At 58.9% G+C, this 55,594-nt stretch carries 58 protein-coding genes (2 of these 58 running past the window's edge); 31 read left to right on the forward strand and 27 right to left on the reverse strand.

Annotated elements, in window-relative coordinates:
• From FHT73_RS20550 to FHT73_RS20575, 6 genes are all read left to right on the forward strand, one after another.
• Positions 1-1,220, forward strand: the 3' portion of a protein-coding gene (locus FHT73_RS20550) for a sarcosine oxidase subunit beta family protein (protein ID WP_112335159.1). It extends 34 nt beyond the left edge of the window; 1,220 of the gene's 1,254 nt are visible here — the last part of the coding sequence; the start codon falls outside the window, past its left edge; it ends in the stop codon at positions 1,218-1,220.
• On the forward strand, positions 1,220-1,639 hold the full coding sequence (locus FHT73_RS20555) for a hypothetical protein (RefSeq protein WP_183714347.1): 420 nt from the start codon (positions 1,220-1,222) through the stop codon (positions 1,637-1,639). Before FHT73_RS20550 ends, FHT73_RS20555 begins: the two co-directional genes overlap by 1 nt.
• A 15-nt stretch (positions 1,640-1,654) precedes the next feature.
• Complete coding sequence (locus FHT73_RS20560; RefSeq protein ID WP_112400687.1) at positions 1,655-2,020, forward strand: sarcosine oxidase subunit delta; 366 nt, start codon at positions 1,655-1,657, stop codon at positions 2,018-2,020.
• Positions 2,017-5,013 (forward strand): sarcosine oxidase subunit alpha, encoded by a 2,997-nt coding sequence (locus FHT73_RS20565; RefSeq protein WP_183714350.1) that lies wholly within the window; start codon positions 2,017-2,019, stop codon positions 5,011-5,013. The genes FHT73_RS20560 and FHT73_RS20565 overlap by 4 nt, the downstream gene beginning before the upstream one ends.
• Positions 5,006-5,554, forward strand: coding sequence for a sarcosine oxidase subunit gamma (locus tag FHT73_RS20570; RefSeq protein ID WP_183714353.1), 549 nt, complete (start codon positions 5,006-5,008; stop codon positions 5,552-5,554). The genes FHT73_RS20565 and FHT73_RS20570 overlap by 8 nt, the downstream gene beginning before the upstream one ends.
• Positions 5,555-5,618: 64 nt before the next feature.
• The gene (locus FHT73_RS20575; RefSeq protein WP_183714356.1) at positions 5,619-6,032 is read left to right on the forward strand and encodes a hypothetical protein; all 414 of its coding nucleotides are present in this window, start codon (positions 5,619-5,621) and stop codon (positions 6,030-6,032) included.
• 7 nt (positions 6,033-6,039) lie between these two features.
• On the opposite strand, the gene FHT73_RS20580 is transcribed toward FHT73_RS20575, so the two are convergent.
• The 13 genes from FHT73_RS20580 to FHT73_RS20640 all read right to left on the reverse strand — a co-directional run bounded on the left by FHT73_RS20580 (position 6,040) and on the right by FHT73_RS20640 (position 29,098).
• Positions 6,040-6,528, reverse strand: coding sequence for a MaoC family dehydratase (locus tag FHT73_RS20580; protein ID WP_112420207.1), 489 nt, complete (start codon positions 6,526-6,528; stop codon positions 6,040-6,042).
• A gap of 67 nt (positions 6,529-6,595) precedes the next feature.
• Positions 6,596-8,566: a glycogen debranching protein GlgX gene (glgX, locus tag FHT73_RS20585; protein ID WP_183714359.1), complete on the reverse strand. Its 1,971-nt coding sequence runs from the start codon at positions 8,564-8,566 to the stop codon at positions 6,596-6,598.
• A gap of 212 nt (positions 8,567-8,778) precedes the next feature.
• The gene (locus FHT73_RS20590; protein ID WP_113241097.1) at positions 8,779-10,407 is read right to left on the reverse strand and encodes an alpha-D-glucose phosphate-specific phosphoglucomutase; all 1,629 of its coding nucleotides are present in this window, start codon (positions 10,405-10,407) and stop codon (positions 8,779-8,781) included.
• Positions 10,408-10,411: 4 nt separating this feature from the next.
• On the reverse strand, positions 10,412-11,854 hold the full coding sequence (glgA, locus tag FHT73_RS20595) for a glycogen synthase GlgA (protein WP_183714362.1): 1,443 nt from the start codon (positions 11,852-11,854) through the stop codon (positions 10,412-10,414).
• A gap of 3 nt (positions 11,855-11,857) precedes the next feature.
• The gene (gene glgC, locus FHT73_RS20600) at positions 11,858-13,120 is read right to left on the reverse strand and encodes a glucose-1-phosphate adenylyltransferase (RefSeq protein ID WP_112602829.1); all 1,263 of its coding nucleotides are present in this window, start codon (positions 13,118-13,120) and stop codon (positions 11,858-11,860) included.
• Between the two features lie 26 nt (positions 13,121-13,146).
• Positions 13,147-15,354, reverse strand: coding sequence for a 1,4-alpha-glucan branching protein GlgB (glgB, locus tag FHT73_RS20605; RefSeq protein ID WP_183714365.1), 2,208 nt, complete (start codon positions 15,352-15,354; stop codon positions 13,147-13,149).
• Positions 15,351-17,813, reverse strand: coding sequence for a glycogen/starch/alpha-glucan phosphorylase (locus FHT73_RS20610; protein WP_183714367.1), 2,463 nt, complete (start codon positions 17,811-17,813; stop codon positions 15,351-15,353). The genes glgB and FHT73_RS20610 overlap by 4 nt, the downstream gene beginning before the upstream one ends.
• A 297-nt stretch (positions 17,814-18,110) precedes the next feature.
• Positions 18,111-19,316, reverse strand: a complete 1,206-nt coding sequence (locus FHT73_RS20615; RefSeq protein WP_183714371.1) for a TadE/TadG family type IV pilus assembly protein — start codon at positions 19,314-19,316, stop codon at positions 18,111-18,113.
• Between the two features lie 151 nt (positions 19,317-19,467).
• Positions 19,468-20,346: a transglutaminase family protein gene (locus tag FHT73_RS20620; RefSeq protein ID WP_112602823.1), complete on the reverse strand. Its 879-nt coding sequence runs from the start codon at positions 20,344-20,346 to the stop codon at positions 19,468-19,470.
• A 5-nt stretch (positions 20,347-20,351) separates the two neighbouring features.
• Positions 20,352-22,769, reverse strand: a complete 2,418-nt coding sequence (locus FHT73_RS20625; protein WP_183714374.1) for a circularly permuted type 2 ATP-grasp protein — start codon at positions 22,767-22,769, stop codon at positions 20,352-20,354.
• Between the two features lie 13 nt (positions 22,770-22,782).
• A complete protein-coding gene (locus tag FHT73_RS20630; RefSeq protein WP_183714377.1) occupies positions 22,783-26,103 on the reverse strand; it encodes a transglutaminase family protein in 3,321 nt (1,106 codons plus the stop codon).
• A 178-nt stretch (positions 26,104-26,281) separates the two neighbouring features.
• Positions 26,282-27,709, reverse strand: coding sequence for a mannose-1-phosphate guanylyltransferase/mannose-6-phosphate isomerase (locus FHT73_RS20635; protein WP_183714380.1), 1,428 nt, complete (start codon positions 27,707-27,709; stop codon positions 26,282-26,284).
• A 288-nt stretch (positions 27,710-27,997) separates the two neighbouring features.
• Positions 27,998-29,098 carry a DUF475 domain-containing protein gene (locus FHT73_RS20640; RefSeq protein ID WP_183714382.1) on the reverse strand — a complete coding sequence of 367 codons (1,101 nt, stop codon included), beginning with the start codon at positions 29,096-29,098 and terminating at the stop codon, positions 27,998-28,000.
• A 416-nt stretch (positions 29,099-29,514) separates the two neighbouring features.
• Here FHT73_RS20640 and FHT73_RS20645 point away from each other — a divergent pair, with 416 nt between their 5' ends.
• Entirely contained in the window at positions 29,515-29,766 is a 252-nt protein-coding gene (locus FHT73_RS20645; RefSeq protein ID WP_183714384.1) for a hypothetical protein, read from the forward strand.
• Between the two features lie 30 nt (positions 29,767-29,796).
• Here the strand turns inward: FHT73_RS20645 and FHT73_RS20650 are convergent, their stop codons facing one another.
• Both FHT73_RS20650 and FHT73_RS20655 read right to left on the reverse strand, forming a co-directional pair.
• Positions 29,797-30,273 carry a hypothetical protein gene (locus tag FHT73_RS20650; protein WP_183714387.1) on the reverse strand — a complete coding sequence of 159 codons (477 nt, stop codon included), beginning with the start codon at positions 30,271-30,273 and terminating at the stop codon, positions 29,797-29,799.
• Between the two features lie 176 nt (positions 30,274-30,449).
• Entirely contained in the window at positions 30,450-30,695 is a 246-nt protein-coding gene (locus FHT73_RS20655) for a hypothetical protein (RefSeq protein ID WP_041677665.1), read from the reverse strand.
• A 214-nt stretch (positions 30,696-30,909) separates the two neighbouring features.
• On the opposite strand from FHT73_RS20655, the gene FHT73_RS20660 reads away from it, so the two are divergent.
• The gene (locus FHT73_RS20660) at positions 30,910-31,221 is read left to right on the forward strand and encodes a hypothetical protein (protein ID WP_041677664.1); all 312 of its coding nucleotides are present in this window, start codon (positions 30,910-30,912) and stop codon (positions 31,219-31,221) included.
• Positions 31,222-31,523: 302 nt separating this feature from the next.
• On the opposite strand, the gene FHT73_RS20665 is transcribed toward FHT73_RS20660, so the two are convergent.
• The 8 genes from FHT73_RS20665 to FHT73_RS20700 all read right to left on the reverse strand — a co-directional run bounded on the left by FHT73_RS20665 (position 31,524) and on the right by FHT73_RS20700 (position 35,374).
• A complete protein-coding gene (locus tag FHT73_RS20665) occupies positions 31,524-32,624 on the reverse strand; it encodes a site-specific integrase (protein ID WP_183714390.1) in 1,101 nt (366 codons plus the stop codon).
• Between the two features lie 151 nt (positions 32,625-32,775).
• On the reverse strand, positions 32,776-33,030 hold the full coding sequence (locus FHT73_RS20670) for a hypothetical protein (protein ID WP_183714393.1): 255 nt from the start codon (positions 33,028-33,030) through the stop codon (positions 32,776-32,778).
• Positions 33,023-33,271, reverse strand: coding sequence for a hypothetical protein (locus FHT73_RS20675; protein WP_183714396.1), 249 nt, complete (start codon positions 33,269-33,271; stop codon positions 33,023-33,025). Before FHT73_RS20675 ends, FHT73_RS20670 begins: the two co-directional genes overlap by 8 nt.
• A complete protein-coding gene (locus FHT73_RS20680; protein WP_183714397.1) occupies positions 33,268-33,720 on the reverse strand; it encodes a hypothetical protein in 453 nt (150 codons plus the stop codon). Before FHT73_RS20680 ends, FHT73_RS20675 begins: the two co-directional genes overlap by 4 nt.
• Complete coding sequence (locus tag FHT73_RS20685; RefSeq protein WP_183714400.1) at positions 33,717-33,935, reverse strand: hypothetical protein; 219 nt, start codon at positions 33,933-33,935, stop codon at positions 33,717-33,719. The genes FHT73_RS20680 and FHT73_RS20685 overlap by 4 nt, the downstream gene beginning before the upstream one ends.
• The gene (locus FHT73_RS20690) at positions 33,932-34,237 is read right to left on the reverse strand and encodes a hypothetical protein (protein ID WP_183714403.1); all 306 of its coding nucleotides are present in this window, start codon (positions 34,235-34,237) and stop codon (positions 33,932-33,934) included. The genes FHT73_RS20685 and FHT73_RS20690 overlap by 4 nt, the downstream gene beginning before the upstream one ends.
• A gap of 56 nt (positions 34,238-34,293) precedes the next feature.
• A complete protein-coding gene (locus FHT73_RS20695; protein WP_210290436.1) occupies positions 34,294-35,037 on the reverse strand; it encodes a Rha family transcriptional regulator in 744 nt (247 codons plus the stop codon).
• A gap of 154 nt (positions 35,038-35,191) precedes the next feature.
• Positions 35,192-35,374 carry a hypothetical protein gene (locus FHT73_RS20700; RefSeq protein WP_183714406.1) on the reverse strand — a complete coding sequence of 61 codons (183 nt, stop codon included), beginning with the start codon at positions 35,372-35,374 and terminating at the stop codon, positions 35,192-35,194.
• Between the two features lie 131 nt (positions 35,375-35,505).
• Here FHT73_RS20700 and FHT73_RS20705 point away from each other — a divergent pair, with 131 nt between their 5' ends.
• Positions 35,506-36,036, forward strand: a complete 531-nt coding sequence (locus FHT73_RS20705; RefSeq protein ID WP_183714409.1) for a hypothetical protein — start codon at positions 35,506-35,508, stop codon at positions 36,034-36,036.
• 104 nt (positions 36,037-36,140) lie between these two features.
• Here FHT73_RS20705 and FHT73_RS20710 read toward each other — a convergent pair whose 3' ends face one another.
• Both FHT73_RS20710 and FHT73_RS20715 read right to left on the reverse strand, forming a co-directional pair.
• Positions 36,141-36,605 carry a hypothetical protein gene (locus tag FHT73_RS20710; RefSeq protein ID WP_183714412.1) on the reverse strand — a complete coding sequence of 155 codons (465 nt, stop codon included), beginning with the start codon at positions 36,603-36,605 and terminating at the stop codon, positions 36,141-36,143.
• A gap of 71 nt (positions 36,606-36,676) precedes the next feature.
• Positions 36,677-37,501 (reverse strand): helix-turn-helix domain-containing protein, encoded by an 825-nt coding sequence (locus FHT73_RS20715; RefSeq protein ID WP_183714415.1) that lies wholly within the window; start codon positions 37,499-37,501, stop codon positions 36,677-36,679.
• A 94-nt stretch (positions 37,502-37,595) separates the two neighbouring features.
• On the opposite strand from FHT73_RS20715, the gene FHT73_RS20720 reads away from it, so the two are divergent.
• The 8 genes from FHT73_RS20720 to FHT73_RS29545 are packed head-to-tail and all read left to right on the forward strand — an operon-like array spanning position 37,596 to position 41,650.
• The gene (locus tag FHT73_RS20720; protein WP_183714418.1) at positions 37,596-37,871 is read left to right on the forward strand and encodes a hypothetical protein; all 276 of its coding nucleotides are present in this window, start codon (positions 37,596-37,598) and stop codon (positions 37,869-37,871) included.
• Positions 37,868-38,059 carry a hypothetical protein gene (locus FHT73_RS20725; protein ID WP_183714420.1) on the forward strand — a complete coding sequence of 64 codons (192 nt, stop codon included), beginning with the start codon at positions 37,868-37,870 and terminating at the stop codon, positions 38,057-38,059. The genes FHT73_RS20720 and FHT73_RS20725 overlap by 4 nt, the downstream gene beginning before the upstream one ends.
• A gap of 4 nt (positions 38,060-38,063) precedes the next feature.
• The gene (locus FHT73_RS20730; protein WP_183714423.1) at positions 38,064-39,512 is read left to right on the forward strand and encodes a DnaB-like helicase C-terminal domain-containing protein; all 1,449 of its coding nucleotides are present in this window, start codon (positions 38,064-38,066) and stop codon (positions 39,510-39,512) included.
• On the forward strand, positions 39,512-40,357 hold the full coding sequence (locus FHT73_RS20735; RefSeq protein WP_183714426.1) for a hypothetical protein: 846 nt from the start codon (positions 39,512-39,514) through the stop codon (positions 40,355-40,357). The genes FHT73_RS20730 and FHT73_RS20735 overlap by 1 nt, the downstream gene beginning before the upstream one ends.
• Positions 40,354-40,635: a hypothetical protein gene (locus tag FHT73_RS20740; RefSeq protein ID WP_183714429.1), complete on the forward strand. Its 282-nt coding sequence runs from the start codon at positions 40,354-40,356 to the stop codon at positions 40,633-40,635. Before FHT73_RS20735 ends, FHT73_RS20740 begins: the two co-directional genes overlap by 4 nt.
• The gene (locus FHT73_RS20745) at positions 40,632-40,835 is read left to right on the forward strand and encodes a hypothetical protein (RefSeq protein ID WP_183714433.1); all 204 of its coding nucleotides are present in this window, start codon (positions 40,632-40,634) and stop codon (positions 40,833-40,835) included. Before FHT73_RS20740 ends, FHT73_RS20745 begins: the two co-directional genes overlap by 4 nt.
• Positions 40,828-41,124, forward strand: a complete 297-nt coding sequence (locus tag FHT73_RS20750) for a hypothetical protein (RefSeq protein ID WP_183714435.1) — start codon at positions 40,828-40,830, stop codon at positions 41,122-41,124. The genes FHT73_RS20745 and FHT73_RS20750 overlap by 8 nt, the downstream gene beginning before the upstream one ends.
• Positions 41,108-41,650: a DUF6362 family protein gene (locus tag FHT73_RS29545; protein WP_246712184.1), complete on the forward strand. Its 543-nt coding sequence runs from the start codon at positions 41,108-41,110 to the stop codon at positions 41,648-41,650. Before FHT73_RS20750 ends, FHT73_RS29545 begins: the two co-directional genes overlap by 17 nt.
• Positions 41,651-41,963: 313 nt before the next feature.
• On the opposite strand, the gene FHT73_RS20760 is transcribed toward FHT73_RS29545, so the two are convergent.
• Positions 41,964-42,179, reverse strand: a complete 216-nt coding sequence (locus FHT73_RS20760; RefSeq protein WP_112602792.1) for a hypothetical protein — start codon at positions 42,177-42,179, stop codon at positions 41,964-41,966.
• A 518-nt stretch (positions 42,180-42,697) separates the two neighbouring features.
• Here FHT73_RS20760 and FHT73_RS20765 point away from each other — a divergent pair.
• Positions 42,698-43,378 (forward strand): hypothetical protein, encoded by a 681-nt coding sequence (locus FHT73_RS20765; protein WP_112602790.1) that lies wholly within the window; start codon positions 42,698-42,700, stop codon positions 43,376-43,378.
• Between the two features lie 69 nt (positions 43,379-43,447).
• Here the strand turns inward: FHT73_RS20765 and FHT73_RS29550 are convergent, their stop codons facing one another.
• Positions 43,448-43,996, reverse strand: a complete 549-nt coding sequence (locus tag FHT73_RS29550) for a hypothetical protein (protein WP_246712183.1) — start codon at positions 43,994-43,996, stop codon at positions 43,448-43,450.
• On the opposite strand from FHT73_RS29550, the gene FHT73_RS20775 reads away from it, so the two are divergent.
• The 13 genes from FHT73_RS20775 to FHT73_RS20835 form a co-directional block, all read left to right on the forward strand.
• A complete protein-coding gene (locus FHT73_RS20775) occupies positions 43,995-44,468 on the forward strand; it encodes a terminase small subunit protein (RefSeq protein WP_348648148.1) in 474 nt (157 codons plus the stop codon). The two genes, FHT73_RS29550 and FHT73_RS20775, sit on opposite strands and share 2 nt — an antisense overlap.
• Positions 44,446-45,942, forward strand: a complete 1,497-nt coding sequence (locus tag FHT73_RS20780; RefSeq protein WP_183714440.1) for a terminase family protein — start codon at positions 44,446-44,448, stop codon at positions 45,940-45,942. The genes FHT73_RS20775 and FHT73_RS20780 overlap by 23 nt, the downstream gene beginning before the upstream one ends.
• Positions 45,942-47,894 carry a hypothetical protein gene (locus FHT73_RS20785; protein WP_183714443.1) on the forward strand — a complete coding sequence of 651 codons (1,953 nt, stop codon included), beginning with the start codon at positions 45,942-45,944 and terminating at the stop codon, positions 47,892-47,894. Before FHT73_RS20780 ends, FHT73_RS20785 begins: the two co-directional genes overlap by 1 nt.
• A gap of 130 nt (positions 47,895-48,024) precedes the next feature.
• Positions 48,025-48,900, forward strand: coding sequence for a hypothetical protein (locus tag FHT73_RS20790; protein ID WP_112602784.1), 876 nt, complete (start codon positions 48,025-48,027; stop codon positions 48,898-48,900).
• A gap of 41 nt (positions 48,901-48,941) precedes the next feature.
• Positions 48,942-50,102, forward strand: a complete 1,161-nt coding sequence (locus FHT73_RS20795) for a DUF4043 family protein (protein ID WP_112602782.1) — start codon at positions 48,942-48,944, stop codon at positions 50,100-50,102.
• A gap of 62 nt (positions 50,103-50,164) precedes the next feature.
• Positions 50,165-50,554 (forward strand): hypothetical protein, encoded by a 390-nt coding sequence (locus FHT73_RS20800; RefSeq protein WP_183714446.1) that lies wholly within the window; start codon positions 50,165-50,167, stop codon positions 50,552-50,554.
• Positions 50,555-50,565: 11 nt separating this feature from the next.
• The gene (locus FHT73_RS20805) at positions 50,566-50,910 is read left to right on the forward strand and encodes a hypothetical protein (RefSeq protein ID WP_183714449.1); all 345 of its coding nucleotides are present in this window, start codon (positions 50,566-50,568) and stop codon (positions 50,908-50,910) included.
• Between the two features lie 21 nt (positions 50,911-50,931).
• A complete protein-coding gene (locus tag FHT73_RS20810) occupies positions 50,932-51,273 on the forward strand; it encodes a hypothetical protein (protein ID WP_112602776.1) in 342 nt (113 codons plus the stop codon).
• Positions 51,273-52,697 carry a hypothetical protein gene (locus tag FHT73_RS20815; protein WP_183714452.1) on the forward strand — a complete coding sequence of 475 codons (1,425 nt, stop codon included), beginning with the start codon at positions 51,273-51,275 and terminating at the stop codon, positions 52,695-52,697. The genes FHT73_RS20810 and FHT73_RS20815 overlap by 1 nt, the downstream gene beginning before the upstream one ends.
• Entirely contained in the window at positions 52,697-52,858 is a 162-nt protein-coding gene (locus tag FHT73_RS20820) for a hypothetical protein (protein ID WP_162707986.1), read from the forward strand. Before FHT73_RS20815 ends, FHT73_RS20820 begins: the two co-directional genes overlap by 1 nt.
• Positions 52,859-52,860: 2 nt before the next feature.
• Complete coding sequence (locus tag FHT73_RS20825) at positions 52,861-53,550, forward strand: hypothetical protein (protein ID WP_183714455.1); 690 nt, start codon at positions 52,861-52,863, stop codon at positions 53,548-53,550.
• Positions 53,550-53,987 carry a hypothetical protein gene (locus FHT73_RS20830; protein WP_183714458.1) on the forward strand — a complete coding sequence of 146 codons (438 nt, stop codon included), beginning with the start codon at positions 53,550-53,552 and terminating at the stop codon, positions 53,985-53,987. Before FHT73_RS20825 ends, FHT73_RS20830 begins: the two co-directional genes overlap by 1 nt.
• Positions 53,988-54,188: 201 nt before the next feature.
• Positions 54,189-55,594, forward strand: partial view of a hypothetical protein gene (locus FHT73_RS20835; RefSeq protein WP_183714461.1) — the 5' portion only. The gene runs 52 nt beyond the window's last position; only the first 1,406 of its 1,458 coding nucleotides appear in the window; its start codon is at positions 54,189-54,191; the stop codon falls past the right edge of the window.

A 55,594-nucleotide genomic window follows, 5' to 3' on the forward strand; every position in this document is an offset into this window, starting at 1 on the left:
AAGCGATGCGGGCTCACAAGGGCTGGGAGGCTCAATGGACCTCGCCGGAGCCGCGCAAGGAGTATGACGTCATCATCGTCGGTGGCGGCGGTCATGGCCTGGGTGCGGCCTACTATCTCGCCAAGGAGCACGGCATCACCAATGTCGCGGTGATCGAAAAGGGCTGGCTCGGCGGCGGCAATACCGGCCGTAACACGACCATCATCCGCTCGAACTATCTCTATGAAGAGAGCATGCACATCTACGAGCATTCGATGAAGCTCTGGGAAGGGCTGTCTCAGGATCTCAATTACAATGTCATGTATTCGCCGCGCGGCGTGATGATGCTGTCGCACAATGTGCATGACCAGCAGTCCTTCAAGCGTCACATCCACGCCAACCGTCTCTATGGCATCGACAATGAATGGCTGACGCCCGAGCAAGCCAAGGCATATTGCCCGCCGCTCGATATTTCGAAGACGGCGCGCTATCCGATCAACGGTGCCGCCCTGCAGCGTCGCGGCGGCACGGCGCGCCACGATGCGGTCGCCTGGGGCTTTGCGCGCGCCGCTTCCGATCGCGGCGTGCACATCATCCAGAATTGCGAAGTGACCGGCATTCGCCGCGGGCCTGATGGCCGCGTCACCGGCGTCGACACGAGCAAGGGCTTCATCGGCGCCAAGAAGATCGGCGTGTCCGCAGCCGGCCACACCACCGTCGTCATGCAGATGGCCGGCGTGCGCGTGCCGCTGCAATCGAGCCCGCTGCAGGCGTTGGTCTCCGAGCCGCTGAAGCCGATCTTCCCCTGCGTCGTCATGTCGAACACGGTGCACGCCTATATCTCGCAGTCCGACAAGGGCGAGCTCGTCATCGGCGCCGGCACGGATCAATATAATTCATACAGCCAGACCGGCGGCCTGCAGATCATCACCCATACGCTGGATGCGATCTGCGAGCTCTTCCCGATGTTTCGCCGCGTGAAAATGATGCGCTCCTGGGGCGGTATCGTCGACAATACGCCGGATCGTTCGGCAATCCAGTCGAAGACGCCGGTGCCCGGGCTCTATGTCAATTGCGGCTGGGGCACGGGCGGTTTCAAGGCGACGCCGGGTTCGGCCAATCTCTTTGCCCATCTGATTGCCCGCGACGAGCCGCATAAGTTCAATGCCGGCCTGACGCTGGATCGCTTCCGCACCGGCCGCCTGATCGATGAGGCGGCGGCAGCCGCCGTGGCACACTGATGTCGGCCGCGGTCGGGATCGTTCTTGCCGCAGGGCTTTCCCTGCCGGTCGGAGCGATCGCGACTGAAGTCAGCGATCTTATTCCGGGGGTCAAGGATTTTCGCATGCAGGTGATCCACAAGGCAAAGAACGAGGCCGACTGGCCCTTCGTGGCTGAAAGCGGTGTGATTGCCTGCGCCAAGGTGCTGAACAAGCCGACGGTCTATTTCGTGCCGGACCAGACGCCCGAGGCGACGAGGGCGTTTGCGATCGACACCGATCTGCTGGGCATGAGCCTGGTCAATCTGGGGATGACCAACGTGCTGAAGCCCTATGGATCGCTGGAGGCGCTGCTGAAGCGCATAACACCTTTCGTCATCATGGGGCGGCAGCTTTGCGCGCAGCCTCCCGGCACAAGCCTTACAGGCTCCGAGCTTTAACACAGGTAGAAAACGATGCTGCTGATTTACTGCCCCTATTGCGAGGAAGAGCGTTCGGAACTCGAATTCCGCAACGCCGGCGACGCGCATATCGTGCGGCCGGCCAATATTGCCGGGATCTCGGACGAGGAATTCGAGGAATATTTCTTCCTGCGCGACAACCCGAAGGGGCTGATCTTCGAGCGCTGGCGGCATATCCACGGCTGTGGGCGCTTCTTCAATGCGGCGCGCGATACGGTGAGCGATCACTTCTACCGAACCTACAAGGCTGGCGAACCGAAGCCGGATCCGGCGACGCTCAAGCCTGGCGCGGCCGAACCGGTGGCGCAGCAACAGAACGAACAAGAAAAGACGGCACCAACAGAGGGATTTGCTGAATGAGCGGCGCCAATCGTATCGCGGGCAAGGGGCGTTTGACGCCGGCCAGAACCGCTCGCTTCACTTTTGACGGCAAGACCTATACCGCGCTCGAAGGCGATACCGTCGCCTCGGCGCTGCTTGCCAACGGCGTTCATCTCGTCGGCCGGTCCTTCAAGTATCACCGGCCGCGCGGTATCCTCTCGGCTGGAGCCGAAGAGCCGAACGCACTGCTCGATATCTCGCGCGATGCGGCGCGGCGACAGCCGAACGTACGTGCCAGCGTGCAGGAAGTTTTCGACGGCATGAAGGCTCAGTCGCAGAACCGCTGGCCGTCGCTCGCTTTCGATATCGGTGGCGTCAACAATCTGATGTCGCCCTTCTTTGCCGCCGGCTTCTATTACAAGACCTTCATGTGGCCGAAGTCGGCCTGGAAGCATATTTACGAACCCTTCATCCGCCGTGCTGCCGGCCTCGGCGTTGCGCCGACGGAAGAGGATCCGGATCATTATGCCGGCCGTTACGCCCATTGTGACGTTCTTGTCGTCGGTGCCGGCGTTGCCGGTCTTTCCGCGGCGCTCGCGGCTGCTGAAACCGGCGCTAAGGTCATCCTCTGTGATGAGCAGCCGGAGGTCGGCGGCGCGCTCCGCTTCGACACCGGCATCAAGATCGACGGTGTCGGAGGCTATGAGTGGGCGCAGGCTACCGTCGCCAAGCTCAAGGCGATGCCGAATGTGCAGGTGCTGACCCGCACGACCGCCTTCGGCTACTACAACCATAATTTCTTCGGCCTTGCCGAACGCGTGACCGACCATCTGGCGAAACCCGGCCGCGACTTGCCGCGCGAGCGCCTATGGCAGGTCCGTGCCAAGCGCGCGATCCTGGCGACAGGTGCGATCGAGCGCCACATGGTGTTTCCGAACAACGACCGCCCGGGCATCATGCTCGCTTCGGCGGCGCGTGCCTATCTCAACCACTATGGCGTCGCCGTCGGTGCGAAGATCGGCGTCTACACGGCGCATGATTCGGCCTATGAGGCCGCCTTCGATCTGAAGCGCGCCGGCGTTTCCGTTGCTGCCATCGTCGACAGCCGTGCGCGGCCCGGCGAGGCGGTTCTCGCCGAAGCAAAGCGGCTCGGCATCGAGGTGATGACCGACTATGCCGTCGTCGATACATCAGGCAAGCTGCGCGTCTCCTCGATGACCGTCTCGCGCAACGGCAGCTCCGCAACCCGCAAGATCCCGGTGGATGCGCTGCTGGTTTCGGCGGGTTGGACGCCCTCCGTTCATCTCTTCTCGCAATCGCGCGGCAAGCTGAAATTCGATACCGAGAAGCAGCGCTTCCTGCCGGGCACCTATGTTCAGGATTGCCTTTCGGTCGGCGCCTGCAATGGCACGGACGGGCTGCAAGCCGCGATAGAGGAATCGCTTGCCGCGGGCGAGCTGATGGCGCGCGCGACTGGCAGCACCAATGGCGGCGAGAAGATCCAGCTCCAGGCCGAGCAGGCTTTCGAGTGGACAGGCGGCATGATCGGTGCTGCCGAAGGCGCGGGACCGGATACGAATGCCAAGGCTTTCGTCGATTTCCAGCACGATGTCTGCGCCAAGGATATCCGCCTTGCCGTGCGCGAGGGCATGCATTCCATCGAGCATATCAAGCGCTTCACCACCAACGGCATGGCGTCCGACCAGGGCAAACTATCCAACATGCATGGCCTGGCGATCGCTGCCGAAATGCTCGGCAAGGATATTCCGCAGGTCGGTCTCACCACCTTCCGCGCGCCCTATACGCCCGTTACCTACGGCACGCTGATCAGCCATTCGCGCGGAGCTCTATTCGATCCCGCCCGCAAGACGCCGATGCATGCCTGGGAAGAGGCGCATGGCGCGATCTTCGAGGATGTCGGCAACTGGAAGCGCGCCTGGTTCTATCCGCGTGCCGGCGAGACCATGCATCAGGCCGTCAATCGCGAATGCCGTACGGCGCGCGAAGTGGCTGGCGTGTTCGATGCCTCGACGCTCGGCAAGATCGAAGTGGTCGGGCCGGATGCGGCTGAGTTTTTGAACCTCCTCTACACCAACGCCTGGGATACGCTGAAGCCCGGCCGCTGCCGCTACGGCATCATGACCCGCGAGGATGGCTTCGTCTACGACGATGGCGTCGTCGGGCGCCTTGCCGAGGATCGCTTCCATGTGACGACGACGACCGGCGGCGCGCCGCGCGTGCTGCATCATATGGAAGACTATCTGCAGACCGAGTTCTCGCACCTGAAGGTGTGGCTGACCTCGACCACCGAGCAATGGGCTGTTATCGCCGTACAGGGGCCGAAGGCACGCGAGATCATCGAGCCGCTCGTCGAGGGCCAGGATCTTTCCAACGAGGCCTTCCCGCATATGAGCGTGGCCGAGTGCAAGGTCTGCGGCGTGCCGGCACGGCTGTTCCGCGTTTCCTTCACCGGTGAAGTCGGCTACGAAATCAACGTGCCAGCCGATTATGGCCAGTCGGTTTGGGAAGCCGTGTGGGCTCGTGCTGAGCCGCTGGGCGCCTGCGCCTACGGCACCGAGACCATGCACGTGCTGCGCGCCGAGAAGGGCTATATCATCGTCGGCCAGGATACCGACGGCACGGTGACTCCTGACGATGCCGGCCTTGCCTGGGCCGTTTCCAAGAAGAAGACCGATTTCGTCGGTATTCGCGGTCTGAAACGGCAGGATCTGGTCAAGGAAGGCCGCAAGCAGCTCGTCGGCCTCGTCACCCGCGATCCGAAGGTGGTGCTGGAGGAGGGCGCACAGATCGTTGCCGATCCGAATGAGCCGAAACCGATGACCATGCTCGGCCATGTCACCTCTTCCTATTGGTCCGAAAATCTCGGCCGCTCCATCGCCTTCGCGCTGGTGGCCGGCGGTCGTGAGCGCATGAGCAAGACGCTCTATGTGCCGATGCCCGACAAGACGATTGCCGTCGAGGTGACGGATCTGGTGTTCTTTGACAAGGAAGGAGGCCGGATCAATGGCTGATCTCGCTACCCGCAAACTGCCGCTCGCCGGCCGCCACGGCGGTTCCTCGACCGTCCGGCTGACGCCAGCCGCTCCTGCAAGCCGCATTTCGCTGCGAGCGTCTGCGGATTCAGTTCATGGTCTTTCGCAGGCGCTCGGTCTTCAGCTGCCGACCCGCCCGAAGACCTCGGCCAGTGGCAATGGCCGTCATGTCCTGTGGCTCGGCCCGGACGAATGGCTCGTCATCGATGAAAACGGTGCCGAGCTGGTCGGCGTGGCTGCATCGTCTGGCGTGCTGCATTCAGCGACCGATGTCTCGCATCGCAATACCGCGGTCATCATCTCCGGTCCTGGCGCGGAAGCGACGCTTGCCGCCGGCTGCCCACAGGATGTTTCGTTGAGCGCATTCCCCATCGGCGCCTGCTCGCGCACGCTGCTCGGCAAGGCGGAAGTGGTGATCTTGCGGCTCGACGAGGAGACATTCCGCGTCGAGGTCTGGCGCTCCTTCTCCGACTATGCCTTCGGCCTTCTCGCCGAAGGTGCGGAGGATGCTGGGCTTTAACCCCGACGGACTTCGCAGGCAAAGTCGATGTAAAAATTGGCTTGGTGCATGATGCCGAGAGTTGATGGCAATCGATCTTGTGTACCGTCAATTTCGGTTGCATACTGGTTGTATGGGCGGGCTCGTAGCACTCGCCCTCAATCAGCGCAGCGTGATGCGCGATACAAAGGTCATGTCCATGGGCTCTGACAGGGAAAGCCTGGAAGTCGATTCCAAGTCATGGACCGGTATAGGCTTCGGAAGCACGCAGCCAACGATACCAAGTAAATTTAACGCTTTAGACCATATTCGAAGCTACTTGATGGCTTTCATACCCGCAATAATAGTTCTTCATATAATCGAGCAGGTTGCAGACGGCGAAGTTTCCTTCGATGCGCTTTCCATATTTCGCGCTTTAACTTCCCAACTCCCGGAAGCTCTCTGTGGAATTGCGCTTCTTCTCTGGTTATATTTATGCAGAAAATCCGCTCCATCCTGAAAAAGTCTTAACCCTCTTCGGGCCGATCCTTCGGGTCGAACTGCGATATGGTCGTCCATGTCGCGGTTAGCGCCGGTTTGCGTTCGTTTTCGATCTCGACTGTCACGTCATAGGTCAGCATCAGCATATTGGCGCCGCGCAGCCGCGTTTCGGCGAGTGTGAAACGTCCTCGCACCTGCGCTCCGCACTTGACCGGCGACATGAAGCGGATCTTCTCGAAGCCGTAGTTGATGCCCATGGTCTGTTCGCGGATTTTCGGCAATGCGCTGTAGTTCATCGCTGAGAGCAGCGATAGTGTCAGGAAGCCGTGGGCGATGGTGCCGCCATAGGGCGTTTCCGCTTTGGCGCGTTCGGGATCGACGTGGATGAATTGATGATCGAGCGTCGCGTCGGCAAAGGTGTCGATCATCGTCTGGTCGACGGTGATCCAGTCGGAAACACCGATCTCCGTTCCCGCAAGATTCATGATCTCAACAAGCGAAATTTCGCCAGGCATTCCATCCTCGTCAGTCTGTGTCGTAAAAACCCTTTCTGGCGAATCGGGATTGAAAGTGCAACCGCGATCAGTTTTCCAGAAGGAATGCGACGGAGCGGGCGGGAATGGCGATCTGCTCCCCGGCTGGCTTTTCGCCTGCCACCGTCAGCAGAGACCAGCCGCCGCTCTCGGACACCGGCAATGTAACGGAGCGCTCGTCTGCGGCGCGATTGAAGACTATGGCGAGCCGCGTCGATCGGCCGGTGGCGCGATCCTCTGTCCGTAGCGCCATGCCGAGCACGGCCGCTCCCGGTGCCTCCCAATCCGACACCGTCATCGGCGTCCCTGCGCTTGAGAACCAAAGCACATCGCCATCGCCGCGGAAGAAATTCATGTCGCCAAAGGCCGTGAAGCGGCGGCGGAGGCCGGCAAGCCAGGCGGTATGGCCGATCAGCTCCTCGTCCAGCGCCGTCCAGTCCACCCAGGTGATGGCGTTATCCTGGCAATAAGCATTGTTGTTGCCCTGCTGGCTGCGTCCGCCTTCATCGCCTGCTGTCAGCATGATCGTGCCGCGTGTGGCAAAAAGCGTCGACAGCATGGCTTCGATATCGGCGCGGCGCTTGGACTGTATTAACTGATCGTCCGTTTTTCCTTCGAAACCGTTGTTCCAGGAGAAGTTTTCGTTGTGGCCGTCGCGATTGTTCTCGCCATTGGCCTCATTGTGCTTGTTCTCGTAGGAAACGAGATCCATCAGCGTGAAGCCGTCATGGGCGGCCAGGAAGTTGACGCTGCGCGTCTGCGTGCGCCCGTCACGGCCGAAGATGGAGGAGGAGCCGGCAAGGATCGTTGCCAGATCGCCAATGCCGGCATCGCCGCGCCAGAAGCGGCGCAGGTCGTCGCGAGCGCGGTCGTTCCATTCGAGGAAAGGTGCCGGGAAATTCCCGAGCTGATAGCCGCCCGGGCCGATGTCCCAGGGTTCGGCGATCATGACCCGATCCTGCAGCATCTCGTCCGCCAGCATGGTGCGAAGCGTCATGCTTTCCGGATCGAAGCCCTTGCCGTTGCGTCCTAGCACGGTGGCGAGATCGAAGCGGAAGCCGTCAATTCCAGCATTCCGGACGAAATGGCTGAGGCTGTCGACAATGAGCTTTCGCGTTGCCGGCTGATCGCAGGCGACGGTGTTTCCCGTGCCGGTATCGTTGACCAGCGTTCCGGGCTGGTCCGGCAAATGGCGGAAATAAGTGGGGTTGTCGAGGCCGCGCAGGGATAGCGTCAGGCCCTGGCGGTCGCTCTCGCCGGTATGATTGAAGACGAGATCGAGGATGACCGCGATGCCTTCGGCGTGAAGGGCAGCGACCGTCTCACGCAATTCCTTCATGCCGCCGGGCACAAGACGCGGGTCGAGCGCCATGAAGGCGACCGGATTGTAGCCCCAGCCATTGGTGAGGCCGAGCGGCGGCAGATGTCGTTCGTCAATCCACGCGGTGATCGGCATCAGTTCGACGGCGTTCACCCGCAGGCGCTTGAGATGCGCGATGATGGAGGGATGGGCGAGGGCGCCGAGCGTGCCGCGCTGCTTCGCCGGCACGTCGGGATGCAGCATGGTGAAGGGCTTTACCGCGATTTCGTAGATCAGGCCGCTCGGCTGAAACAAGGGCTTGGCTCGCTTTATCGCGATATCGCGCGAGACGATCGCCTTGGGCATCAGATCCTGCGTGTCCGCACCGAAGATGCCGAGGCGGGAATCGTAGCGAAATGGCCGGTCTATTTCCTTGGCGTAGGGATCGACCAGCAGTTTGGAGGGGTCGAACCACAGACCTTGGTCGGGATCGTATGAACCATGGGCTCGCAGGCCGTAGCGCGTGCCTTCCCCGGCATCTCTAACAAAGAGTCGATGCTCATCGCCATCGCGTGCGAGCGGAAGCCGCGCGATTTCCTTGTGGCCCTCAGCGTCGAACAGACAGAGGTCTATCTGCTCGGCATGCCTGGAATAGACAGCAAATTCAACACCCGAGTCGGTGAGGGTCGCGCCAAGGCTGCGGGTTGTCGGTTCTGACATGTCTCGCGGGCTTTCCGGATCGCTGGATATTGTTCCCTCTCCCTGCTTGCGGGGAGAGGGCTAGGGTGAGGGGCAGAGCGTTCGGCATATTATGCAGTCGCGGTGAATTTCGAGAAGGCCCCTCATCCGACCAGTCGCTGCTTCACTTCGTTCAGCTGCTCCTGGCTACCTTCTCCCCGCATTGCGGGGAGAAGGGGCTTAAAACCTAAAACTCAGGTAATCACAGTCGGCGCGTCACGGCCGGTGCGGCCCTTGATGTCGGCGATTTCCTGGGCAGCCGTGATGAGATCGGCCAGCGCTTCCTGGGTTTCGATATTGTGGCGGGTCGGATCGGGCTCGTAGCGCTCGATATAGACGCGCAGCGTGGCGCCGGTGGTGCCGGTGCCGGAAAGGCGGAAGACCACGCGGGAGCCGCCTTCGAAGAGGATGCGGATGCCCTGGTGCTGGCTGACCGACTTGTCGACCGGGTCGTGATAGGCGAAATCGTCGGCGGCGGAAACGGTGAGATCGCCGATTTTCGTGCCCGGCAGGGTCGGCAGCTTTTCGCGCAGCGCTGCAATCAGGCCGTTGGCAGCGTCTGTGTCGACACCTTCATAATCGTGGCGGGAATAATAGTTGCGGCCATAGGTGGCCCAATGCTGCGTCACGATATCGATGACGCTTTCGCCGCGTACGGCCAGGATATTCAGCCAGAGCAGCACGGCCCAAAGGCCGTCCTTTTCGCGAACATGGTTCGAGCCGGTGCCGGAGCTTTCCTCGCCACAGATCGTTGCCATGCCGGCATCGAGCAGATTGCCGAAGAACTTCCAGCCGGTCGGCGTTTCATAGATGCCAACGCCACGCTTTTCGGCAACGCGATCGGCCGCGCCGCTTGTTGGCATCGAACGGGCGATGCCGGCAATGCCATGCGAATAGCCGGGAGCGAGGTTAGCGTTGGCCGCCAGGATCGCCAGGCTGTCGGACGGGGTGACGTAGATGCCCTTGCCGATGATGAGATTGCGGTCGCCGTCGCCGTCCGATGCTGCGCCGAAATCGGGCGCGTCGTCGCTCATCATGTCGTCGTAGAGCTCTTTGCAGTAGACAAGGTTCGGATCCGGGTGATGACCGCCGAAATCCGGCAGCGGCAGGAAGTTGCGCACCGATCCGTCCGGCGCGCCGAGACGGATTTCGAAGATTTCCTTGGCATAGGGGCCGGTGACGGCACTCATCGCGTCGAAGCAGATGCGGAAGCCCAGGCTGATCAGGTTGCGGATCGCACCGAAGTCGAACAGCTCCTCCATGAGAGCCGCATAGTCTTCGACGGGGTCGATGACCGAGACGATCATGCCGCCGACATCCTCGCGGGCAATGCGGTCGAGGTTGATGTCCGGGAAGTCAGCGATCTTGTAGCTGTCGATCACCTTGGAGCGCTCATAGATGGCGTCGGTGATCTTTTCGGGCGCCGGGCCGCCATTGCTGATGTTGTACTTGATGCCGAAGTCTTCGGTCGGGCCGCCGGGATTGTGGCTGGCCGACAGGATGATGCCGCCGAAGGCCTTATACTTGCGGATGATGTTGGAGGCTGCGGGCGTCGAGAGGATGCCGCCCTTGCCGACCATCACCTTGCCGAAACCGTTCGCAGCGGCCATTTTGATGGCCTTCTGGATGACTTCGCGATTGTAGTAGCGGCCGTCGCCGCCGATGACCAGGCACTTGCCCTGATAGCCTTCGAGCGAATCGAAAATCGACTGGATGAAGTTTTCCGCGTAGTTCGGCTGCTGGAATACGGGAACCTTCTTTCGCAAGCCCGAAGTGCCGGGTTTCTGATCCGCGTAGGGGGTGGTCGGTACGGTTTTAATCATCGGGTTAAGCGCCTCTCGAGACTAGACTGGAGTAGAGAGCGGCGTAGCGTTCTGCGCTCCTGCCCCAGGATACGTCGGATTTCATGCCCTGCTTTTGCATCTGCGTCCAGACCTTTCGATCCTGGAAGAGGTGCATCGCGCGGCGCATGGCCTGCAACAGCCCCTCCGCGGTGACGGGTGAAAATTGAATGCCGGTCGCGACTTTTGCCTGCAGCGCGGCGTGGTTGGCGTCGATAATCGTATCGTTCAGCCCGCCCGTTCGTGCAACGATCGGCAGGCAGCCATAGCGTAAGCCATAAAGCTGCGTGAGGCCACAGGGTTCGAAACGCGAGGGGATGATAATCGCATCACAGCCGGCCTGCATCAGATGCGACATGGGCTCGTTGTAGCCTGCCGAAACGCCGACGCGACCGCGGTGACGGCCGGCTGCGGCAAAGAGCGCACCCTCCAGCGCCGCGTCGCCTGCGCCGAGAATGGCAAGCTTGCCGCCCATGTGGACGATCTCGCTCGCAACCTCCGCCAGAATATCCATGCCCTTCTGCCAGGTGAGGCGGCTGACGACGCAGAAGATCGGACCATCATCCTCGTCGAGGCCGAAATGCTCGACGACCCGATGGCGGTTGATGGCGCGATCCTTCAGCGTCGCCGCGCTATAGGTTTGCGCGATCATCGGATCGGTCGCCGGATTCCAGATGTCGTCGTCGATGCCGTTGACGATGCCGTACAGATTGTAGGCCTTGCTGGCGATGACGCCTTCGAGGCCCATGCCGAATTCCGGCGTCAGGATTTCCTCGGCATAGGAAGGGCTGACGGTGGTCAGGGCATGTGCCGTCTGCAGCCCACCTTTCAGGAAACCAACGTCGCCGTAATATTCGATGCCTTCCACCGAGAAAGCATGTGCCGGCAGACGAAGGCCGGGGAAGATATCGGCGCCGAACTGGCCCTGGAATGCGATGTTATGGATGGTGAGGACGCTCGGCAATTCCGGCGTCGGATAATAGCGCATGTAGACCGGCACCATGGCAGACTGCCAATCATGCGCATGAACGAGATCCGGTCGCCAGCCGGGCAAGAGGCCGGCGGCAATCTCGGCACCGGCGAGAGATAGCGCCGCGAAACGCCGCCAATTGTCGGGATAGTCCTTGCCCGTCGCATCGACATAGGGGCCGCCGGTGCGGCTATAATAAGCCGGTGCGTCGAGCACGAGGAAGGAAATGCCCGCATGCTCGACTTCCAGAATGGTGGCTGCCTCGCCAAGAAGATCCGGAAGCTCCAGACGGGCAACCGGATCGCGAATGGCTTTCATAACCGCAGGATAGCCTGGGATGAGGGTCTTGGTTTCGACGCCATAGGGCTTCAGTGCAATAGGCAGGGCGCCGACCACATCGGCCAGACCCCCTGTCTTGATCAAGGGGAAGACTTCGGACGAAACCGAGAGAACCTTCATAGGTTACAGATCCAGCTTGTCGACCATCGATTGGGTGATGAGGCAGATGCCGCTTTCCGTGCGGCGCCAGCGTTTGGCATCCAGTTCCGGATCTTCACCGACCACCAGACCTTCGGGAATGGTCACGCCATGGTCGATGACGACATTCTTGAGCTGTGCCCGGCGGCCAACCTTGACGCTCGGCAACACGACCGCACCTTCCAGCTTGGAGTAGGAATTGGCGCGCACGCCGGTAAAGAGCAGGCTGTTGTAGAGGCTGGCACCGGAAATGATGCAATCGCCGGCGACGACGGAGGAGACTGCCGAACCGCGGCGGTCCTCGTCGTCATGGACGAATTTGGCCGGCGGGCTGATTTCCGCATAGGTCCAGATCGGCCAGGACTTGTCGTAGATGTCAAGCTCCGGCACCACGGCGGTCAGGTCGATATTGGCTTGCCAGTAGGCATCGATCGTGCCGACATCGCGCCAATAGGCTTCGCGCTCGAAATCCGAGCGAACGCAGGACTGCGTGAAGCGATGGGCGACCGCCTTACCATTCTTGACGATATGGGGAATGATGTCTTTGCCGAAGTCGCGGCTGGAATTAGGGTCGGCCGCATCGCGCTTCAGGCATTCGATCAGGAATTTCGTGTGGAAGACGTAGATGCCCATCGAGGCGAGCGCGAAATCGGGATTGCCGGGGATACCCGGAGGATCGGCCGGCTTCTCGACGAAATCTATGATCCGGTCCTTGTCATCGACATGCATGACGCCGAAGCCGACGGCCTCCATGCGCGGCACTTCCAGGCAGCCGATGGTTACGTCTGCACCGGAATCGACGTGCTGCTGCAGCATCCATTCGTAGTCCATCTTGTAAATATGGTCGCCGGCAAGGATGACCATATATTCCGGACCGTAAGGCTCGATGATGTCGATGTTCTGATAGACGGCGTCCGCGGTGCCTTCATACCACTGGGTTTCCGAAACGCGCTGCGAGGCCGGCAGGATATCGAAGCTTTCGTTTCGTTCTGGGCGGAAGAAGTTCCAGCCGCGCTGCATGTGGCGGATCAGCGAGTGCGCCTTATACTGCGTCGCGACGCCGATGCGGCGAATGCCGGAATTGAGCGCGTTTGACAGCGCAAAATCGATGATTCTGGTCTTGCCGCCGAAATAGACCGCTGGCTTGGCACGGCGGTCGGTCAGTTCTTTCAGGCGGCTGCCGCGGCCCCCGGCAAGAACGTAGGCCATGGCATCGCGCGCCAGCGGCTGGAAACGTTTTTCTACCATTTTATTCCTCCCTGTCCGTAGTGATCTCAGAATTCCGGTTCGAGCATGATGGTTGCCAGCGGAGGCAGCGTTATCACCGCCTGTACGCCTCCGCCTGCATTGACGGCCTGGACACGCCCGCCATTCCCTTTGCCGCTGCCGCCATAGATATCGGCATCGGTATTCAATATCTCGCGCCACCGCCCCTCCGCCGGCAGACGCAAGGTGTAGTTCTCACGATAGACTGGCGTGAAATTGGTGATGACGGCAACCGGCTTTTCGCCCGGCGCCTTGCGTAGCCAAGCAAAGACCGAGTTTTCGAAATCATCGACCACAAGCCATTCGAAGCCGTCGCCCTCGCAGTCGCGGGCATGGAGCGCCGGCTTGCTGCGATAGGTGAAATTGAGATCGCGAACGAGGCGGCGCATGCCTTCGTGCATGCGGTACTGCAGCAGGTTCCAGTCCAGCGCGCGTTCTTCGCTCCACTCACTCCACTGGGCGAATTCCTGGCCCATGAAGAGCAGCTTCTTGCCGGGATAGCCCCACATGAAGGCATAGTAGGCACGCAGATTGGCGAATTTCTGCCAGTCGTCGCCTGCCATCTTGGCGATCAGGGACCCCTTGCCGTGAACCACTTCATCATGGGAGAGCGGCAGCACGAAGTTTTCCGAGAAGGCGTAGATGAGGCCGAAGGTCAGCTCGTTGTGGTGATATTTGCGGTACACCGGCTCGCGGGCGAGGTAGCTCAGCGTGTCGTGCATGAAGCCCATGTTCCACTTGAAGCCGAAGCCGAGGCCGCCTTCATGGACAGGCTGTGACACTTTCGGCCAGGAGGTCGATTCCTCGGCGATGGTCATGACGCCGGGGTGAGCGCCATAGAGCCGAGTGTTCATGGACTGCAGAAAACGGACGGCTTCCAGGTTTTCGTTGCCGCCATATTCGTTGGGGATCCATTCGCCATGCTTGCGGGAATAGTCGAGGTAGAGCATGGAAGCGACGGCATCGACGCGCAAACCGTCCAGATGGTATTTTTCCGCCCAGTAGAGCGCGTTGTTCAGCAAATAGGCGAGAACCTCGGTGCGGCCGAAATTGTAGATCGCCGTATTCCAGTCAGGATGAAAGCCCTTGCGCGGGTCTTCATGTTCGTAAAGGGCGGTTCCATCGAACCAGCGTAGGCCATGCTCGTCGGTCGGGAAATGCGCCGGTACCCAATCGAGGATGACGCCGATCCCGACCTTGTGGCAGCCGTTGACGAAGCGGGCAAAGCCTTCCGGCTCACCGAAGCGGGCGGTCGGGGCGTAAAGACCCGTGGTCTGATAGCCCCAGGACGGATCGTAGGGGTGTTCGGTGATCGGCAGAAATTCGATATGGGTGAAGCCCATGTCAACGCAATAGGGGATGAGGCGCGAGGCGAGTTCATCCCATGACAGCATCGAACCGTCGTCGCGGCGCTGCCAGGAAGCGGCATGGACTTCGTAAATGGAGATCGGCTGGCGGCGCTGATCGACGCTCGCCCAATGTTCGCGGTGGGCGGAATCGTCCCAGACCTGAACCAGTTCGTTGGCCGTGACCGACGCCGTCTTCGGGCGCAGTTCGCTGCGTCGAGCAAATGGATCGGCCTTCAGCGGCAGCACTACGCCGTCATGGCCACGGATCTCGAACTTATAGGCGACACCCGCAGGCACATCCGGGGCGAAGATCTCCCAGATGCCGCTATCGGAGCGAAATCGCATGACGTGGCGGCGGCCATCCCAATTGTTAAAATCGCCGACGACGGAAACACGATGTGCATTCGGTGCCCATACGGCGAAATGAAAGCCCTGCACGCCCTCGTGCTTCAGCGGATGGGCGCCCATCTTGTCGAAGAGGCGCAGATGCGTGCCCTGACGCGCGAAATAGTCATCCATCGGGCCGAGAACCGGACCGAAACTATAGGGATCGGTCACGGCCCATTCGACATCGCCGCGTCTGGCGCGATAACGGACCGGCTGCTGCTTGGCAAGTTTGACGTCGCCGGAAAAGAAGCCTGCCGGATCAAGGCATTCGAGCTCGCCGATGACAGAACCGTCGATCGCCGTGGCGGTGACAGCTTCCGCGCCAAGGATGAAACAGCGGGCCACATAGCCTTCATCCGTCTTGTGCACGCCGAGAACGGCGAACGGATTGGAATGCGTGCCTGCGAGAATTGCAGCAATATCCCCTGCCGAAATATCCCTCAAGCTTGTGCCGTCAGCGGGTTTTTTCGGCTTTTTCATCCGGCTCTCCAGATTTCCTTGGCATACTGACGGATCGTCCGGTCGGAAGAGAACCAGCCCATGCGAGCGGTATTGTTGATCGTCTTCGCATACCACTCGGATGGATTGGCCCAAAGAATATCGACCTCGCGCTGTGCCGAGGCATAGGCATCGAAATCGGCGGCGACCATGAACCAGTCGTGACTATAGATGCCGTCGATCAGGCTGGCATAGCGATTGCGGTCGTCGGGAGAAAAGACGCCGGAGGCGATGGCTGACAGAGCCTGAGCCAATTCGCGCGAGCGCTCGATGATGGCACGAGGGTTATGACCGTCGCTGCGCAGGTTTGCGACCTCATCGGCCCGCAATCCGAAGATGACGATATTGTCCTCGCCGACATTGTCGCGCATTTCGACATTGGCGCCATCAAGTGTGCCGATGGTCAGCGCGCCGTTGAGGCCGAACTTCATGTTGCCGGTGCCCGAGGCTTCCATGCCGGCGGTCGAAATCTGCTCGGAAAGATCGGCGGCCGGAACCATGACTTCCGCCAGCGAGACGTTGTAGTTCGGCACGAAGACGACCTTCAGCAAGCCGCGAACCGATGGATCGTTATTGATGACGCGGGCGACGTCGTTGATCAGCTTGATGATAAGCTTCGCGTTGTGATAGCTCGGCGCCGCCTTGCCGGCAAAGAGCTTGACGCGCGGTTGCCAGTCGAGCTCGGGATGCGAGCGGATCTGGTCGTAGAGCGCCACGGCCTCGATGACGTTCAGAAGCTGGCGCTTGTATTCATGGATGCGCTTGATCTGGATATCGAACATCGCGTTCGGATCGAGCTTGATGCCCATGCGGCTGGCAACGAGATTGGAGAGCTGCACCTTGTTGGTGCGCTTGACGGCGGCGAACTTCTCCTGGAAGGCGCTATCGTGTGCAAACTGATCCAGCGGCTTCAGCTGCTCGGCATCGTCGAGGAAGGCGTCGCCGATGGTTTCGCGTACGAGATTGGTCAGGCCGGGATTGCACTGCATCAGCCAGCGCCGCGGTGTGATGCCGTTCGTTTTGTTGTTGATGCGATCCGGATAGAGTTTGTGCAGGTCGGCAAAAACCGTGACCTTCATCAGGTCGGTATGAAGTGCGGAAACGCCGTTGATCGAATGCGAGCCGACAAAGGCGAGATTGCCCATGCGCACGCGCCGATCGCCGTTTTCGTCGATGAGCGAGATCGAGCGGATTTCGGTGTCGCTGAAATTGCGCAGCTTGCGCGCTTCCACCAGAACCTTGGCGTTGATGGCATAGACGATCTGCATGTGGCGCGGCAAAAGCCGCTCGAGCAGCGGCACAGGCCAGCTTTCCAAAGCTTCCGGCAATAGGGTGTGATTGGTGTATCCGAAGGTATTTTTGGTGATGTCCCAGGCCTTGTCGAAATCGAAGCCATGGACATCGACCAACAGGCGCATCATTTCCGTAACGGAGACGGCCGGATGTGTGTCGTTCAGCTGGATCGCGACCTTGTCGGCGAGATTGGTCAGATCGTCATATTGCTGCAGGTGACGGCGCAAGATGTCCTGCAGCGAGGCCGATGAGAAAAAGAACTCCTGGCGCAGGCGTAGTTCCTGACCGGCGGGTGTCGCGTCGGCTGGGTAGAGGACGCGCGTCAGGCTTTCGGCCTTGTTGCTTTCGCGCAGCGCGCCGATATGGTCGCCGGCGTTGAAGGCATCGAGCAGGATCGGGTCGATCGGCTGCGCCGACCAGAGGCGCAGCGTGTTGACGCGCTTGCCGCGCCAGCCGACGACGGGTGTATCGAATGCGGTGGCGATGACGCGCTCGGCCGGCTTCCAGACGTAACGCGGCTGATCGTCGTGGCTGCTGATGGTCTCGACGGCGCCGCCAAAACCGATTTCATAGGAGCTTTCCTGGCGTTCGAATTCCCACGGGTTGCCGTGCGCCAGCCAGGTTTCCGGCAATTCCACTTGCCAGCCATCGGCCATCTGCTGGCGGAAGAGGCCGTGGACGTAGCGAATGCCATAGCCATAGGCCGGCACGTCGACGGTTGCCATGGATTCCATGAAACAGGCGGCAAGGCGGCCAAGACCGCCGTTGCCGAGCGCTGCATCGGGCTCGAGACCCGCGATGACGCGAATATCGACGCCCAGCGAAGCGAGAGCGTTGGTGATCTCCTCCATCAGACCGAGATTGGAGATGGCGTCGCGCATCAGGCGGCCGATCAGGAATTCGAGCGATAGATAGTAGACGCGCTTGGCGTTCGTCTCGTAGGTCTTGCGGGTCGATTCGATCCATTTGTCGATGACGCGGTCGCGAATGACGAGGATCGTTGCCGTCAGCCAGTCATGCGGCTTGGCGACCTTCGCGTCCTTGCCGATGCGGTATGTCAGGCGCTCGATGATTTCTTCGGCAAGGATTTCGGGGCGGGAACTGCGCGGCGCGGGAACGGGGAGATCGGCCTTCGTCAAGTTATTCATACTATCAACTCTCGCCATTTGTGATTTATATTCAGCGTGTTACCGCCAATTAAATCGATTTGCCTTTCCGTTTCACTATCAGTTTACGCACCGATGTAAAGCAGTTGCAACAAGCGAGTTTGGCGGATGCGAAAATTGCGGCGAAAGGTTTACGGTGAATGCGAAAGAACTTGATTCTGATGATATTTCGGGTTCTTATTCGCGCATCGATCAAAACAAAAGCCGCGCAATACTCGTATCGCGCGGCTTTTTCTTTGTAGTCTATCGGTGGTTGCTCCGTACGGATGCCGGGCGCGATCACTTGGTCAGGAGCGTCATTTGCTTCGATGTTTCCGTGGCGATTGTCGTGAACGCCTTGAAAAGATCCGCCGCGCTTTGGGGTGTGAAGTAGTCCGAGGCTGAAGTAGCGCAGTACTTCAGCAAGGCTTGGCCATTTTCCGGTGCTATGAAGGCGATCGTGTACACATGGATGCCATTGCTGCGTGCCTTGTCGCACTGTGCTTTGGTATCCGCGTCAGCATTTGACACGTTGTTTTCGCCGTCGGTCATGAAAACAATGTACATGGTCGGATTTTTGACGCCGCTCTTATTCTTGTGCTGAAGTTGCTCGTTCGTCAGCCCGGCTGTCGCAGACGGTTTCGTCAACGCGTCGACTGCCGCCGTAAAAGCAGGCGCCGAATTCGTGGAACCTTTTGACGTCAAGTTGTTGACATATGTTGTGATGCCGCTGGTACCCCAGGCCAAAGCTGTCGCCGTTTGGGCGACGTTGTTATAGGAAACTGCCCCGGTGCGAACATACATCATGTTCGGGTCGGCCTTGTTCAGTTGCGCGGAGAGATTGGACGTCGCGATTTTCAGCGACTCCATCTTCGAGTAATAGTTGGTCTGCGTTGTGCAATAGGTCCCCCAGCAGTTTTTTTTGGTCGGCTGCTCGGCATTAACCGTGTCCGTGGCCTCATCCATCGATCCAGAACGATCCAGAACGAAATACATCGACAGCGCATTCTTCTGGGTTTCGGAAGTCTTGCCGCTGATTGACGTGCTGGACGCAGAAATGTTCAGCGAACTCTGCCCTATCAAGCGGGTCATGCTGTTCACGGGCATAGAATAGGATGAATTTACGACGACCGTGTAGCCCGTGTTCCCAGAGGAATCGGTCGTTTTTGTTACCGTTGTGCCGGTGCCCGCTTTCAATGAATTCGTAGCATCCGTATCACCGGCGAGATAATTCGACATCTGGCCGAGGACGAAATTGTTGGCGAGATCCTTGGCGGTCGTCGTGGTTGCACTGCCGTCCGCAAGCGCGGTTGCCGCAGTGAGCGCGGCGGCATCCGTGGATTCCTGAAGCTGACTGTGTGTCAGCGACATGTTCGTGACATCGACCGCTACACCACTCGCCACGGCCAGCACGGGCACGGCAATCGCCGTGAGGATGCCAAAATTTCCGGCTCTATCGCGTATAAGTTGTTTCAATGCCCAAAGTATATCAGAGCCGGCAATCATCATGTCCGCCTATTGGAAAGAGTTAGCTTCTCAAGAACGGCGGGACTATCGAATACAAATATTAGTTGAAGGTTTAATCGGTCAGTTGATTTTTAACAAACCATGTAATCTGACGCGATTGGCTTCACCTTTTTACTACTTTAAGTATATTCTATTTTAGTGGAATTACATCTACCGCCTGAACGGCTTCCTGATTGCCGTAGCTCTTCAGTACGCCGATAACGGGCGCAACGTCCGAATAATCGCGGCCATAGGCAACGACGATATGATCTGTGCCTGCCGGGATATTGTTGGTCGGGTCGAGCTCGATCCAGCCCGCCGTCTCGCCGCACCAGATGCGCACCCAGGCGTGCATGGCGTCGGCGCCCTCCAGCCTTTCCTTGCCAGGCGGCGGAATGGTGCGCAGAAAGCCGCTGACATAGCCGGCGGGAATGCCGAGGCTGCGAAGCGCGATGATCATGACATGCGAGAAATCCTGGCAGACGCCGCGCTTAAGGCGGAAGGCTTCCCTCGGCGTGGTGTCCACTGTCGTCGCCTCGGTATCATAGACGAAGTCCTTGTGTACCTGCGCGCAGACCGCATGGGCGATCTGCAGGGTCGTAAGATTGGCTGCTTTCCATTGTCTGCTGTAATCCGCGATTTCCCTGGTGTCCGGCAGACGCGGGCTGCTGCCGAGAAAATGGTGGGGCGAAGACGGATCGATCGACCAGCAATCATTGATCTCCTCTGGCAGCTTGGCGAGCAGCGGCGAGAAGTCTGCCCCGACGGGCTGGCTCTCCACCTGAACGCGCGCCTGCATGCGGATATCGAGCCTTTCATGGGGCTCGCGCACGAGGATCGAAGTTGCAGGATGCTGGAAGAAATCCGTGAAGTGGGATTGCTCGTCCGGTCCCGGCGTTATCTTCACCGAGCCGGCTATCAGCCTCTGCCGGTTGGGCAGGGAGAGCGGCATGACGCGCAATATATGCCGCGCACCGCTTGCCGGCACGTCGTAGATGTAGCCCATGTGAAGCGAGAGATCGTAGAGCATTCACGTCATCCGAGGTAGGTGCGTGCCAGCAGGTCAGACAGCCGCTCCAGTTCGCGCGCCAGCTGCTGGTAGACTTCGCCCGTCATTGCTTCGGGCGTCATCACTGCCAACCCCGAATGCAGACGCATGGCTTCGCGGAAGAAGGGTGACATCTGGCCGTTGACGTAGGCATTCGGCAATTGTTCGACCTCGCGGTGGATCTCGTTCATCTGGAAAAGGATCGAGCGCGGATTAAGCGGATCGAGTGCGAGCAGATCCGTCACCGTCAGCCGAGCGGTATTGACGTTGTAGCGGCGGCGATGGGTCATGACGCTGTCGCCGATTTCAAGCAGCATGTCGAGCGCGCCGTCGGGCGCATCGGGGCCGGACATATGGCCGAGCAGCCGGGTCATATGCAGGCCGCGCTCGATATAGCGGCCGAGCGACAGGAAGCGCCAGCCGGTGAAGCGGTACATGTTTTCATGCACGAGACCGGCGAAGCCCGCGAGCTTGCGCAGCAGGATCGTCATGGCATGGCTGGCATCGTCGCCAGGCTTTACCCCTTCCTTGAAGCGGCGTGCCGTCTTGGCGAGATCGTTCAGCGCAAGCCAGCCATCGGGAGAGAAGCGATCGCGGATGTTGCTGGCCGAATAGACGGCGCTATCGATGTTGCGCAGCAGGTTTTCCGGCACCGCTTGCTTGGTATCGATGTCGATGGCGGCAAGATAGGCGCTGACATCGGCAAGCAGTGGCTGGTTCGGATCGGCGGCTTCGGCAAAACGCCCGTGCCAGGCGCGCAGGATGCGCAGCGCACCTTCGGCGCGCTCGATATAGCGGCCGAGCCAGAAGAGGTTGTCGGCCGCCCGACTGGGCAGGCTGCCCGGCATGTTGCGGGTGAAAGTTTCCTCTGCCGGCAGAAGCGTGTGTGCCTCGACTGGCTTGTCGGAGACGATCCAGACATCGGCAGCCGAGCCGCCGGCCTGCATGGCAATCGCGGCGACATCGTCACCGCTGCCGATGCGGGCAAAGCCGCCGGGCATGATCTGCCAGCCATTCTCGGTGCGGGCGGCGAAGACGCGCAAGCTCATCGGCCGCGGCGTGAGCTTGCCATTGACCCAGGCCGGCGTCGTCGAAAGTGTCACGACCTCCTGGCCCACCAGCTTGTTACCCTCGGTCGCCAGCCAGTCTGCGATCGAATCGCGGGCGGTGCTGCGCAGCGTCGAGCCCAGCACGGATTGGCCGTTATCATCGAAGAAGGGCATGCAGGAATAGGCCGGGCCGATGACCATCTTTTCGATATTGGCGGCGACATGGTCTCGCTCGCTCTTCTGGCCGCACCACCAGGTTGCGATAGAGGGCAGCTTCAGCTCCTCGCCGCGCAGATGCCGGCAGATGGTCGGCATGAAGGCGAGCAGCGCTCGGGTTTCGAGAATGCCGGAGCCGAGCGCGTTGACGATGGTCACCGTCTGCGCTCGCAGGGCTTCGACGAGGCCGGGCGTGCCGATATGGGAGCGCTGGTTGAGCTCCAATGGATCGGCGTAGGAAGCATCGAGGCGGCGCCAGAGCACGCTGATCGGCCGCAGCCCTGCGACGGTTCGCACCATCAACTGATCGTTGACGACGGTGATGTCCTCGCCTTCGAGCAGCATGAAGCCGAGGTAGCGGGCGATATAGGCGTGTTCGTAATAGGTTTCATTGGCAGGCCCCGGCGTCAGCACGGCCACGCGGCCTTCGGCGCCGCGCTTGCCGCCGAGCAGGGCATCGCGGAACGCGCCGAAGAAGGAGGCGAGGCGATGGACCTTGGTTTCGGCGTAGATATCGGAGAAGGCGCGGGTTGTGGCGACGCGGGTTTCCAGCGCGAAGCCGGCGCCGGATGGCGCCTGCGCGCGGTCAGCCAGCACCCACCAATTGCCGTCAGGACCGCGGCCGACCTCGAAAGCCAGGAAATGCAGGTAATGGCCGCTTGCGGGCTTGACGCCGACAAGCGGGCGCAGGAACTCCGGATTGGCGGCAATCAAGGCCGGCGGCAGCAGCCCTTCGCTCACCAGTCGGCTGTCGCCATAGATATCGGCGATGACCGATTCCAACAGATCGGCGCGCTGCTGCAGGCCTTCGGAGAGAGCCTGCCATTCGCGTTCGTCGATGAGCACAGGGATATGGGAGATCGGCCAGTTGCGTTCGCTGACACCCGCTGTCCCATAAGCGCGATAGAAGACGCCTGCATCGCGCAAATAGCGGTCGGCGCGGGCGAAGCGCTCGGTCAATCCCTCTTCCGTCATACGCGTCAGCGCCGAGAGGAAGTTTTGCCAGACCGGGCGCACCGCGCCGGTATTGTCGACCATTTCGTCGGCGACGCCGGGCAGGGGACGATAGGCAAAGACCGGCGCCTTGGCAGTGCCGGTCTTTACCTCGTCCCGTCGTTCCGTCGCCCGTTTTCTACCCATGCACAGTCTCGTTTCAAATTCCCGCGGGACGTCTGAGGTCGAGCGTCAGCGGGAATTCCACCGATGCAGTCTCCGGTCTTACGGCATAACCACCTGCTGTATGCCCCCAAGGCTCGAAACGCGCAAGACGTCGCGCTTCCGCCTCGTTGCCATTGACGGGGAAGGTGTCGTAGTTCCGGCCGCCCGGATGGGCAACATGATAGATACATCCGCCGCTCGAGCGCTGCGACCAGGTATCGTAGATGTCGAAGGTCAGCGGCGTATCGATGGGGAGCACAGGATGCAGACCGGAGGCCGGATGCCATGCCTTGTAGCGCACGCCAGCGACCGAGACGCCCGCCATTCCCGTCGGCGTCAGCGGTAGGGGACGGCTGTTGCAGGTCACCGTATAACGCGACGGATTGGAGGTTTCGAACTGCACCTGCAGGCGCTCGACCGACGAATCGACGTAGCGCACGGTGCCGCCGATCGCACCTTCTTCGCCCATGACATGCCATGGTTCCAGCGCCTGGCGCAGCTCCAGCTTGCAGCCCTCGTATTCGACTTCGCCGCAGAAGGGGAAGCGGAATTCGAGCTGCGCCTGGAACCATTCCGGTCTGAGGTCGAAACCGTTTTCGCGAAGATCGCCGAGAACGTCGAGGAAATCCTGCCAGATATAATGCGGCAGCATGAAGCGATCATGCAGCGTCGTGCCCCAGCGCACGAACTTACCATCAATCGGGTTGCGCCAGAAGCGGGCGATCAGTGCGCGCACCAGCAATTGCTGGGCAAGGCTCATGCGGGCATTCGGTGGCATTTCGAAACCGCGGAATTCGACGAGGCCGAGGCGTCCCGTCGGTCCATCCGGCGAAAACAGCTTGTCGATGCAGATTTCCGAGCGGTGCGTATTGCCGGTGACATCGGTTAGAAGATTGCGGAAGAGCCGGTCCACCAGCCAGGGGAGCGGCTGGATGCCGCGACCTGGCGCCGGCACCTGGGCCAGCGCGATTTCCAACTCGTAGAGGCTGTCGTGACGGGCTTCATCGATGCGCGGCGCCTGGCTTGTCGGCCCGACGAACAGGCCGGAGAAGAGGTAGGAGAGCGAGGGATGGCGCTGCCAGTGCAGCACCAGGCTCTTCAACAGGTCGGGACGACGAAGAAACGGGCTGTCGTTCGGATTGGCGCCGCCAACGACGACATGATTGCCGCCACCGGTGCCGGTATGACGTCCGTCGATCAGGAATTTGTCCGTGCCGAGGCGCGTCTGTCGCGCCTCTTCGTAAACCGCCGTCGTGATGTCGACGCAGTCCTGCCAGTTCGACGCGGGATGGATATTGACTTCGATCACGCCCGGGTCAGGCGCGACGCGAATGACGTTGATGCGTTCGTCCTGTGGCGGCGAATAGCCTTCGATGTGAATCGGCAGCGCAAGCTCAGCCGCCGCATTCTCGGCCGCTGCCAGCAGTTCGAGATAATGTTCGATCTTTTCGACCGGAGGCATGAAGACACACAGCCGACCGTCACGCGGTTCGACAGAGATCGCGGTGCGGACGGCGCCGCCGATTTCGCCGAGCGTCTGTTCGACCCGCGATTGCGAGCTTTCATCCACCTGGAACGAGGCTTCTGGCATGGTGCGGCCAGCTGGCACGATGACGTCAGGCAGAGGCATGCGCGGAATGGAGGGATCGGCCGTGTGGATATAGGGATATCGTGACGGCGGCACATAAGGCAGCGTGCCGAGCGGCAGGCGATAGCCGACCGGAGAATCGCCGGGCACAAGGAAAATCTTGCCGCGGCGTGTGCGCCATTTTTCGCTGACCCAGCGCGTGCCGCCGGCGCGCGCGTTCCATGCCTGTATGGGCAATATGTAGCCGGTTGGAGTCGTCAGACCACGCTCGAAAACACGAGCGATACGGCTGCGCTCCTCGGGATCCTTGAGCTTCGAATTGGAAGGATCAACGTTCTCCGGCAGGCTCCCTTCCTTGACGATCCATTCAGCCGGGTCTTCGTAAGCCGGTTGCACCATGTCAGGCTCGATCGCCAGTTCCTTGGCAATCGCATTCAGAAGCTTGCTGGCGCTCTCCGAGTCCGCACCGGTCTGTGCCGTTTCTTCGGCAATCAGAGCGGGGTTCTGCCAGATCGGCCGCCCGTCCTTGCGCCAGTAAAGCGAGAAGGTCCAGCGGGGCAGGCTTTCGCCGGGATACCATTTGCCCTGGCCGTAATGCAGGAAGCCGCCGGGCGCGAAGCGCTCGCGCAGGCGCCTGATCAACTGATCGGCAAGGTCGCGTTTGGTCGGGCCGACGGCGGCGGTGTTCCATTCCTCGGACTGGAAATCGTCGATCGACACGAAGGTCGGTTCGCCGCCCATGGTCAGGCGCACGTCGTCTTCCTTGAGGATCGCGTCAACCTTTTCGCCGAGTTCGTTCAAGGCATCCCAGCTTTCGTCGGAAAAGGGCTTGGTGATGCGCGGATGCTCGGCGACGCGGGCGACTTTCATGTCGAAATCGAATTCGGTATTGGCTTCGCCGAAATATCCGCCCGAGATCGGTGCGGCGTTGCGGTAATGCGGCGTGGCGGCAAGCGGGATATGGCTCTCGCCCGTCAGAAGGCCGGAGGTCGGATCGAGGCCGACCCAGCCGGCGCCGGGAAGATAGACTTCTGCCCAGGCATGCAGATCGGTGAAGTCGACTTCGGTGCCGGAGGGACCGTCGAGCGCCTTCAGGTCGGGTGTCAGCTGGATGAGGTAGCCGGAGACGAAGCGGGTGGCGAGGCCGAGATGGCGCAGCACCTGAACGAGCAGCCAGCTCGTGTCACGGCAGGAGCCTTTCGCTTTTTCCAAAGTCTCCTCAGGCGCCTGGACGCCGGCTTCCATGCGGATGACATAGCCGATCTCCTGCTGCAGCCGTGCATTGAGGCCGACGACCATGTCGACGGTCTTTTGTTCCGAGCGGTCGAGCGTGGCGAGGAAGTCTTTCAGCCGGGGACCAGGCTCCTCCGGCTTCATATAGATCGACAAATCTTCTCGGATCGTCTCGGGATACTCGAAAGGCCATTTCGTCGCTTCCTCTTCGACGAAGAAGTCGAAGGGATTGTAGACCGTCATATCGGCGACGAGGTCGACCTCGATCTTCAGTTCGGTCACCGGATCGGGAAAGACGAATCGGGCGAGATAGTTGCCGTAGGGGTCTTGCTGCAGGTTCACGAAATGGTTTGCCGGGGTGACCTTGAGCGCGTGGCTCAGCACGCGCGTTTTGGAATGCGAGGCGGGTTTCAGACGGATGATCTGGGGACCGAGGCGAACCGGATTGTCGTATTTATAATGGGTGAGATGATAGATGCTTGCCTTGATCGCCATATGTCTCTTTGCCTAGCCCACATCATTGTGCGGTGATTGCTGTTCCCACAGGCAGTGTGTGCAATGCAGCGAAAGAAAGCAAGGTGTCTCCAGGCACTTCGGAAAGTCCTGCTGTGGCACGCCAAACAAAAGCGGCGAGCTTTCGCCCGCCGCTTTGTAATCGATACCGTCGAAGATCTCAGCTTCTGCCGAACTCGTCGACGAGGCGGATGATGTCGTCTTCGCCGAGATAGGAGCCGGTTTGTACTTCGATGAGCTCCAGCAGGATCTTGCCTGGGTTGGCAAGGCGATGCACTTCGCCGAGCGGGATATAGATCGATTCGTTTTCGCGCAGCATCTGTACGTTTTCGCCGACAGTTACTTCGGCCGTACCCTTGACGACGATCCAATGCTCGGAGCGGTGGTGATGCTTCTGTAGCGACAGCTTCTTGCCCGGCAGCACGAAGATGCGCTTCACCTGGAAGCGCTCGCCATTCAGCACCGAGGTATAGCCGCCCCAGGGGCGGTAGGAGGTCGGATGCGTTTCGGTGAGCTTCGCCGTCTTCTTCTCGCTTGCGAGCAGCTTAACGAGCTTGCCGACGTCCTGGCTGTCCTTAAGATGGCCGACATAGACGGCGTCTTCGCTAGCGATGACGGCGACGTCCTCAAGGCCCTGCACGGCGACGTGCAGGCTGTGTGACATGACGAGCGAATTCTTCGTGTTGACCAGCGTCGTGGCACCCGTCGACACGTTGCCGCTTTCGTCACGGCTGCCGACTTTCCACACCGCATCCCAGCTGCCGAGATCGGACCAGGTGAAGGGCGAGGGAACGACTGCGGCATTGGCCGTCTTTTCCATCAGCGCGTAGTCGATGGAGATGTCCGGGCTTTTTGCGAAATTATCGGCGTCCAGGCGGGTGAAATCGAGGTCGCGCGTCGATTTGGAGACGGCCTTGCTGGCAGCCTTTTCGACGTCGGGCGCAAATTCCTTCATCTCGGCGAGAAGCTGGCCGGCGGAGAACATGAACATGCCGGAGTTCCAGTAGAAGCTGCCGCTTGCCACCATCTCCTTTGCCTTTTCCAGGACGGGCTTCTCAACGAAACGCTTGACGGCATGGGCACCGGTCGAGAGCGCCTTGCCGCTTTCGATATAGCCATAGCCGGTCGCCGGTTCCGTCGGCTTGATGCCGAAGGTGACGAGCTTGCCCTGCAGTGCCGTATCGCGTGCCAGGCGTACGCAATCATAATAGGTCGCGTTGGCGTCGATCTCGTAATCGGAGCCGAGGACGTGCATGATGGCGTCCTTGCCGAAAAGCTCGGTGACGAGCGCGGCGGCGGCGGCAACGGCGGCAGCCGTGTTGCGGGCCACCGGCTCCAGCAGCACCGCTGCCAGTTTCAGGTCGAGTTCGCGGGCCTGTTCTGCGACCAGGAAGCGGAATTCCTCATTGGTGAGAACGATCGCAGCTTCATAGAGCTCGGGGTCGGCCACCCGCTCCAAAGTGTTCTGAAACAGCGTCCTGTCGCCGATGAACTGGATGAATTGTTTCGGGGCGGAAGCGCGCGATAGCGGCCACAGCCGTGTACCCTTACCGCCTGCCATGATCACCGGGACGATTTTTGCCGCCATGCTCTGCCTCTCCTGGCCATCTCAATTGAAGCCGTCTGACGACGCACAACCATTGTGCGCCGACCATGCTCCTTCGACAATTTCCATCGCCATTGCGATGTTTTTTCTTAAAGCGCTAGCTCTAATACGTCGAGATCCTAAACATTCGACAACTTTAGTCCACTAGATCCACTGAAAGTGTGTCGCATGCGCGATTCTGTTTAAAAAAAGCAGAAGCCGTAGAAAGACTGCCTTAGCTACAGATTAAAATAGCATTGCCTCTAAGTAATAGTTTCAATGCTACAGAGATCAAGCTTCCGCTCTGTCTTGCCGCTCATCCTGCGCCGGCGCGTGGTCGGGGCCGTTGCGTCTGTTGTACCGGATCGAAGACCAAAGCGAGATGCCGATCAGGGCCGCGCCGCCAAGGCCGGTGATGACTTCGGGGATATGCATCAGCGTCTGCACGTACATGATCACCGAGAGGATCAATATGGCGTAGAAAGCACCGTGTTCGAGGTAGCGGTAGTGGGCGAGCGTGCCCTTTTCCACCAGCATGATCGTCATGGAGCGGACATACATGGCGCCGATGCCGAGGCCGATGGCGATGATGAATAGGTTTTGTGTGAGGGCGAAGGCGCCGATGACGCCGTCAAAGGAGAAGCTGGCATCGAGGATTTCCAGATAGAGGAAAGCGCCGAAGCCGCCCTTCGCCGCAGCGCTCATCGTTCGCTGCGAGGCGTCCAGAAAGCCGGCTAGGACCTCGACGAGCAGGAAGGTCAGGAGGCCATAGATCGCGGCGTGCAGGAAGGTCGTCGCGTCATCACCGTCGAGCACCGAGGTGAAGATGAGGACCAGGACCAGCACAAACGCGATTTCGACGCCCTTGACGGTGGCAAAATGCGCCATCCGCTTCTCGATGAAGCCTATCCAGTGCACATCCTTTTCATGGTTGAAGAAATAGGTCAGGCCCACCATCATCAGGAAGGTGCCGCCGAAGGCGGCGATCGGCAGATGCGCTGCCTGCATGATCTCGGCATATTGCTCGGGCTTCGCGGCGGCGAGTTTCAGCGCTTCCCACGGGTTGATCCAGGCGGCGATGGCGACGATCATAAGCGGAAAGACGATCCGCATGCCGAAGACGGCGATGATGATGCCCCAGGTCAGAAAGCGATGCTGCCAGACCGGCGTCATCTCCTTCAGCTTGTTGGCATTGACGATGGCATTGTCGAAGGAAAGCGAGATTTCCAGCACAGCCAGGACTGCACAGATAAAGAAGGCTGTGGCAAGGCCGCTGAAGGTGCCGGTGGTGTTCCAACCCAACAGCGCACCGAGCGTAAGGCCGCCGACGGTTACGGCAAAGGCCCAGCCGAAATAACCGAGAACGGATTTTGAGGCGGCGGGCGACTTCATGGATGCGCCTCGCTGGAAATGGAGTGGATATACCCGGATTGCGCGCACAGCCGCATACCGAAGACGGCATGCGGGTCAGGCATGGTCAAGCTCATCATGGAAAGAAATCCGCCGGCTCATCTGCAGGCGGTACCGACATCGCGAGAGCGCCGTGAAAACTCTCGCCAGAGGGGCCCGGCACCAAAGTTCAATCCGCTGCCGATGTCAGGAAGGCGCGGGAGATGCTCCATAGTTAGTGAAGTTAGGATGCAGGTCAAGAGTTGAAATGATGATGGGTCTCCTTGCCCTCGATAATTGAGAAATTCGGGGAACCAAAACGGAAAAGGCTGCGTTTGGCTTTCAGGTGTCTTTGTGACCATCCGCCGCCGCGGCGGGGTCCTTACCCTTAACAACAGCGTTCAACAGGAGGAACTCCGATGAGTCCAGCACCCATTCACCGCGCGCCGCGGACGTCAAAACCGGAGCTGACGGAACGGCAGAAAAAGGCAAGGCCCAATACGCTTCGCCAAGCCCAGGTTCTGCCGCCGCATCAGGTGGATCTGACACTGCATCCTGTAACCCATGAGGACGTGCACGTTCCCGCCCACGTCAACGGTTCGGACCTGTCCCGGGAAGCGCCGGGCGATGCAAATCATGGCAGAAAACGGAAAAATGCGCTGCCGCACTAACACAAGATGACGGCGGCGCGATGATGACGGCTACTTGTGGCGAGGCGCCTTGCCGTCGGATGTAAAGCTGCCGTTGAAGCTCATTTCCGGCGATTTGGCCGTACATTCGATGGCGACCGGCTTGCCAGCGTAAGGATTTGCGAAGGTGCAGGCGCCCTTTGCTGGGACTTGATTTGACATATCGTTGCCGGCACCCGTCGCGATAACGTCGATCGGCAATTGTGCGGTGCCTTTCTGGTTGCCGGGCTTGATGCCTTTTCCATTGCCACGGAATCCGAGCATTTTGCCGCCGGATGTGAAAATGAAAGTCACGGAGCCGTCAGGTGCGGTGACGCTGGCGAGTTCTGCCTTGCATCCCTTGGAGGCATCGAGTTTGCCGACCACGAGCTTGGAACATTTTCCGCTGACCACGGTGGCGCCCTGTGCCGGAAAATTCTCGACGGGAGCAGCTGCGGTCTGTGTGGCGACCAGCGCTGTCAATCCAAAAGCAATGCCTGCGAATCGCATAAGAGAGGCTCCTTTCAAGCCCGTGCAGATTCGCCGATCAAAATGTGGCAGTCAACCCGAAGCGGTGCACAAGTCCAAAGCCCACAGACGACGCCCGGATTCAAGCCGGGCACGTCGAGGTCCGATGGCAGGAATGCCACTGTCGTAAAGTCACTGCGACCGTTAGGCGACGCGTTTCAGTGTTGTTGTGCGGATTCCGGAACAAGCTCGCCGATCAACTGCAGCAGGGCATTCTGCCGATTGCCGCCCCCGGCCAGGAATTCATAGAGTGTCATGGTTTTCTCGCTGCCGCCATCGACGACATAATCCGCCTGGCGGATGACGTAGACCTCACCGCTCTCGGTGTCGCGGGCGAGATGGAACATGTACTCATCGCCATTGGGCTTGTGGTTCTTGTAGAACTGCCGCTTCATCACCGTCATCTCATCCTCCCGTATGATCGATGCGCTGATATGACAGTAGGATGACGGCGCGGCCGGAAGTCAAGCGGCTTGTAGCGGGAACTTGTGTCGCAGGCTCCGTTCGCCCCCGCAATCCCCGCGAACATCAGCATGTGATTGGCTATCTCCCAAAAGACTACTATTCTCGACCTGCGCTCGAATTTTTCGGGACGCGGCTAGTTGGAGATCGAAGCACATGAGAATGATGTTAGCGTTGGGAGCGATTTTGAGCCTGGCATGCGTCTCTGCCGGCGAGGCGCCTTCGAATTACCAGACCTACCATGGCGGTATTCGCGCCGACAGCGATCCGGTGGTGCTGGCGACATATGAGAGGGTTCTCGATCGCTGCGAGCCTGAGGCTTATTCCTGGCGCCGTGGCTCTCCGGACCCCAACAGTACCCCTTACTGGCTGGCTCTGCGAAATTGCCTCTATCGTCACGGCTTTGTCGATCGTGGCGTCTACGCCTATCCGACGACGGCGGTTTTGCGGCATTTCCTGGATCGCTGACCGGGCTGCAATTCGCTTCAGGTCAAGGGGTATTTTTCGGTTTGATCTGCTTTGGGGATAACCGGACTCTGTCAACCGATAAGAAATGAAAAAGGCCTTTCGATTTCTCGAAAGGCCTTGCTTTTCAGCGAATTAGGATGGTGGGCGTGACAGGGATTGAACCTGTGACCCCTACGATGTCAACTTTCGGCCCCCTCGCGGAATCCCCGGAATTGCTGGGACTCTACGCTTCGTAAATCGTCGTTTTCGGCACTATGTTGCTACTCTGTTCCGCTTTTCAGGTTTGGTGAACCTGAGGAGCACTACGTAGCGATCCTCGATACATTGTCATTGAAACCATTGGGGTTTTTTGTCGAAATATCCCTTTTGGCTGTTACAGAGTGGTCGGAGGTTCGATATTCACCCTTCCCACCATTTGCAGTCAGGTCCAATGTGTCGGCAAGGTCCCGAAGGTGTTCGGGGCTGTAACGCGCATAGACCTTTTCTGTGATCCGGCTGTTCGAATGGCCGAGGAACTGAGCGATCCTCGTCATTGAATGGCCGTCCTCGGCAAGCCAGACGGCGGCCGAATGCCGGAGCATATGCGGCGACACGTCGCTGATCTTTGCAGCCTTGGCCGCAGCCTTCAGCCCCTTCTTGATCGACTTCACCTGGACACCAGCCCATTCGATCACATAAGGCGATAGCGCTGCCTGCTTGGCAAGCTTCAACTCTCGCATCAACGTCTCGTTCATCGGAACGGTGGCGCGACCTTTCCGTGGCGCCCGATCGAACGGATTCCGCAGGTTGATCAGCCGGCGCTCGAAGTCCACCCGGTCCCACGTCAGTTCTAGTGCCGCAGCATTGCGGGCGCCTGTTCCGATCATCAGCATGATCGCAAGGCGGATATGTGGGACCTTCGCCCCCTCGATCATCTTCCCGACTTCATCCCGCTTCAGATAGCCATCCTTCGGGTCTGGCTTCGCCGGCCGCTCGATGTGCGGCGCCCGCGCGATGAGGCCGTTCTTCTCCGACCAGACCAGAACCGTGCGCAGGTGGCCGAGCTCGGTGTGGATCGTGCCGTCCTGGATGCCGGCCTTTCGGCGTTCAGCGGTATGGGCCTGGCAATCGAGGATGGTGATCGCCATTCCCTCCATTTTGCCGAAGCGGTCCTTTAGGGCCTTCCATGTGAATTTCATGGTGCCGACGACGGCACGCCCTTCCTTGGCGATGACGTAGGCTTTCCACAGATCCTCTACCGTTGTGCCCTTCGGCCGGGTCAGTTCCGCGTATCGAGACGCGGCGAGGCGGGACGCCTCTTTCTGGTCTCGGGTGCCAAGGCGATAACGTCGGCGGATGCCGCCGGGCTCGTCCCATGTGACGCAAAACTCTCCTTGGAGTCGCGTAAGTCTCCACTCTGACATTTTTCAAAGTTCTCCACGTCTTGAGGTTTGATCCTCAGAAGCTTCCCGCCAAGACGAAAAGCCGGAAGCTCCCCACAAGCTATGAGCTTGCGAATATGACGTTCGGAGCATTCCCAATGGTCGGCTAGGCTCTTCGGTGTGAAGGGCTTAGTCATGGGCGCTTCCCCCCGTTATCCACATTGTTCACAGGCGCGTTTTCCACAGCCTGTGAATCGCCGTCGCTGATGCGATCTAAGATGGCGAGAGCCTTACTGATGCCGCCTTGGGCGGCGTCGGCGAGAAGATGAAAGGCGCAATAGTCCCTTCCGCCTCCTCCCAGCACCTCGCAGCTTTCCATTGCCATCTTGAGCGCATGCAGGCAGCTCAGGGACTCGCCCAATGCGTCTTCGATCTTGACGCTATGCATGGGCGTTTTCCTTCGCATGAGATCGATCCGCACGACGGGCGCCGGGAAAGCCGGCTTCAATGCGCTCTACGAGATCGCGCGCAACCCAGGTAAATGCGCTGGCGCGATCGATATAGTGCTTCGTATCGGGCGTCAGGGTATGGTGATCGACTTCCAAGAGCTTGGTCATCGTTTCGTCGATCAGATGCCCTAGGTGGATGATATCGCTATGAATTGCGTCGAGCGTATATTCCCCCTTCATAGCATTCCTCCCAGTTTGCGGCCGATGAAGGTGTTAAAGCGCGGCTCGATCAGGAGCATTCGTTCCATGGGCGTCGAAACGTGGAACACGCGCTCGTCGTCGATCCGACAATCCATCAGCTTGACGTCGTACCGCTGATGCGTGCCATTCCATGAGGGACTTGCTCCCTCGTAGCGGCCATCACCTTCATAGCGTCCAGTCAGCCTATGCGCGGTAATGACAAGCGCGCATCGCTGTTCGTCAGGATCAAGACCGGTAATGTGCCAGTGCCCGATCATGGGATCGATATCCTCTGCCGCTTTTTTCATTTCGGCGAGATGATAGGCGTAGCGTTCCCGCGCCGTCATCTTAGTCGCGGCGGCGACGAGGGTCGGTGCGCCGGCGACTGCCGTCGTCGAGAGTATAGACCCGGCCAGGAAGCCGAAGGATTGTCTGCGGGATAGGTTCATCGTGACGCCTCCCGCGCCGCATCAAGGATGCCTTCGACCTCGGCGAGCTTCTTCTCGATGATATCGGCGACAGTGGTTATCGCGTTCATGTGGTCGCGTTGGCCGAGCCCATGTGCAGCCATGAAAACCGCTTCGTTGAGGTGCTTAATCTCGGAAAGGAGATTTTGGGCGTCCAAAACGCGGCCGGCGAAGTCGTCAGGGGCTTGATGGGTCATTGGACACCCTCATCGTGAGCAGCCGCATAGAAGTCGCGTCTTAGCTCGGAAGCGCGGCTTGCGAGATTGTTCCATGCAAAGCTGATGATATCGCGCTCATAGGATGAGATATATTTGATGGTGCCATCCGCCAAAGGCTTTTCGATAAGGCGCTCGAAAAGCATGGTTGAAGCATGGATCATGCAGTATAGGTCGCAAATTTGCCCCTCGAGATCGAGAAGGGCGCCTTCGACTGCGCTGCGTTGGTTTGTTGTTTGGGCGTCGAGCGAAGCTTCGCCAGCGGCCGGAATCGTGTTCGGCATCGGGATTCTCCAAATAGTGACGGGTGGAGGTCGGCGCAAAAATGCGCCCGATCTAGCTATGCCTTCAATGGCTGGCTGAGCTTGAACGGTCGGGCAATGATGTCGTGACGGACCATTGTTTCGGAGTGTGGCCGGCATTCTCCGACGAATTTCTTGAACAGCGCGCTAATGTCCCTGATCCAGTAAACGCCATAGCTGCTGCCCTGGGCGTCTTCGTGGCTGTTTTTGACCATGCCGAAGGGGCGAATGCCATAGGCCTGGTGATCGAGCACGGTATCAATGATCGGGCCAGACAGTCCGTAGAGACGGTTCATCCGGATACGAACCTCCGAGCGCGTCTCGGCATTCTGCGGCTTGGCCTTCAACGGTGCTTGCTGCTCGATGATGTCGATGCGGGTTGAGACGTACTTCATTTCAGCGGCTTGCTGCGCCTGCCGACGCTCGCTGTCTGCCAAAAGCCGAAAGGCATTTGCGAATGCTTCAGCCGTCGTCGGAAGCTGTGGGGTGAAGGTTCGGTGCGTCTGCCAGTAATCCACCAACCGCGCCGTAAACTCTGGTGAGAGCTGGGCAACGACCACGTAGCTGTCGCGCTCGCCAACGATGTATACCTGAACCGATTGGCCGAGGTGATTTTTAACTTCCCCCATTGGGGGGAGTTGAATCGCGCCACGATCTGCAAGCCGCTCGATAGACTGCTTGACCTTGTCGTGACGGGAGTTGACGACCTCGGCAATTTCCAAGCTCGTCATAGTCTCGTGTTTACCGCCGATTGGCGGCATGCTATTGATTAGGGCGTCCATTAAAGCCTCCTGTGGCTGGACTGTGAGACCGCCTGCCAGCGGTTTTCATTTCGAAATCGGCGATCGGTGGGCCTGCCAGCCTGCTTGGTCGCCGTTTTCATTTTGGTACACTTCATCATTCCGGTTTAACAAAACAGCCGAAAGGGTTTGCGGGTTAGTCGCCAGCCCGAGCCGGTGTCTCAGTTTTCAGGCCATTGTGAACAAGACGCCGTATCGCTTCAGAGCGTGTCCTGATCTTCCTGGCAAAGCCCCAGTCGTCGATTTGGCTGAGTTCTGCGTCGGTGAACGTCGTGCCGATGCGGCGCTGCGGTACATCATCTTCCTGCGGTTGAGTCATTGCACTTGCCTTTCATTAACCGCACTGCATCTGCAGTACGCACATAATTAACCAAGTTCATTTTTCGCGCAAGGGGCATTTGCACTACTCACACATAAAATGTACGGTGTTTGCATTACACGGAGTGTGCGATGGCTGTATCGTTGAAGAAGTCGTCCAAGAGCGAAACCCTGACCATTCGCTTGGACCCGAAAAGTCGTTTTATGTTGGAATTTCTCTCTCGCCTGAAAGGCCAGACGATTACGACAGTGGTCGAACGCGCTATCGCGGACGCGGCGAACCGTGAGACGGTCCTGCTCGATAATCCATTTTCCGCCAATCCTGATGAGAAAACGTGGCGCGACTTTTGGAGCGTCAGCGATGCCGAGCGCAATTTGAAGCTTGCTCGCCTTCCCGACGTTCACCCAACGTTTGAGGAAGAGCGGCGGCTGGATTTCGCAAAGCGCTGGTGGCAGTTCTTTTTCGTCAACGCACATGCCATGATCGTCGACCGTCAATTGGCTGACATTCTCTGGCCGCAGATCGATCACTTCATTGAGATCGAGAAAGATAATCAAACCACGAACGTGTTGGCTGCTGGAGACGCGATGGCTAAAGCCTTGAGAGGAGCCGGCATCGAGCCTCCCGACTGGATCCCGTCCAACGCTAGCATACCTTTCTAACGGACAAACCGTCACGTTTGCTCTAACGATCTGCGCAAAATTGCGCCGATCTCCGATCGATCTGATTTTATCACTTGGGGCGCCATGGGTGGCATGGGCTAACATCAGTCACCCTCGCGCGTGTGTGCGCCGCGCGCTGTGCGCGGATGTGCGGGTGCACGCGCATGCGTAAGCGCGTCAGTGAAATCCTCTACCAGTAATGATTTCAGGAAGAGCTCGAGGCCATCTTTAGCGTCGCCCCAGCCGTATGCGGCATCCATCAGGCATTCGACGAGTGTCTGACGTTCGCCGAGGGTGCCGTGCAGCAGATAGCGTATCTTCGCCTGGACGTCTTCGGCCGTATCGCAAGTGGTCTGGCGAAACTCTCTGAAGCTTCGGATCTCGGCTCGACGCGTTTCGACGGCGGCCGCAGCATCCAGCGCGCCGCCGTTGTCGTCGAATTGCGCTTCGTCGCTCTCGACCGAATTCAAGTGACCGTTGATGGCAGAGGATGCGGGCGACCGGCGCAGACGGTCGTACAGCAGAGCGCCGGCGATGTCGGCTTCCATGGTTTTGAGATATGTCTGCATGCTTTCTCCATCAGTTAGATGAAGAAACATAGCGACTGAAATTTCAGCCGTCAATCAATTTGAATGAAATTTCATTTCCTGAGGCGAAGGGGATGGATATCGCGAATGATCCTCACGACGACACCTCTTACCCTTACCGAATAACTGCCTGCATCGTAGTTATTCGGATCATCGCTGTCAGAAATTTCGTCGATATTTATGGTTAGAGATCGAGTAGGGCTGCTGGGGATCGCCGGCCCCGTATCCCAATCTGGCCCAGAGGGCGATCCCACCAAATGTATCAGGCTGCCAGCTCTTCGAACGAGTCTAATGCTATTCTCTGAAAATCCCACAGCCGCAGGAATGCCTGCCTGGCAGTACACAAGTGCCCCATCTTGAAGCGGTATCGATTGACCCATGGCATGCTTGGGCGGCATGGCGATGGTTGCGATATCCCCATAATGTATTCCGATTGACGTGAGGGATGTGTCCCCGACGAAGACACCAAAAACATGCCATCCTGGGTAATCGACACTACCAAATAGGCTATAATGCCGTTTTGTGTCCGCAATCCGGCTTCTTGCGGTTTCACGGTCTTCGAAGACGCCGACCTTTGCCTCCTCAATTACGTTTACCCACTTAGCGCCTCCGCCGGCGTCATGATGGTCGAAGGTGGCATCCTCTGTGCCTGGGGGGGTGGGTGAGGGGTCGATGGTAGCTCCGACAAGATATGCAAGTGAGCACTCTAGAACGCTCGTCAGCTTCTCGAGTGTGGCCAAGCGTGGGCTGCCGGAATTCCCAGAGAGAATATCTGTGATGGCAGATCGGCCAAGCCCTGCTTCGACAGAAGCGGATGCGGCGCTTTTTCCTAGAGCTTCCAGGCGGTTGCGAATTCTTGCGGATAAATCGTTTTCCATGTCCTAAAGTCTCTTTCATGGCGCTGGAAAAATCAAAACCGAAATATCAGTATAAGACAGTTGCTAACGAATGATTTTTCAGTATGCTTAACGCATGATGGAAAACGAACTCCGTAAAAACCTTCTGGTAACTGCCGCAGCGTTCGCCCGGGCGAGCAACTGCGCCATCTCCACCGTCTCCCGTCGAGTGAAGAACAATCCCAACTTCTTCTCTCGACTGCAGGACCCGAAAAACAGCTTCACCGCCAGAACTTATGACGAGGTTATGCGGTGGTCCGTCGACAATTGGCCTGATGGCAAACAAATGCCCTTAGAGCTGATGGGCTGGATGGCGAGCGCCGGGTATCAAAAGCGCGAGGTCGAGGTATGACGAACGTCATTCCCCTTCACCGTCACATCGATCGGCAGTGGCAAGCCTATGTGGATGCCTTGCGGCGCGCCGAGCAATCGCTGTCGATTCAAGACGGCATCGCCGCAGGTAAGGCGTGGCGTGCATGGCTCAATCTATTCATGACGGCCGACCAGCGCAATTTCCTTGACGGGCCTGGCAAGGAATAGCCGCATGACAAATACGAATGACGGCCAATCTTCGGTCGATCGAGGCTTTGTAATCGAGATAGAGCAAGAGGTTCTTGGGGCATTGCTGGTCTCCGGTACGGTTGCGCCGATTCTCGGGGTCCTTCGGCCAGATCATTTTCTGGAGCCCATCCACCGCAGGCTCTTCCAGCACATGCTTCTTGCCCATGAGCGATATGGCCGATCAGCGCTCAGCGTCGTTTACGGCATGTTTGACCGCGACGAGGTTGACACTTGGGAAAAGGTCACGACGCGGCGCCTTGCGCAATATCTCGCGTCCCTGGCTGCAAATACGACTTTGGGCATTGGTGGCATCAAGTTAACCGCCGCAAACCTTATTCATCAGAGCGCCCGCATCGGGATTTCGATCGAGGCGGAGCGATTGGCATTGGCCGCCAATGACCCGGGCGCGGACCCAATCCAGTTGGTTCGGACCGCGACGCGCACTCTCGATGATATTGCGGCCAGCCTTCGCGGCGGCAATCGAGGCAAAACCCGGTATTCGCTTTCAGAAGCCGCCGACGTTGCTCTCGATGAGGTCCAAAGCGCTATCCATAGGGGCGGTGGTATCACCGGCATCACGTGGGGCCTCACGGACATCAACAAGGCTACTGGCGGTATTCATCGTGGCGAAATGGTTGTTCTCGGCGCCAGGCCATCTATGGGCAAAACGGCGGTTGGTCTCGGCATTGGGATCAAGGCTGCGCAAGCTGGCTTTGGCGTAGGCTTCATTTCCTTGGAGATGGGCGCAAATCGCCTCGCAATGCGCGCCCTTACCGATATCGCTTATGACTGGGGCGTGAGGGTACCTTATTCCGATCTGATCACCGGCAATGTGTCAGAAGAGGATTTCGAAAAAATCTGCGATGCGAAGCAACGGTTCAACGCTCTCCCGCTCTGGATCGAGCAACAATCCGGCCTTTCGATATCTGACCTTCGGGTGAAGGTGGAGCGCATGCAGGACGTCGCCGATCGCGCCGGCAGCAAGATCGATCTCCTGATCGTCGACTATCTGCAGCTTGTAGCCGCGTCGTCTCGGTATTCGGGAAACCGCAACAACGAGGTCTCAGAAATTTCGGCTGGCCTGCGTCAGATCGCCCGTGAAAACGATGTGGCGATGATTGCACTGTCGCAGCTCAGCCGCGGCGTCGAGAGCAGGGAGGATAAGCGGCCGATGCTCGCAGATCTTCGCGATTCCGGATCACTTGAGCAGGATGCCGATATGGTCGCATTTCTATACCGCGAGGCCTACTACCTGGAAAAGGCCAAAGGCAAAGACGCAAATGCCGAGATGGAACGGCTTGATCGCCTGGAACAGGTCGAGAGCAAGCTCCAATTCATTATCGCCAAGCAGCGGAACGGCGCGGTTAAGACGATAGAGCTCTTCGTCGACATTGCCGCATCAGCCGTTCGAAATGCAGCGAGGGCCTTCTAATGGCAGATGCTGCGCAATTTAAGGTCAGAAACTGGGAACAATTCCAGCATTATAAGGATCGCAATCCGCCGTGGATCAAGCTTCATTTCGCGCTGCTTGCTAGCGAAGATTGGGTGACGCTAGACGATGCTAGCAAGCTGCTAGCAGTCGTGTGCATGCTGATCGCGTCGCGCAACAACGGGATGGTTCCCAACAATCCGGCTTACCTCAAGAGGGTCGCATACCTAGATCGTCTTCCAAAACTTAAACCATTGATAGATTGTGGTTTTCTGGAAATTGTGCAAGCAAATGCTAGCGGCTTGCAAGCGCATGCTAGCACGCCGCAAGCGGATGCTAGACCAGAGACAGAGACAGATACAGAAGATAAAGATTCTTCCTCATCGCGGCCTTCCGCCGCGAAGGCGAATGAGGCTCAGTCTCAGAAGAAAATTCTGGAAGCGGAATTTTCCGAGACCTTCTGGCCTGCCTATCCCCGCAAGGTCGAAAAGCAAGACGCGCTGAAAGCTTTCATCAAGGCTCGCGCTAAGGCATCGCTCGAAACCATCATGGCCGGTGTCAGAGCCTATGCCGCCGAGGTGGCGGGGAAAGAGCTGCAGTTTATCCGGCATGCCGCAAAATTCCTGAACTCGGCGAGCTGGGAAAACGCCGCCGAAACAGTTGTCGCGTCGGCGGTTGTCGTCGACGATGCCCAGTGGGCGAAGCGCCTAGCCTTTGCTCGCCGCGAACACGCTTGGGACAGCGGCAAATGGGGTCCAGTGCCCAATGCGCCTGGCTGCATCGTTCCCGCAAACCTCATCGAAACCACGGACGGCGCCGGTTGGCGCGAGTGGGAGAAAGCTGCATGACGATCCGCGAACGACAGGAACGCGAGGCGCACGACCGCGAAAACCCATGGCGGCCGATGAATACCGCGCCGCGGGGAACCGGCCTCATCTGCGATCTACTCTTCGACGACATGGTCGGGCATTTCGCAGCCGAAGGACTGCAGTTCTTCTGCGACGCGAACGGCCATTGGTATCAGATCGACTCGCCCAAGCGAGTGTTTCGGCCGATCAACTGGCGGCCGTCCTATGTGCGCATGACGATCGAACGCCGCAACCTGATCAAATCGAGGGCAAGATGAACGAGAAAAATAAAAGTTCCGCGCGCCCCCTGAGATTTGCGTCACGTCTATGGGCGCTTCTCGGTTTGGTGAGTTGGTGGCTTGCGATGACGCCGGAGGCCTATGTCGCCATGTTCATGATCATAGGCGCAGTTTTCGCTGTCGGCGATGAGATTTTGAATGAGCTTCGCAAGGGGGAAGGGGCGAACGAACGTGGCTAATTTCTCTCAAGTGCAAAAGATGACCGACGGTCGCCTCGATCCATTGGGAAGAACGACCACCGACGGTTTCGTCATTGCCGTTTCTGATCGCAGTGGTGGTTTGCATCCTTGGGGCGATCAGCTTTTCCCAACCATGGATGCGGCGAACATGACCGCTGCTCGTTGCGTAACTCAACCCTGCGACATCGTGCCTGCCCGGCGAATAACGTTCATGACAGGCAAGCCTGCGTTTGCTCGCTACCGTTCGAAGATACTGATTGGGGAGCCTTCCGTTGCCAAAAATTCGTAAAGCCCGACAAAAGAAAACGGCACAAGTCGAGCAGCTTCGGCCAGGTCGCGCCGTGTTGCCAGAGGATGGCCCTCGGCGAGTTCATAACCGCATCCGTCTTCACGCCCAGCCGGCACGTCGACGCGGCCCACGGATTGCGCCGTCGACGGTCCGCATTCCCCGTTCTGAAATCGAAACGCGCTTGATGACGGCGATGAAGACGCTTCGCGCTGTCCCGGACAAGGAGCGCCGTTTTTTAATAGTCAGATCCTCATCGCCTGACTATGTGCGTGAGTATATCGACGCTTACGATCCAGATGATGAGGCTATGCCGCGGTTTAAGCCTACGCCTGCAGATGTCTCAGATTATCTGACCGCACTGTCGTGGGTGCGGCATCTCGACAAAGCGGCTTGGCGCATTCTCTGGTGGCGTTCATTTGATGTTTCGTTCGGTCTGATCGGCAAGAAGATTGGACGCAGCGACGAAACAGCCCGGAAGCGATATGAAACGGCCATTACAGACGCCTGGATCGCGGCTAACACGTAGTTTTTCCCATAAACTTTGAGGATGGTAGTGAATTTCACTAAAAAGTGCTTGGCAAATTTGGCATTATCGACCATCTTCTGTGCAAGAATTGGTGATTTGCGTTTTTGACGCTCACCGCAACAGAGGGTCGCTTTCGAGCGGCCTTTTTCGTTTCAGCAGGCAGGGAAAACGGTAAGCCGACGGGCAAAATCAGTAACATCGGATTTGCGTGCGTGGATGATAGCTGATGTAGAGCCCGCTTCGGTGCGGACGTAAATCCAGGCTCCCACAACAAAGGCCCGGCAGGTGAGAACCGGGCCATTGCTGATACTAATTATCGGCAAACACGCTCTACGGTAACGACCCGATGGCCGTGGTGCCAACCGACCATTCGCTTTGTAAAGCAGTCGTGGCGATGACGGTTATGGCCCCAATCGCCGTGATCATAGTGGCGATGGTGGTGGTAATACCCGTCATCGGCCAGCGACGGGGCGGTCGTGGCGACGAGCGAGGCCAAGGCTACTGCTGAAGCGATAAAGAACTTGTTCATGGATTTCCTCCGAACATTTTGCTCTTGTACAACGTCCTAGGGGTGACGTTGGTTCGACCCTAGACCCAGAGGGATGAATAAAGCCTGACGTTAGCGTTAATGTCAGCTTCAGGTGGCGAAGAGATCGGGAAGAGGTGACATCTATCCGCCGGCGCTACGGCGTCGCTTCCCGGCACCAATCCGAGCGGCTGCATTCATCAGCAGAACCGGAACGCAGAATGATGACTGCTCCGGCTAGTCGGTTAAACGGCAGGGGAAAGCCCACGTAGACTGCCACCCTTCGGGGCCGATTATGGTGCGCTCGGTATCGCCCTTCAATCCGAAGGCGCGTGACATAGAGATCATGGCGTTCAAGCCATGAGTTGTGAACGGACATCTGCGAAGCAGAATTCACCTATCAAAAATGGCAAAAATCGATAAAAAGTTGCAATGTGCTCGTGTGAGCTAAACGATGAAGTGGAAGTGGTGGGTGGCGATGCGATCGCGAAATTTTTCGACGCCGTATGTTGAGCGGACGAATGTTCGATAAACTGTCGTCGTTCGTTTCTAAATTGCATTTCAAAGCAGGCCCGAAAGCCTCAGGTGGGTCCAAAGCCGGCTCTTCGCGTTTTGTCGTTATCAACATTCATATCGACTACGAACGCAATGCCTTGGTGGATTGTACCGATAGCCACCGCGTCTACTGCGACAAGCACGGTTACGAATACCATCAAGTGCATCAAAGCCTTCTGGCCGGAGCTTTGCCGACTTGGTCAAAGCATGTTGCGGCCCTAAGCCTCATCGATTCCTGCGACGGTGTTATGATCATCGACTCCGACGCAGAGATAATGGGTTGTTGTCCGCCATTTCATGAGCTGCTTGAGTCTAATCGCGACTTCGACTTGTTTTTGGCTTTCGGCCATTCGTTCCGTCCGAATGCAGGAATGATATTATTGCGGGGCTGCACGCAAACCTCTCGAAGCTTCCTTGAAACTCTCCTGGCTGAACGTGAAAATCCCGTGCCCGTCCAAGATCAGGCTCGTCCGGGCGGCGACAACGGCCACGTTATCCATCTTCTCCGTCGTCCCGAATATAAGAGTAAGCTCTTTCTCCTCGGGGCAGTCTGGAACAACACTACCAAGCCGACGGACTGGGATTTTATTCGCCACTATACTGGCCCGATGGGGGAGGTCGCTCGCGAGAACGCGGTAACGGCGTAGCTGTGGTTCAACCAGGTTATAGTTTCGCAGCCCGATCGGCATAACTACTGTACCGGCGAGCTTGAATGTTCAGTCTCGAATACGTCTGACGACATCAACTCGCTGACAGGTGCCGGTAGCGGGAACGACGTCGAGCTTCTGCCCGACTGCGAAACTATCCTTCGGTATGCCCAACTCGACGGTCATTTCGCATGGATATGATTTCCCAGCATGTATGCGGGTAAAAAAGATTCTGCCTTCCGTGATGGTTTTCCGCCCAGTCTCACGGCCTAACCGATCTGTCATGATGGCCTCGCGGTTCCAGACTTCGGCGATCGTCGCGACTGCATGCGGGAAGTGATGGATACGCCATGACCAGATCCCAAAGACAAGAATGCCGAAGATCAGGCAGCTGCCAACAGCCACAGCCAGCAGCCATAGTTGCCCAGTGGACTCGTCGTGCGGAACGTCATCGATCGCTTCTCTCATCTCGATGAAATCGATGTTGGGATCGGACGGATGATCCATATCTGACGCCGCATGCCTTTCCGGCTCTTGAGAAGTGCACCGCATGAGAGTGGCCGAACTTCGAACGACAATCAATGTAATTCCAACCAGCCGATCAGAAGGCAGGAACATGACAGGCAGCCCCTCAGACTTCACCTCTGAGATCGCGGACCGCATCTGTGAGCGCTTGGCCGAAGGCAATAGCCTTAGGAGCATTTGTGAAGCGGACGATATGCCTTCGAAGACGACGGTATTTCGTTGGCTCAACGCATTCCCAGATTTTCGGAACCAGTACGCCCGCGCGCGCGAAGCTCAGGCTGATACGCTGTTCGATGACATCCTCGATATCGCCGACGATGCGCGAAACGACTGGATGGAGCGCCGCGGCGAAGATGATGCAGGCTGGATCGCCAATGGTGAGAACATCCGCCGATCACAGGTTCGCATCGAGGCCCGCAAATGGATGGCCGGCAAGCTTCGCCCGAAGGTCTATGGCGACAAGCTCGATATCGATCTCAACAGCAAGGTCAACTTCGTCATCAATGCCAAGCCGATGACAGAGGCCGATTGGCTGAAAGAGCATGGATCAGACGACGATAAGTAGGACGGCGTGGGCGCCACAGGCTGGCCCGCAGACCGCTCTTGTCGATTGCCCGTTCCGTGAGGTGTTCTTTGGTGGCGCACGCGGCGGCGGCAAGACTGACGGCGTTCTCGGCAAGTATGCAATCAAGGCCGCGACGTACCGATCTGCCTTCAATGCGATCTTCTGCCGGCGCGAGCTGCCGATGCTGGATGATGCGATCGAGCGCAGCAAGGAAATATACGGCAAGATCGGCGCCGATTGGAAAGAGCAGAAGAAAACGTGGGTGTTTCCCGGTGGCGGCCGTCTACGTTTCCGCCCGCTTGAGCGTGTCCAGGACGCAGATAAGTACCAGGGGCAGAACGTAACCGATGCCTGTGTCGAGGAAGCTGGCCTTTATCCAGACCCTAAGCCGATCGACAGAATGTTTGGCGTCCTGCGATCTGCAAAGGGTGTTCCGACGCAATTGATCCTGACCGGCAATCCTGGCGGCGCTGGTCAGCACTGGATAAAGCAACGGTACATCGACCCAGCGCCGAACGGCATGAAGCTGCTGACACGCAAGCTACCGAACGGCAAGGAGCATCGCTACGTCTTCATTCCGAGCCGGATCGAGGACAATAAGCTCCTGCTTGAGAACGACCCGGATTACATCAACAACCTTTACCTGGTCGGCTCTGACCAGCTCGTAAAAGCCTGGCTCTCCGGTGACTGGAACGCGATCGAGGGCGCATTCTTTGACTGCTGGGACACTCGCAAGCATATCGTTCGTCCTTTCACCATTCCGCGCGATTGGACACGCTTCCGGTCGATGGATTGGGGCTCTGCCAAGCCGTTCTCGGTCGGGTGGTGGGCAATCGCTGGCGATGATCATCCGACGGAAAACGGTGTCATCCCTCGTGGTGCAATCGTTCGATATCGAGAATGGTACGGCTGCAAGGCCGGTGAGGCCAATGTCGGTCTGAAGCTGACGGCGGAAGAGGTTGCCCGCGGTATTGCCGAGCGCGAGGGCGCGAAATTCGATCCAGACACGAAGGTGATGATCGAGAACCCGACAGAGAAGGTCTCATATGGTGTTCTCGATCCTGCAGCCTTTGCTGAGGATGGCGGCCCATCGATCGCCAGCCGCATGATGCGTAAGACAAAGTTCAAGGTGATGTTTCGTGCTGCCGACAATGCCCGCGTATCACAGCGCGGCGCTATGGGCGGCTGGGATCAGATGCGCGCCAGGCTCAAGGGTGACGGTGAGCGGCCGGGATTGTTCGTGTTCTCGACCTGCACGGATTTCATTCGCACTGTGCCGCTCCTGCAGCACGATAAAGATCGGCCCGAAGATCTTGATACCGACGCGGAAGATCACGTTGCTGACGAGGCCCGCTACGGCTGCATGTCCCGTCCGTATCTGCCGCCGAAGAGAGACGAGCAGCCAGCGCAAAAGCATCAAGACTACACGCCGCGCAATAGCGGTGCGGATGCCGGGGATTGGATGACATACTGATGAATCAAACAGGCTATTCGGCTGGTTCGTCTCCGTCACAGGGGCCGACAGCCTCGACGCTTCCGTCTGCCCAGTCGTTCGCCAATCACGCGAAGCTGAAGAAGCAATATCTCGACTATCTCGGTTTGAAGAACGAGGAAATCAAAGAGCAGCAGAACGCGCGGCGCTATTACCATGGGGCTCAATATACGGCCGACCAGATCAAGGTTCTGAACAAGCGCAAACAGCCGGTCGTCACCTACAATCGCATTGGCCGCAAGATCAACAGCCTCGTCGGGCTGCTTGAGCAGCAGAAGACGGACCCGCGAGGATTTCCACGCACGCCGAAGCATGAGGAGGGCGCCGAAGTCGCGACAGCCGTTCTCCGGTATGTCTGCGATGAGCAGGACTGGCAGACGAAAGCGCTGCTGAGCGGCCAGGACGGTGCCGTTGACGGTTTGGCCGGTATCGAGCTCATAATCGAACGCGGCGATCAGGGTGACCCCGAAATCGGGATCGAAACTGTTGATGCTGCTTCGTTCTTTTATGACCCGCGCTCTCTCAAGCCAGATTTCTCCGACGCTCGCTATATGGGTGTCGGGAAGTGGGCCGATGAAGAGGCGGCCATGGAGATGTTTCCCGATAAGGCCGCTGAAATCAGTGCCTCGCTGGAGAACGGCTCCGAGCTGACGAGCAACCCGGACAGCGATAATAAATGGTTTGCCAATGGCGAGACATCGAAGCGCATTCGCATCGTCGATCATTGGTACATCAAAAATGGCGAATGGTTTTGGTGCATCTATACGGGCTCCATGATCCTGGCCGAAGGGCCGTCTTATCTTCGGAATGAGAAGAACAAGACAATCTGCAAATACATCATGTGGTCGGCGGCGATCGATCAGGATGGGGATCGGTACGGCTTCATCCGCAACATGAAGTCTAGCCAGGACGAAGTAAATGCGCGGCGCTCCAAGGGGCTGCACACGCTCAATTCTCGCCGCATTATCGTGGAGAAGGGTGCGGTCGATGACGTCGAGCAAACCCGACGCGAGGCCGCGCGCCCTGATGGCGTGATTGAAGTTGCACCAGGCGCCACGCCTCCCGTCTTCGACGATGCAGCCCGGGGCCAGGAACTGCAGGGCCAAATGGCATTCCTTGAGGATGCAAAGAATGAGATCGAGAACTATGGTTTCAATCCTGCTCTGATGGGGCAGGGCGTGCAGGACATGTCGGGCCGCGCTATCCAATTGCAGCAGCGCGCAGGCGTTGCCGAGTTGGGGCCGTACCTGTCGTCTAACCGGGGTTGGAAGATCCGCGTCTATCGAGCGATCTGGTGCGCCGTTCAGCAGCATTGGACCAGCGAACGGTGGATCCGCGTCACGGATGACGACAAGGTTGCGCAGTTCTTCGCCGTCAATCAGCTGTCGATCGATCCCCGGACCGGTCGGCCCGCCATCGTGAACGCGCTCGGCTCGCTCGACGTCGATATCATCCTCGACGAGGGCCCGGATAGCGTCAACATGCAGGGTGACGCATATGACACGCTATCCATCATGGCGCAGAAGGGAATTGCAGTGCCGCCAGAGCTATTGATCGAGCTCTCTCCGTTGCAGGGTTCGATCAAGCAGCGTGCGCTTGCAATCCTTCAGGAAGCTAAGCAGCAGGCTGCCCAGCCGAACCCGATCGCTGTTGCCCAAGCGCAGGCTGAATTGCAGCAGACGCAGGCCGGCGCGCAGCTGAAACAGGCACAGGCGGCCAAGGCCATGTCCGAGGCAAGCAACCCAAAACAGCCCAATGCGCCGAACGAATTGGATGTCGTTCGCAGCGTCGCTGAGATCCGAAACACCAACGCGCAGACGGCGAAAACGCTTGCCGATGCGCGAAAATCGAATGTCGAGGCCGAATTGAAGCCCGTCCAAGCCGCCAATGAGGCTGCGCGGACGCGTCAGCAGGCTCAAAGCAACCTCACATAGGAGCCGCCATCCTGAAGGGCGATCATCGGGCGCTGATCCGCATTCAGCAGAGTGCCGCCGACTTCATGGGCGATAGCCGCCGCCAGGCTCAAGGGCGATCCGTGAAACCTCCCACGAATTGGAGACTGCAATGTCCGTAAATTCGGAATTGAATGAGCTGTTGTCTGATGGCGTTGCGACGCCGGAAGCAACGGCAGATGCACCAGCACCAGTAACTGAGCAGCCAGCCGTCGCACGCGACGATCACGGCCGTTTCGCCACCAAGACGCCGGAAGAAGCGCCGGCTCCTGTTGTCGAGCAGCCAGTCGCCGCAGCCCCGACCGAACAGCAGCCGCACCCCGGCAATGTTCCTGTCGGCGCCGTGAAGGCTGAGCGCGAAAAGCGGCAAGCGGCAGAGGCTGATGCCGAAGCCCTGCGCCGTGAAGTCGCAGAATTGCGCGGAATGGTCGTTGCACGTCAGCAGCCGGCTCCGCAGCCACAGCAGGAAGAACGTCCGATTGCCCTGTGGGATGATCCGGACGCCTACCTGCAAAGCCAGCTCACGCCCTTCCAGCAGCAGATGCAGGAAATGCGTGAAGAACTGTGGGAATCGAAAGCAGCAGCTGTGCATACACCTGAAGCCGTGCAAGCGGCCAAGGCAGCGGCCGAAAAGCTCTTCGGTACCCCGGAAGGGAAGATTCTGCATCAGCAGATTACATCCGCCGGCGGCAATCCCTTCGACAATCTGGTGAAGTGGCACAAACAGCAGGAAGCTATCGCTCGTGTCGGAAACGACCCGGATGCGTGGCTGCAGGCTGAACTTGAAAAGCGCCTCGCTGATCCCGCTGAACAAGCGAAGATCCTCGAACGCATCCGCTCTGGTGCAGCATCCAATCCGACTACGGCACAGCCTGTCACAAGCCTTCCGCCGTCTCTCAGTCGTCTTCCGTCTGGTGGAAACGCCGCCGCGGACAACGACATGAGCGACAGCGCGCTATTCAGCCACGCAACCAGCGGCAAGCGGTAAAGCCAAGAGAGGCGCCGCGCCCGTCTTGAAAGGACCATCCCATGGCCGTCTCTACGGTTCAGGACAACAATAAACTTGTCCAGTACACCAAGGAAATCAACCGCGAGTTCGTTCGCGAAAACCTGTTCTCGCCCTACATGGGCCAGGATCTGACCGCTATCATCCGCATTCGCCAGGAGTTGAAGAACGGCGGCGAGCAGATGAACATTCCGCTTGTCACAAAGCTTCGCGGCAAAGGGAAGGGCGCTGGCACCCTCGTCGGCAACGAGGACAAGATCGACAACTACGGCATGCGCCTGTGGATCGATTGGGCGCGCAACGCCGTCACCATGAAGAAGAACGAGATCCAGAAGGATTCTGCTGACCTGTTCGGCGAAGCGAAGCCGCTTCTCGCGGATTGGGGTAAGGAGCGTCAGCGCGACGACCTGATTGCAGCCTTCATGGCCCTTCCTTCGGAAACCGCTCCCGTAGGGCTCGGCTCTGACGACGGCAACACCGTCAACGGTATCAGCTATGAGGCTGCTACTGCCGCGCAGCGCAATACGTGGAATGCCGACAATAGCGACCGCATCCTCTACGGCAATGCGATTGCAAATTACAATGCGGTTCACGCCACGGCTCTCGCCAACATCACCACGGCCGCCGGCAAGTCCAGCGCGGCGTCTCTCACTCTGGCAAAGCGCATGGCTGAAAATGCCGTGCCGGCGATCCGGCCGTTCAAAACTGCTGACGGCTATCAATGGTACGTCTATTTCTGCGGCTCGAACGAGTTTCGTGACCTTCAGAATGACGCCGACATCAAGACGGCGAACACGAATGCTCGTGCCCGAGAAGGCAACGGCATCGACAAGAACCCGCTCTTTGTCGACGGCGACCTTCTCTATGATGGCATCATCATCCGCAAGGTGCCGGAAATCACCCTGTACGTCACCCAGGTTTGGACATCGCTGACGACCGCCGGCAACAGCGGCTCGCGCATCGAACCCGGCTTCCTCTGCGGCCAGCAGGCGGCGGTTCTCGGCTGGGGCCAGATGGCAAAGCCAACCTTCCGCAAGGAAGACGACTACGGCTTCATCCAGGGCGTCGGCACTGAGATGGCCTACGGTGCTGCGAAGATGTTCAAGAAGCACCCGATGGACGGCACGGCACTGAAGCAGTGGGGCGTCGTCACCAAGTTCAGCAGCGCCGCGCAGGACTCTTGATGAACGGTTAGGGCGGCAATCGCCGCCCGTTTCCTTTCCCTCATTTATGAAAGGGCACGACGATGCCTCTCAATGCCAACACCACGGCGCGTGACGCCGGCTTTCAGAATGTCCAGTATTACCGCAAGCGCATCCAGTACACCGACGGCGTTCTGACGTGGAAGTTCAAAATCCCGGCCGGCGCAATCATCCTGGCGCCCCTCTCAGGCGTGGATGTACAGACCGTCTTTAACTTCGGCACCAACAATCGCGTCCAGATCGGCGATGCCAGCAACGCATCAAAATATGGTCTGAACGTATCTCTGGCGACTTTGGGCTTTGCGCCAATGGCTGTTGCGGTCGGCCATAAGGTCACGGTCGACACCGATGTTGTGTTCACCGTCGACAACAGCGGCACGGCAGCAACAACCGGCGATGCCGAGCTTGTGCTTGCCTACATCCCGGCAAACTGAGGGTCTCGACGATGGTAAAGGTCAAGTATTTGCCGGAACCCGGCACCCCTGACGATACCGAGACGCTGAATCACAAATTCAGTACTCGACGTGCGACCGATGTCACCGATGAAGCAGTTCTGGCCGTTCTTCGCGCAAATCCGTTCTTCCAGGTTCTGGATGACGACAAGGGCTCAAAGACATCCACTCCGGTGCCCAAGCCGGCGAGTACACAGCTTGCCGCGGTCGAGCAGGAAGATGGCACCTTTGCCATCACCAACGGGGCCGACCTCATCAAGGAAGGCCTGACCAAAGAAGACGCCGATGCGTTCAATGCCCTGTCCGATGAGGACAAGGTTGAATACGTCGCGGCATAACCAGCAACGGAGCGTGACGAGATGAAGACGAGACAAGACCTGATTCTTGCCACGCTCAAGCTGCTGCAGGCTGACGGCGGGGTAGGGCAGAACCCGCCGCCGGAGAACGTCGAGGATATCGACGGCATCATCGACGGAAAGCTTGCGGAACTAAGCCAGCGCCAGATCTATGGCGCGAACGATCCGCAGCAGTTTGATGACGAGGTGATAGAGCCTCTATCGACTATCCTCGCCAATTCCGTGGCGCCAAGCTACGGACAGCCTCGCAATGATGCCTCGAAGTTGGCGGCAGAGAACACGCTGCGCCAGCTCAAGCCTTCCACGTACGTTTCCGGCTCCGTTCTGCCAGTGGAATATTTCTGATGGCTGACATCATCTTTCCGACCAGCACGGCGCCAGGCGCTCGCCCGGGCGAAGGCTCTGGCCGACTGATCAATTGCTACGCCGAACCGCTTGAGCAGGGTTCGCGCAACAGTTTTGCGCGCCGCCGCGCTCCGGGTCTGTCGCCGGTGGCGAAGACGACGCATAACGGCTGCCGGGGCTTTCACTATTACAATGGTGATCTCTTCGTCGCGCAGGCCGATCGGCTCTCCCGGGTCAATTTTGTCTCCGGCGCCTTCGTGGTGACCGATATCGGCGCGTTGACCGGGACGAAACGTGTAACCTTCGCCCGCAACAACAAGGCACCGATTCCCGATATCGTCTGTGTCACGGAAAATGGTGCGTTCGTAGTCACGCGCGATGCGCCGCCAACGGCATATCCGGACGGTGATCTACCGCAGCCGATCAGCGTGACGTTTATCGACGGCTATTTCGTCTTTCCGATCCGTGACGGCCGATATTTTGTATCGGCGCTCAATGACACGGCTGTCGATGCGGTCGATTTCGGTAAAGCGGAGAGCCATCCCGGCGGCCTTCTGAACGCCTTCGGCTTCGGTGAGCAGTTGGTGCTCTTCGGACCTTCCGGCATGGAGTTCTGGCAGAACGCCGGGAACGCGACTGGCACGCCATTCTCACGCGCCGCAGTCTTTTCGAAAGGGTTGGCCGATACCTACGCTATCGCGGGCAATGAGGAAGGCTTCTCGAGCCTGATTTTCGTCGGCGACGATAATGGCGTTTATCGCCTCGATGGCGGATATCAGCCGTCCAAGATCTCCGGACCTGATCTCGATCGCCTGATCGAAGCCGTGACGGACAAGTCGGTGATCGATGTCACAGTTGCCGTTACTTCAGGCCATATGTGGGCGACGGTAACCGGCCCGACGTTTTCATGGACCTATGAGCTTGCGACCGGCTTCTGGCATGAGCGCGCGAGCTATCTCGACAATCATTGGCGGGGCGTCTGCTCGATCAAGGCCTTCAACGGCTGGGTGATCGGTGATCGCACCACGGCTGATGTTTGGAAGCTCGATCCGAATTATGCCAAGGAGGGCAGCGACCCACTTGTTTTGAGTGCGATTTCGCTGCCGACGACGAGTTTCCCCGATCGCATCGCCATTCCGCGCGCCGACTTCGATCTGATTGTCGGCCAGGGACTTGTGACGGGTGACGAGCCAATCGAGACCGACCCTGTCTGCCTGATCTCGTGGTCCGATGACGGCGGCAATTCGTTCGGAACGCCGCTGGTGCGCCAAATCGGCCGCTTGGCGGCGCATCGTACGCCCGTCGTCATCAACCGGGCCGGCATGTCGAGCCGATATGGCCGCGTCTGGCGCATTGACGTGTCCGATCCCGTCTATGTGTCCATCTTGGGCGGATCACAGCAGGCAACACCGGTTTCGAACTGATGGCTTCCACACTCGCACCACTTCCGCAACTGCCGGTCCCGACCGAGCGGATTGCAGACCCACAGACCGGCCGCGTCAATCAGAACTGGTACCAGTATCTGAAGGCGCTCGACCAACATATCCGCGAAGCTGAAAAGCGCATCGCTGCCTTAGGAGGCTGATTATGGGATTTCTTAGCTCTCTGACCGGCAGCAACATCGGAAAGGCTACAACGAAGGCGATCGGGCAGAACGGCGTTTTGCTGAACAACTTCCAGAATGCCGGCAACAGCATCATTGATACCGGCGAACAGAAGTCGGCCGGCGCGCTCGATCAGGCTGTCAGCAATTACGATCCCTATCTGACGGCTGGCAAGAATGCGACCAGCATGTATTCTGATGCGCTTGGTCTCAACGGTGCGGATGGAAATGCTGCGGCAACGGGTGCCTTCCAGGCGAGCCCTGGCTATCAGTTCTCGCTCGATCAGGGCACGCAGGCAGCGCTCCGCGGCGCGTCAGCTGCGGGGATGCTCAACTCGGGCAATACGCTCACGGCGCTATCGCAATATGGGACCGGCCTCGCCAATCAGGAATTTGGAAGCTGGCTCGATCGACTGAATGGTCTCTCCGGTCAAGGTCTCACCGCTGCCAACGGCGCCGCCGGCTCTCTTGGCAATCTCGCCAGTCTCTACCAGGGCACGGCAAATGATCGCCTTGGGCTCGAAAGCTCTGTCACTCAGGGGCAAATGGGCCTCAACAACGATCTGGCGAAGGTCAAAGAGCAGCAGGCCCAGAATAGCGGCAGCTTTCTCAGCAAATTGGTTGGGGGCGGCCTCAGTCTCGGGGCAAAGGCATTGACGGGAGGACTTTTCTGATGGCGATTGCAAGTCTTCGCGTCCCGATATCGGACCTTCCGAAGCCGGATATCTCCTGGCTCGACACGCTTTCGAATTCTGCTGGCAATGCCATCGATACGATCGCCCAGAACCGGGCCTTTGAACAGAATGTCATTCCGGCGATCACCGGCACGCCTGCGCCGCAGCAGCAACCCGGCTTTCTCAGTCGCCTGTTCGGCGGCAATCGCATCCCTGGGCCGGCAGTCCAGCAGCAGGTCGCGACCACCAACCCCGCTCCGGTGCAGGGAAGCGCTGCAGTCGGCACGCCGAACGATATCCAGAACCAGTTCATCAATACGGTACGCAGCGGCGGCTTGACGAATCCTTACGGCTTGGCGGCGGTTGCCGCGACGGGCCGTGCGGAAAGCTCGTGGGATCCGTCGAAGGTAAACGCCGCATGGCCTGATCCATCATAAGGCGGTGCTCCCGGTACTGCGGGCGGCATTCTGTCCTGGCGCAACGAACGGCTGGCAAATCTGCGCAACTTTGCGCAGTCGCAAGGCGCCGATCCTTCGAACATCAGCCCCGAGCTACAGGCGAAATTCTTCCTTCAGGAAGACCCGACGCTCATCCAACGCTTGAACGCCGCGAAGAGCCCGCAGGAAGCCGCCAGCATCATGGCGAGCGCTTGGAAGTTTGCCGGGTATGATCAGCCGGGCGGTGAAGCTGCTAAGCGTACTGCGCTGACGCAAAACTACTATGCCCAGCAGTTCGCGAACGCTCAGCCGCCGGCAGCAGCGGCCGCCGCCGTCTCACCGGCTGGCCCGACGCAGGTTGCAAGCCTTGACCCGTCTATCGGTCTGCCTGCGCCCGGCGCTGCCGCTGAAACGCGCGCTACCAATCCGGCTCCATCCGCTTCCGGCTTCGATCCGGCCACAGCAACGCCTGTTCAGTTGAATGCCGCTCTCGGCCCAAGCCAGCCGCAGAACGGTTATGTCGACCCTGTCGTGACCACGGCCTATCGGCAAACTCCGCGAGCGGCCGGAAGCGCGCCGGTCAATCCTCCTGTGCAGTCTGTCGCCGCTCCGGCTGCAACTGCTCCGGCGGCAGGTGCAAATCCGGATTTGATCGCAGCGGCCCAACCGGCATCCCGGCAGAATGTCACGAATGATCAGATTGCCGCCATGGTGCGCAATCCCTACACGCGCCAAGTCGGTTTGCAGCTTTGGCAGCAGGTCTTGACCGGCAAGACGGCGCAGCCTTGGTCATTCGTCAAGCTCGACGACGGCACGCTTGCCCGGGCAAACCAATCGACTGGCGAAGTCCAGAGCCTTGGCAAGTTCGCGAGTTCGAAGAAGGAGCTTCTGTCGAACGGGAAGGGTGCGTTCTACGATAGCACCACTAACCAGTGGATCACGCCGCCTCCTGGCGCAGCTGGTAATTCGGACAACTACTATGGCACGCTCATCAAAGGCTATGACGCAGCAGGAAATCCGGCCTACTTCCAGCCTGGCAAGGATGGCTCCGCTAACAAGGTTCCACTTCCGGCCGACTTCAAGCCAGAGAACCGTTACGAGAAGATCGATCTCGGGACCTCGTGGCTGATCAAGGATACGACCAACGGCACCTCGCAGGAGATCCCCAAGGACGTTCAGGGCGAAAGTCGAGATAAAGCCAGCGGCACGGCTCAGGCAGCCGCACAAACGGCATTGCCGGCTGTCGAGGGCGCTGCAAACCAGATCCTGTCTTCTATCGATAGTCTGGCGAATGACCCCTATCTTCCGAAGATGCTCGGCAAAAGCAGCTATCTGCCGAATGTCACCACGGATTCGCAGCGCGTCCAGTCGAAGATGGATCAGATCACCGGCCAAACCTTCCTGCAGGCCTACAATACTCTGCGCGGCGCCGGTCAGATCACCGAAGTCGAAGGGCAGAAGGCGACCGCCGCTATGGGACGGCTGAACACGGCCCAAAGTGAGAAAGACTATCGAGATGCTCTCAATGATCTCCGGACGGTTGTCCAGAACGCTGTTCAGCGCGCTCGCCAGCAAGCAGGTCAGTCCGTAGCGCCACAAGCTACCGT

The organism is Rhizobium sp. BK098, assembly GCF_014193155.1.
Lineage (GTDB): Bacteria > Pseudomonadota > Alphaproteobacteria > Rhizobiales > Rhizobiaceae > Rhizobium.

Coding starts and splice junctions, on each gene's coding strand:
- FHT73_RS20555 (WP_183714347.1), top strand. CDS start 1,220: ATGTCGGCCGCGGTCGGGATCGTTCTTGCCGCAGGGCTTTCCCTGCCG.
- FHT73_RS20560 (WP_112400687.1), top strand. CDS start 1,655: ATGCTGCTGATTTACTGCCCCTATTGCGAGGAAGAGCGTTCGGAACTC.
- FHT73_RS20565 (WP_183714350.1), top strand. CDS start 2,017: ATGAGCGGCGCCAATCGTATCGCGGGCAAGGGGCGTTTGACGCCGGCC.
- FHT73_RS20570 (WP_183714353.1), top strand. CDS start 5,006: ATGGCTGATCTCGCTACCCGCAAACTGCCGCTCGCCGGCCGCCACGGC.
- FHT73_RS20575 (WP_183714356.1), top strand. CDS start 5,619: ATGGCAATCGATCTTGTGTACCGTCAATTTCGGTTGCATACTGGTTGT.
- FHT73_RS20580 (WP_112420207.1), bottom strand. CDS start 6,528: ATGCCTGGCGAAATTTCGCTTGTTGAGATCATGAATCTTGCGGGAACG.
- glgX (WP_183714359.1), bottom strand. CDS start 8,566: ATGTCAGAACCGACAACCCGCAGCCTTGGCGCGACCCTCACCGACTCG.
- FHT73_RS20590 (WP_113241097.1), bottom strand. CDS start 10,407: ATGATTAAAACCGTACCGACCACCCCCTACGCGGATCAGAAACCCGGC.
- glgA (WP_183714362.1), bottom strand. CDS start 11,854: ATGAAGGTTCTCTCGGTTTCGTCCGAAGTCTTCCCCTTGATCAAGACA.
- glgC (WP_112602829.1), bottom strand. CDS start 13,120: ATGGTAGAAAAACGTTTCCAGCCGCTGGCGCGCGATGCCATGGCCTAC.
- glgB (WP_183714365.1), bottom strand. CDS start 15,354: ATGAAAAAGCCGAAAAAACCCGCTGACGGCACAAGCTTGAGGGATATT.
- FHT73_RS20610 (WP_183714367.1), bottom strand. CDS start 17,813: ATGAATAACTTGACGAAGGCCGATCTCCCCGTTCCCGCGCCGCGCAGT.
- FHT73_RS20615 (WP_183714371.1), bottom strand. CDS start 19,316: ATGATTGCCGGCTCTGATATACTTTGGGCATTGAAACAACTTATACGC.
- FHT73_RS20620 (WP_112602823.1), bottom strand. CDS start 20,346: ATGCTCTACGATCTCTCGCTTCACATGGGCTACATCTACGACGTGCCG.
- FHT73_RS20625 (WP_183714374.1), bottom strand. CDS start 22,769: ATGGGTAGAAAACGGGCGACGGAACGACGGGACGAGGTAAAGACCGGC.
- FHT73_RS20630 (WP_183714377.1), bottom strand. CDS start 26,103: ATGGCGATCAAGGCAAGCATCTATCATCTCACCCATTATAAATACGAC.
- FHT73_RS20635 (WP_183714380.1), bottom strand. CDS start 27,709: ATGGCGGCAAAAATCGTCCCGGTGATCATGGCAGGCGGTAAGGGTACA.
- FHT73_RS20640 (WP_183714382.1), bottom strand. CDS start 29,098: ATGAAGTCGCCCGCCGCCTCAAAATCCGTTCTCGGTTATTTCGGCTGG.
- FHT73_RS20645 (WP_183714384.1), top strand. CDS start 29,515: ATGAGTCCAGCACCCATTCACCGCGCGCCGCGGACGTCAAAACCGGAG.
- FHT73_RS20650 (WP_183714387.1), bottom strand. CDS start 30,273: ATGCGATTCGCAGGCATTGCTTTTGGATTGACAGCGCTGGTCGCCACA.
- FHT73_RS20655 (WP_041677665.1), bottom strand. CDS start 30,695: ATGACGGTGATGAAGCGGCAGTTCTACAAGAACCACAAGCCCAATGGC.
- FHT73_RS20660 (WP_041677664.1), top strand. CDS start 30,910: ATGAGAATGATGTTAGCGTTGGGAGCGATTTTGAGCCTGGCATGCGTC.
- FHT73_RS20665 (WP_183714390.1), bottom strand. CDS start 32,624: ATGTCAGAGTGGAGACTTACGCGACTCCAAGGAGAGTTTTGCGTCACA.
- FHT73_RS20670 (WP_183714393.1), bottom strand. CDS start 33,030: ATGCATAGCGTCAAGATCGAAGACGCATTGGGCGAGTCCCTGAGCTGC.
- FHT73_RS20675 (WP_183714396.1), bottom strand. CDS start 33,271: ATGAAGGGGGAATATACGCTCGACGCAATTCATAGCGATATCATCCAC.
- FHT73_RS20680 (WP_183714397.1), bottom strand. CDS start 33,720: ATGAACCTATCCCGCAGACAATCCTTCGGCTTCCTGGCCGGGTCTATA.
- FHT73_RS20685 (WP_183714400.1), bottom strand. CDS start 33,935: ATGACCCATCAAGCCCCTGACGACTTCGCCGGCCGCGTTTTGGACGCC.
- FHT73_RS20690 (WP_183714403.1), bottom strand. CDS start 34,237: ATGCCGAACACGATTCCGGCCGCTGGCGAAGCTTCGCTCGACGCCCAA.
- FHT73_RS20695 (WP_210290436.1), bottom strand. CDS start 35,037: ATGGACGCCCTAATCAATAGCATGCCGCCAATCGGCGGTAAACACGAG.
- FHT73_RS20700 (WP_183714406.1), bottom strand. CDS start 35,374: ATGACTCAACCGCAGGAAGATGATGTACCGCAGCGCCGCATCGGCACG.
- FHT73_RS20705 (WP_183714409.1), top strand. CDS start 35,506: ATGGCTGTATCGTTGAAGAAGTCGTCCAAGAGCGAAACCCTGACCATT.
- FHT73_RS20710 (WP_183714412.1), bottom strand. CDS start 36,605: ATGCAGACATATCTCAAAACCATGGAAGCCGACATCGCCGGCGCTCTG.
- FHT73_RS20715 (WP_183714415.1), bottom strand. CDS start 37,501: ATGGAAAACGATTTATCCGCAAGAATTCGCAACCGCCTGGAAGCTCTA.
- FHT73_RS20720 (WP_183714418.1), top strand. CDS start 37,596: ATGATGGAAAACGAACTCCGTAAAAACCTTCTGGTAACTGCCGCAGCG.
- FHT73_RS20725 (WP_183714420.1), top strand. CDS start 37,868: ATGACGAACGTCATTCCCCTTCACCGTCACATCGATCGGCAGTGGCAA.
- FHT73_RS20730 (WP_183714423.1), top strand. CDS start 38,064: ATGACAAATACGAATGACGGCCAATCTTCGGTCGATCGAGGCTTTGTA.
- FHT73_RS20735 (WP_183714426.1), top strand. CDS start 39,512: ATGGCAGATGCTGCGCAATTTAAGGTCAGAAACTGGGAACAATTCCAG.
- FHT73_RS20740 (WP_183714429.1), top strand. CDS start 40,354: ATGACGATCCGCGAACGACAGGAACGCGAGGCGCACGACCGCGAAAAC.
- FHT73_RS20745 (WP_183714433.1), top strand. CDS start 40,632: ATGAACGAGAAAAATAAAAGTTCCGCGCGCCCCCTGAGATTTGCGTCA.
- FHT73_RS20760 (WP_112602792.1), bottom strand. CDS start 42,179: ATGAACAAGTTCTTTATCGCTTCAGCAGTAGCCTTGGCCTCGCTCGTC.
- FHT73_RS20765 (WP_112602790.1), top strand. CDS start 42,698: ATGTTCGATAAACTGTCGTCGTTCGTTTCTAAATTGCATTTCAAAGCA.
- FHT73_RS20775 (WP_348648148.1), top strand. CDS start 43,995: ATGACAGGCAGCCCCTCAGACTTCACCTCTGAGATCGCGGACCGCATC.
- FHT73_RS29550 (WP_246712183.1), bottom strand. CDS start 43,996: ATGTTCCTGCCTTCTGATCGGCTGGTTGGAATTACATTGATTGTCGTT.
- FHT73_RS20780 (WP_183714440.1), top strand. CDS start 44,446: ATGGATCAGACGACGATAAGTAGGACGGCGTGGGCGCCACAGGCTGGC.
- FHT73_RS20785 (WP_183714443.1), top strand. CDS start 45,942: ATGAATCAAACAGGCTATTCGGCTGGTTCGTCTCCGTCACAGGGGCCG.
- FHT73_RS20790 (WP_112602784.1), top strand. CDS start 48,025: ATGTCCGTAAATTCGGAATTGAATGAGCTGTTGTCTGATGGCGTTGCG.
- FHT73_RS20795 (WP_112602782.1), top strand. CDS start 48,942: ATGGCCGTCTCTACGGTTCAGGACAACAATAAACTTGTCCAGTACACC.
- FHT73_RS20800 (WP_183714446.1), top strand. CDS start 50,165: ATGCCTCTCAATGCCAACACCACGGCGCGTGACGCCGGCTTTCAGAAT.
- FHT73_RS20805 (WP_183714449.1), top strand. CDS start 50,566: ATGGTAAAGGTCAAGTATTTGCCGGAACCCGGCACCCCTGACGATACC.
- FHT73_RS20810 (WP_112602776.1), top strand. CDS start 50,932: ATGAAGACGAGACAAGACCTGATTCTTGCCACGCTCAAGCTGCTGCAG.
- FHT73_RS20815 (WP_183714452.1), top strand. CDS start 51,273: ATGGCTGACATCATCTTTCCGACCAGCACGGCGCCAGGCGCTCGCCCG.
- FHT73_RS20820 (WP_162707986.1), top strand. CDS start 52,697: ATGGCTTCCACACTCGCACCACTTCCGCAACTGCCGGTCCCGACCGAG.
- FHT73_RS20825 (WP_183714455.1), top strand. CDS start 52,861: ATGGGATTTCTTAGCTCTCTGACCGGCAGCAACATCGGAAAGGCTACA.
- FHT73_RS20830 (WP_183714458.1), top strand. CDS start 53,550: ATGGCGATTGCAAGTCTTCGCGTCCCGATATCGGACCTTCCGAAGCCG.